The 57,671-nt window shown below is 32.3% G+C and carries 59 protein-coding genes (1 of these 59 running past the window's edge); 26 read left to right on the top strand and 33 right to left on the bottom strand.

The genetic code is table 11. The features are described from left to right. Positions 1-117: 117 nt before the first annotated feature. Entirely contained in the window at positions 118-414 is a 297-nt protein-coding gene (locus ACWNT5_RS05620) for a hypothetical protein (RefSeq protein ID WP_299604878.1), read from the top strand. Between the two features lie 309 nt (positions 415-723). Here the strand turns inward: ACWNT5_RS05620 and ACWNT5_RS05615 are convergent, their stop codons facing one another. Then, positions 724-942, bottom strand: coding sequence for a hypothetical protein (locus tag ACWNT5_RS05615; RefSeq protein ID WP_299604879.1), 219 nt, complete (start codon positions 940-942; stop codon positions 724-726). Positions 943-1,417: 475 nt separating this feature from the next. On the opposite strand from ACWNT5_RS05615, the gene ACWNT5_RS05610 reads away from it, so the two are divergent. Next, on the top strand, positions 1,418-2,449 hold the full coding sequence (locus ACWNT5_RS05610) for an aldo/keto reductase (protein WP_456516847.1): 1,032 nt from the start codon (positions 1,418-1,420) through the stop codon (positions 2,447-2,449). A 118-nt stretch (positions 2,450-2,567) separates the two neighbouring features. Further along, on the top strand, positions 2,568-4,001 hold the full coding sequence (locus tag ACWNT5_RS05605) for a hypothetical protein (RefSeq protein WP_456516846.1): 1,434 nt from the start codon (positions 2,568-2,570) through the stop codon (positions 3,999-4,001). Here the strand turns inward: ACWNT5_RS05605 and radA are convergent, their stop codons facing one another. From radA to panC, 5 genes are all read right to left on the bottom strand, one after another. Beyond that, the gene (gene radA / locus ACWNT5_RS05600; RefSeq protein ID WP_456516845.1) at positions 4,002-5,369 is read right to left on the bottom strand and encodes a DNA repair protein RadA; all 1,368 of its coding nucleotides are present in this window, start codon (positions 5,367-5,369) and stop codon (positions 4,002-4,004) included. Positions 5,370-5,489: 120 nt separating this feature from the next. Beyond that, the gene (locus tag ACWNT5_RS05595) at positions 5,490-6,638 is read right to left on the bottom strand and encodes an alpha/beta hydrolase (RefSeq protein ID WP_299604883.1); all 1,149 of its coding nucleotides are present in this window, start codon (positions 6,636-6,638) and stop codon (positions 5,490-5,492) included. Positions 6,639-6,746: 108 nt separating this feature from the next. Next, a complete protein-coding gene (locus tag ACWNT5_RS05590) occupies positions 6,747-7,724 on the bottom strand; it encodes a lysylphosphatidylglycerol synthase transmembrane domain-containing protein (RefSeq protein ID WP_456516844.1) in 978 nt (325 codons plus the stop codon). Between the two features lie 4 nt (positions 7,725-7,728). Continuing rightward, positions 7,729-8,079, bottom strand: a complete 351-nt coding sequence (gene panD / locus ACWNT5_RS05585) for an aspartate 1-decarboxylase (protein WP_299604885.1) — start codon at positions 8,077-8,079, stop codon at positions 7,729-7,731. 19 nt (positions 8,080-8,098) lie between these two features. Next, on the bottom strand, positions 8,099-8,950 hold the full coding sequence (panC, locus tag ACWNT5_RS05580; RefSeq protein WP_456516843.1) for a pantoate--beta-alanine ligase: 852 nt from the start codon (positions 8,948-8,950) through the stop codon (positions 8,099-8,101). Positions 8,951-9,058: 108 nt separating this feature from the next. Here panC and ACWNT5_RS05575 point away from each other — a divergent pair, with 108 nt between their 5' ends. The 10 genes from ACWNT5_RS05575 (at position 9,059) to ACWNT5_RS05530 (ending at position 25,858) form a co-directional block, all read left to right on the top strand. Beyond that, complete coding sequence (locus ACWNT5_RS05575) at positions 9,059-9,868, top strand: glycogen/starch synthase (RefSeq protein WP_299606336.1); 810 nt, start codon at positions 9,059-9,061, stop codon at positions 9,866-9,868. 13 nt (positions 9,869-9,881) lie between these two features. Next, complete coding sequence (locus ACWNT5_RS05570) at positions 9,882-11,591, top strand: DUF4270 domain-containing protein (protein ID WP_456516842.1); 1,710 nt, start codon at positions 9,882-9,884, stop codon at positions 11,589-11,591. 18 nt (positions 11,592-11,609) lie between these two features. Further along, complete coding sequence (gene glmS, locus ACWNT5_RS05565) at positions 11,610-13,457, top strand: glutamine--fructose-6-phosphate transaminase (isomerizing) (RefSeq protein ID WP_299604888.1); 1,848 nt, start codon at positions 11,610-11,612, stop codon at positions 13,455-13,457. A gap of 200 nt (positions 13,458-13,657) precedes the next feature. Continuing rightward, complete coding sequence (locus tag ACWNT5_RS05560; RefSeq protein WP_456516841.1) at positions 13,658-16,336, top strand: TonB-dependent receptor; 2,679 nt, start codon at positions 13,658-13,660, stop codon at positions 16,334-16,336. A gap of 294 nt (positions 16,337-16,630) precedes the next feature. Continuing rightward, positions 16,631-19,396 carry a TonB-dependent receptor gene (locus ACWNT5_RS05555; RefSeq protein WP_299902489.1) on the top strand — a complete coding sequence of 922 codons (2,766 nt, stop codon included), beginning with the start codon at positions 16,631-16,633 and terminating at the stop codon, positions 19,394-19,396. A gap of 22 nt (positions 19,397-19,418) precedes the next feature. Continuing rightward, a complete protein-coding gene (locus ACWNT5_RS05550) occupies positions 19,419-20,891 on the top strand; it encodes a G-D-S-L family lipolytic protein (RefSeq protein WP_456516840.1) in 1,473 nt (490 codons plus the stop codon). Positions 20,892-21,247: 356 nt separating this feature from the next. Beyond that, positions 21,248-22,756 (top strand): F0F1 ATP synthase subunit beta, encoded by a 1,509-nt coding sequence (gene atpD, locus ACWNT5_RS05545; RefSeq protein ID WP_299604892.1) that lies wholly within the window; start codon positions 21,248-21,250, stop codon positions 22,754-22,756. An 83-nt stretch (positions 22,757-22,839) separates the two neighbouring features. Continuing rightward, positions 22,840-23,115: a F0F1 ATP synthase subunit epsilon gene (locus ACWNT5_RS05540; RefSeq protein ID WP_219010889.1), complete on the top strand. Its 276-nt coding sequence runs from the start codon at positions 22,840-22,842 to the stop codon at positions 23,113-23,115. Positions 23,116-23,541: 426 nt separating this feature from the next. Then, positions 23,542-24,261: a phosphatase PAP2 family protein gene (locus ACWNT5_RS05535; RefSeq protein WP_456516839.1), complete on the top strand. Its 720-nt coding sequence runs from the start codon at positions 23,542-23,544 to the stop codon at positions 24,259-24,261. 82 nt (positions 24,262-24,343) lie between these two features. Continuing rightward, positions 24,344-25,858 (top strand): ArnT family glycosyltransferase, encoded by a 1,515-nt coding sequence (locus tag ACWNT5_RS05530; protein ID WP_299604899.1) that lies wholly within the window; start codon positions 24,344-24,346, stop codon positions 25,856-25,858. A gap of 10 nt (positions 25,859-25,868) precedes the next feature. Here the strand turns inward: ACWNT5_RS05530 and ACWNT5_RS05525 are convergent, their stop codons facing one another. The 3 genes from ACWNT5_RS05525 to ACWNT5_RS05515 are packed head-to-tail and all read right to left on the bottom strand — an operon-like array spanning position 25,869 to position 29,206. Continuing rightward, positions 25,869-27,341 carry a glycosyltransferase family 39 protein gene (locus tag ACWNT5_RS05525; protein ID WP_299604900.1) on the bottom strand — a complete coding sequence of 491 codons (1,473 nt, stop codon included), beginning with the start codon at positions 27,339-27,341 and terminating at the stop codon, positions 25,869-25,871. A gap of 49 nt (positions 27,342-27,390) precedes the next feature. Next, positions 27,391-28,272, bottom strand: coding sequence for a lysylphosphatidylglycerol synthase transmembrane domain-containing protein (locus tag ACWNT5_RS05520; protein ID WP_299604903.1), 882 nt, complete (start codon positions 28,270-28,272; stop codon positions 27,391-27,393). Continuing rightward, positions 28,232-29,206 carry a glycosyltransferase family 2 protein gene (locus ACWNT5_RS05515; protein WP_299604905.1) on the bottom strand — a complete coding sequence of 325 codons (975 nt, stop codon included), beginning with the start codon at positions 29,204-29,206 and terminating at the stop codon, positions 28,232-28,234. The genes ACWNT5_RS05520 and ACWNT5_RS05515 overlap by 41 nt, the downstream gene beginning before the upstream one ends. 195 nt (positions 29,207-29,401) lie before the next feature. Between ACWNT5_RS05515 and ACWNT5_RS05510 the strand changes: the two genes are divergently transcribed. Beyond that, the gene (locus ACWNT5_RS05510) at positions 29,402-31,075 is read left to right on the top strand and encodes an ArnT family glycosyltransferase (protein WP_299604906.1); all 1,674 of its coding nucleotides are present in this window, start codon (positions 29,402-29,404) and stop codon (positions 31,073-31,075) included. A gap of 22 nt (positions 31,076-31,097) precedes the next feature. On the opposite strand, the gene ACWNT5_RS05505 is transcribed toward ACWNT5_RS05510, so the two are convergent. Together ACWNT5_RS05505 and ACWNT5_RS05500 are read right to left on the bottom strand one after the other, a co-directional pair. After that, the gene (locus ACWNT5_RS05505) at positions 31,098-32,150 is read right to left on the bottom strand and encodes an NAD-dependent epimerase (protein WP_299604908.1); all 1,053 of its coding nucleotides are present in this window, start codon (positions 32,148-32,150) and stop codon (positions 31,098-31,100) included. A 31-nt stretch (positions 32,151-32,181) separates the two neighbouring features. Continuing rightward, positions 32,182-32,796 (bottom strand): dual specificity protein phosphatase family protein, encoded by a 615-nt coding sequence (locus ACWNT5_RS05500; RefSeq protein ID WP_299604910.1) that lies wholly within the window; start codon positions 32,794-32,796, stop codon positions 32,182-32,184. A gap of 311 nt (positions 32,797-33,107) precedes the next feature. Between ACWNT5_RS05500 and ACWNT5_RS05495 the strand changes: the two genes are divergently transcribed. After that, a complete protein-coding gene (locus tag ACWNT5_RS05495; RefSeq protein WP_456516838.1) occupies positions 33,108-34,109 on the top strand; it encodes a hypothetical protein in 1,002 nt (333 codons plus the stop codon). Between the two features lie 113 nt (positions 34,110-34,222). On the opposite strand, the gene ACWNT5_RS05490 is transcribed toward ACWNT5_RS05495, so the two are convergent. The 5 genes from ACWNT5_RS05490 to ACWNT5_RS05470 form a co-directional block, all read right to left on the bottom strand. Then, positions 34,223-34,765 carry a GNAT family N-acetyltransferase gene (locus tag ACWNT5_RS05490; protein WP_299604914.1) on the bottom strand — a complete coding sequence of 181 codons (543 nt, stop codon included), beginning with the start codon at positions 34,763-34,765 and terminating at the stop codon, positions 34,223-34,225. 48 nt (positions 34,766-34,813) lie between these two features. Beyond that, the gene (locus ACWNT5_RS05485) at positions 34,814-36,127 is read right to left on the bottom strand and encodes a metallophosphoesterase (protein ID WP_299604916.1); all 1,314 of its coding nucleotides are present in this window, start codon (positions 36,125-36,127) and stop codon (positions 34,814-34,816) included. 124 nt (positions 36,128-36,251) lie between these two features. After that, on the bottom strand, positions 36,252-36,458 hold the full coding sequence (locus ACWNT5_RS05480; protein WP_219010780.1) for a helix-turn-helix domain-containing protein: 207 nt from the start codon (positions 36,456-36,458) through the stop codon (positions 36,252-36,254). 2 nt (positions 36,459-36,460) lie between these two features. After that, positions 36,461-36,979, bottom strand: a complete 519-nt coding sequence (locus ACWNT5_RS05475; RefSeq protein ID WP_299604920.1) for a DUF2975 domain-containing protein — start codon at positions 36,977-36,979, stop codon at positions 36,461-36,463. Positions 36,980-36,981: 2 nt separating this feature from the next. Beyond that, positions 36,982-37,503, bottom strand: a complete 522-nt coding sequence (locus tag ACWNT5_RS05470; protein ID WP_299604922.1) for a DUF2975 domain-containing protein — start codon at positions 37,501-37,503, stop codon at positions 36,982-36,984. A gap of 149 nt (positions 37,504-37,652) precedes the next feature. Between ACWNT5_RS05470 and ACWNT5_RS05465 the strand changes: the two genes are divergently transcribed. The 3 genes from ACWNT5_RS05465 to bioA are packed head-to-tail and all read left to right on the top strand — an operon-like array spanning position 37,653 to position 40,726. Continuing rightward, positions 37,653-38,807 carry an aminotransferase class I/II-fold pyridoxal phosphate-dependent enzyme gene (locus ACWNT5_RS05465; RefSeq protein WP_456516837.1) on the top strand — a complete coding sequence of 385 codons (1,155 nt, stop codon included), beginning with the start codon at positions 37,653-37,655 and terminating at the stop codon, positions 38,805-38,807. A 24-nt stretch (positions 38,808-38,831) separates the two neighbouring features. Continuing rightward, a complete protein-coding gene (bioD, locus tag ACWNT5_RS05460; RefSeq protein ID WP_299604926.1) occupies positions 38,832-39,464 on the top strand; it encodes a dethiobiotin synthase in 633 nt (210 codons plus the stop codon). After that, the gene (bioA, locus tag ACWNT5_RS05455; protein WP_299604928.1) at positions 39,461-40,726 is read left to right on the top strand and encodes an adenosylmethionine--8-amino-7-oxononanoate transaminase; all 1,266 of its coding nucleotides are present in this window, start codon (positions 39,461-39,463) and stop codon (positions 40,724-40,726) included. The genes bioD and bioA overlap by 4 nt, the downstream gene beginning before the upstream one ends. Here bioA and ACWNT5_RS05450 read toward each other — a convergent pair. From ACWNT5_RS05450 to ACWNT5_RS05440, 3 genes are all read right to left on the bottom strand, one after another. After that, positions 40,719-41,741, bottom strand: a complete 1,023-nt coding sequence (locus ACWNT5_RS05450) for a hypothetical protein (RefSeq protein ID WP_299604930.1) — start codon at positions 41,739-41,741, stop codon at positions 40,719-40,721. The genes bioA and ACWNT5_RS05450 overlap by 8 nt on opposite strands. A 16-nt stretch (positions 41,742-41,757) precedes the next feature. Beyond that, positions 41,758-42,195, bottom strand: coding sequence for a cytochrome c oxidase assembly factor Coa1 family protein (locus tag ACWNT5_RS05445; RefSeq protein WP_299604932.1), 438 nt, complete (start codon positions 42,193-42,195; stop codon positions 41,758-41,760). Positions 42,196-42,257: 62 nt separating this feature from the next. Next, positions 42,258-43,217, bottom strand: a complete 960-nt coding sequence (locus ACWNT5_RS05440; RefSeq protein WP_299604934.1) for a hypothetical protein — start codon at positions 43,215-43,217, stop codon at positions 42,258-42,260. A 207-nt stretch (positions 43,218-43,424) separates the two neighbouring features. On the opposite strand from ACWNT5_RS05440, the gene ACWNT5_RS05435 reads away from it, so the two are divergent. The 8 genes from ACWNT5_RS05435 to ACWNT5_RS05400 all read left to right on the top strand — a co-directional run bounded on the left by ACWNT5_RS05435 (position 43,425) and on the right by ACWNT5_RS05400 (position 50,633). After that, positions 43,425-44,504: a sensor histidine kinase gene (locus ACWNT5_RS05435; RefSeq protein ID WP_299604936.1), complete on the top strand. Its 1,080-nt coding sequence runs from the start codon at positions 43,425-43,427 to the stop codon at positions 44,502-44,504. Beyond that, positions 44,501-45,214 (top strand): LytR/AlgR family response regulator transcription factor, encoded by a 714-nt coding sequence (locus tag ACWNT5_RS05430; protein WP_299604938.1) that lies wholly within the window; start codon positions 44,501-44,503, stop codon positions 45,212-45,214. Before ACWNT5_RS05435 ends, ACWNT5_RS05430 begins: the two co-directional genes overlap by 4 nt. An 82-nt stretch (positions 45,215-45,296) precedes the next feature. Beyond that, a complete protein-coding gene (locus tag ACWNT5_RS05425) occupies positions 45,297-46,460 on the top strand; it encodes a beta-ketoacyl synthase N-terminal-like domain-containing protein (protein WP_299606338.1) in 1,164 nt (387 codons plus the stop codon). Between the two features lie 111 nt (positions 46,461-46,571). After that, a complete protein-coding gene (bioB, locus tag ACWNT5_RS05420) occupies positions 46,572-47,675 on the top strand; it encodes a biotin synthase BioB (protein WP_299604940.1) in 1,104 nt (367 codons plus the stop codon). Positions 47,676-47,729: 54 nt separating this feature from the next. After that, the gene (locus ACWNT5_RS05415) at positions 47,730-48,593 is read left to right on the top strand and encodes a cupin-like domain-containing protein (protein ID WP_299604942.1); all 864 of its coding nucleotides are present in this window, start codon (positions 47,730-47,732) and stop codon (positions 48,591-48,593) included. A gap of 187 nt (positions 48,594-48,780) precedes the next feature. After that, entirely contained in the window at positions 48,781-49,449 is a 669-nt protein-coding gene (locus ACWNT5_RS05410; RefSeq protein WP_299604944.1) for a hypothetical protein, read from the top strand. Between the two features lie 161 nt (positions 49,450-49,610). Next, positions 49,611-49,793 carry a hypothetical protein gene (locus ACWNT5_RS05405; protein WP_299604959.1) on the top strand — a complete coding sequence of 61 codons (183 nt, stop codon included), beginning with the start codon at positions 49,611-49,613 and terminating at the stop codon, positions 49,791-49,793. 129 nt (positions 49,794-49,922) lie between these two features. Next, positions 49,923-50,633: a GLPGLI family protein gene (locus ACWNT5_RS05400; protein ID WP_299604961.1), complete on the top strand. Its 711-nt coding sequence runs from the start codon at positions 49,923-49,925 to the stop codon at positions 50,631-50,633. Between the two features lie 27 nt (positions 50,634-50,660). On the opposite strand, the gene ACWNT5_RS05395 is transcribed toward ACWNT5_RS05400, so the two are convergent. The 14 genes from ACWNT5_RS05395 to ACWNT5_RS05330 form a co-directional block, all read right to left on the bottom strand. Beyond that, on the bottom strand, positions 50,661-51,143 hold the full coding sequence (locus tag ACWNT5_RS05395) for a regulatory protein RecX (protein WP_456516836.1): 483 nt from the start codon (positions 51,141-51,143) through the stop codon (positions 50,661-50,663). A 25-nt stretch (positions 51,144-51,168) separates the two neighbouring features. Further along, complete coding sequence (locus ACWNT5_RS05390) at positions 51,169-51,624, bottom strand: hypothetical protein (protein WP_456516835.1); 456 nt, start codon at positions 51,622-51,624, stop codon at positions 51,169-51,171. Positions 51,625-51,746: 122 nt separating this feature from the next. Further along, the gene (locus ACWNT5_RS05385; RefSeq protein WP_299604967.1) at positions 51,747-51,950 is read right to left on the bottom strand and encodes a hypothetical protein; all 204 of its coding nucleotides are present in this window, start codon (positions 51,948-51,950) and stop codon (positions 51,747-51,749) included. Between the two features lie 34 nt (positions 51,951-51,984). Next, entirely contained in the window at positions 51,985-52,194 is a 210-nt protein-coding gene (locus ACWNT5_RS05380; RefSeq protein ID WP_299604968.1) for a hypothetical protein, read from the bottom strand. Positions 52,195-52,482: 288 nt separating this feature from the next. Then, positions 52,483-52,701 (bottom strand): hypothetical protein, encoded by a 219-nt coding sequence (locus ACWNT5_RS05375; protein WP_299604969.1) that lies wholly within the window; start codon positions 52,699-52,701, stop codon positions 52,483-52,485. A gap of 160 nt (positions 52,702-52,861) precedes the next feature. Further along, positions 52,862-53,086 (bottom strand): hypothetical protein, encoded by a 225-nt coding sequence (locus ACWNT5_RS05370; RefSeq protein WP_299604970.1) that lies wholly within the window; start codon positions 53,084-53,086, stop codon positions 52,862-52,864. A 71-nt stretch (positions 53,087-53,157) separates the two neighbouring features. Next, a complete protein-coding gene (locus ACWNT5_RS05365; RefSeq protein ID WP_299604971.1) occupies positions 53,158-53,334 on the bottom strand; it encodes a hypothetical protein in 177 nt (58 codons plus the stop codon). Between the two features lie 160 nt (positions 53,335-53,494). After that, complete coding sequence (locus ACWNT5_RS05360; protein ID WP_366141449.1) at positions 53,495-53,800, bottom strand: CPBP family glutamic-type intramembrane protease; 306 nt, start codon at positions 53,798-53,800, stop codon at positions 53,495-53,497. Positions 53,801-54,157: 357 nt separating this feature from the next. Further along, positions 54,158-54,325 carry a hypothetical protein gene (locus ACWNT5_RS05355; RefSeq protein ID WP_299604972.1) on the bottom strand — a complete coding sequence of 56 codons (168 nt, stop codon included), beginning with the start codon at positions 54,323-54,325 and terminating at the stop codon, positions 54,158-54,160. 77 nt (positions 54,326-54,402) lie between these two features. Continuing rightward, positions 54,403-54,588, bottom strand: a complete 186-nt coding sequence (locus ACWNT5_RS05350) for a bacteriocin (protein WP_299604973.1) — start codon at positions 54,586-54,588, stop codon at positions 54,403-54,405. Between the two features lie 44 nt (positions 54,589-54,632). Further along, complete coding sequence (locus ACWNT5_RS05345; protein ID WP_299604974.1) at positions 54,633-54,824, bottom strand: hypothetical protein; 192 nt, start codon at positions 54,822-54,824, stop codon at positions 54,633-54,635. 882 nt (positions 54,825-55,706) lie between these two features. After that, positions 55,707-55,859 (bottom strand): hypothetical protein, encoded by a 153-nt coding sequence (locus tag ACWNT5_RS05340; RefSeq protein ID WP_299604975.1) that lies wholly within the window; start codon positions 55,857-55,859, stop codon positions 55,707-55,709. A 16-nt stretch (positions 55,860-55,875) separates the two neighbouring features. Further along, positions 55,876-56,208: a hypothetical protein gene (locus ACWNT5_RS05335; protein ID WP_299604976.1), complete on the bottom strand. Its 333-nt coding sequence runs from the start codon at positions 56,206-56,208 to the stop codon at positions 55,876-55,878. Between the two features lie 45 nt (positions 56,209-56,253). Then, positions 56,254-57,671 carry the 3' portion of a peptidase domain-containing ABC transporter gene (locus ACWNT5_RS05330; protein WP_456516834.1) on the bottom strand. 766 nt of this gene lie beyond the right edge of the window, so the window shows 1,418 of its 2,184 coding nt (coding positions 767-2,184); its start codon lies beyond the right edge, outside the window — the gene reads right to left on this strand; it ends in the stop codon at positions 56,254-56,256.

Raw genomic sequence — 57,671 nt, 5'->3', positions numbered from 1 at the left:
TATAATAAGAGAGCTTTAAAAAAATAGTTATATTTGCAATGTACATGAGTGCGAGTTCTTTGTAATATCCATACTCCATAGTTTTTGAATTATGTATTAATTTTTAAAACTATGATTATGAATTGGAAAATTCAAAAACTATTGAATGGAGAGACGATTGTCTCCAAAGAACCAGGTAATTCTATGTTACCTATTTTACAATCTAAACAACCTGTTATTCTGGAACCTGTTAATTGGGAAGACTGCGAAGCAGGAGATATTGTTTTTTGTAAAGTAAGAGGAAACTGTTTTACACATTTAGTTAAAGGAAAAAATGTAAAACGAGGATTACTGATCGGTAATAACCGAGGTCGCATCAACGGATGGACCAAAAACGTATACGGCAAAGTGATAGAAATATTACCGATGTCGTAAATTTATGTAGCGCAATAAGCGCTTTTTTTGTTTTATACAATTTCTCTGGACCTACATATTAAGATTTTATCTTCTATTTTTTAAATACAAGTCATTAAGAAGGCATTGGCAATAGCTCCATAAGAAAATATATTATTTCCCTCACTCAGAATGCGGTTTCCCTCATTATCGGTTTCATAACAACCATTTAGATCATACTTTTATATCAATCTAAAAAGATAATATGGTTGGATGAGCGAGGAATTAATTTTTTAGGTTGGTTAGTTGTGAAACGGATGTAGTTATGGGGTAAAACTGCATCCGTTTTTTTTAGGTGGTCACCAAATATTCTTTATAAATTTCTCTTACAAGTCTATGATATGAGTTTTTATGAATCACTACTCTATTCTTCTGAATTTCAATAAGAGGATTATAACGATGTAAAACTCTTTCCACAATTTTTTCCGTAAAAGCGGTTTTGAATGCAATCCGTTGTACGGCTAGTTGTCTATTTTCTTTAGTTAGATTTTTGTAATACGTATTAAGCATATTTTTATATAAAAAAGTGAGTGAATTTCTTTTTAAAGATATAAAAATATATACAAAAAACATCAATACATATATTATTATATATAATTGTTTTGCAAAATAGTGTGTTGAATACAAAAAAGAGCTTCTTAAAAATAGAAGCTCTTTATCAGGTTATAAGAGTAGCGAGTTGAAAAAAGAAACAACTCTGTTTTTTTGGTTGGTATTATTATTAGTGCTTTTTGTTCATCATTGCTAATGTTCGAAATATGTATAGAAACAATAATACCAAAATACTAAAAATTTCATAAGCAACTGTTATTCAGTGTTTTGTTTTTGTTTGGATTTTGTTTCATTAGATGAAATTGTAGATTATTTGGTCAATATTGTAGAGAAGATCCTCAGTTCAGAGTTTAATTATGATAATTTTTAGAATATCTAATAAGAGACTTTTTAATTTTGAGTCTTTATATTTCCAAAAAATTAAGTCGATTATATGAAGTATACTACGTTACCGAATACGGATATAAAAATTAGTAAAATATGTTTGGGATCTATGACTTGGGGAGAACAGAATTCTGAAGCAGAAGGTCATGAGCAAATTGATTATGCTATTGATAAAGGTGTAAATTTTATTGATACTGCCGAATTGTATTCCGTTCCTGCTAAAAAAGAAACTCAAGGAAGTACAGAGCGAATCATTGGTAGTTGGTTAAAGAAATCTGGTAAAAGAGATGATGTAGTAATCGCTTCAAAAATTGTAGGACCTGCAGAATTTTCTAAGCATATAAGAACAGGTGGATTTAGTAAATCAGAGTTAGAAGATGCGATTCATAAGAGTTTGGAAAGGTTACAAACGGATTATATCGATTTATATCAATTACATTGGCCAGAAAGACAGACTAATTATTTCGGGAAACTAGGATATACTCATGATGAAAATGATCCTTGGAAAGATAATTTTGCTGAGGTTTTAGGGTATCTAAATGATTTTGTAAAACAAGGTAAAATTAGACAGATCGGTGTCTCCAATGAATCTGCTTATGGTTTAATGCGCTATGTAGAAGAAGCAAGAAAAGGAGCTCCTAAAATGGTTACGGTACAAAATCCTTATAACCTTCTAAACCGTAAGGATGAAATTGGGCTTGCTGAGATTCTGCACAGAGAAGATATGGGTCACTTACCGTATTCACCACTAGGTTTTGGTATGCTAACAGGAAAGTACCTGGATGAAATCCCTAAGAATTCTAGAGTTGATCTTTTTCCAAACTACAATCGATATATGAATGAAAATAGTTATAGAGCTACTCGATTGTACAATGAAATTGCAAAGAAGTTTGATATGAGTTTAACCCAGATGTCATTGGCCTTTGTGAATCAACAACCGTTTGTTACTAGTAATATCATTGGAGCGACTTCGATACAGCAATTAGAAGAAAATATCAGTAGCATTGATTTGGTATTGTCTGATGAAATACTCAATGAAATTAATGGAGTTCATACGCAAATTCCTAATCCAGCTCCTTAAATGAGCAGTACTAAATAAAAATAAACTTTTACTCGTTATAAAGTATAGTTGGCTCAATCTAGATTTCGTAATATTTTAAGAAACTCTAGATTGTGCGTATTAACAATATACTTTTATCATGAAACAAGTAGCTTTATTTTTTTTCTTGATGTGGACTTTTTTATCAACAGGCCAGTCAGAATTTAATGAATTTGAAAATGGACTAATTTATTCACCAGAAGCTATCTCCAGACTTCAGGAAATTGTGGGAAGTAAAAACGAAGCATTCCGTAATTGTGATCTTTCCAAAGAGTTTTATTCATTTCCTCAAGCAAAAGGTTTTTTTATTAAAATTGAGTATAATACTGAAGAGCTTATAAAGGATTTACAGTCCAATATTTCGCTAGATGATTTTCTAAAGAAAAATAAAGTCGAAGAAGTTCCAAAGTTTCGTTTGATCGTAAAATCAGTATACAAGAATTATAATCAAGAAAAGGTGGTAGAGATTAAAGAAGAACCTAAAGGAAGATCTTTAAAGATTGATCTTGAGGATTTTACTAATTTTCAGGATAAAAAATGGATATTCAAAAAGTATAATGATAAAAGCGTAGGTGTTTTTTATTTGGAAAAACCTTTGTTTTCAAGGACTATGTCGAGATCCTATGCAAGAATGATACAGTATGCGGAGTGTTTAATTGATACAAATACTACCATACATTCGGATCAAGCAAAAAAAACCAGGAGAATATCAAAAATTAAAAACGAAGAATTAAAAAAAAGAACTGCTTTTTTCAATTATATAGACCAAAATTTTGACGAAAAAGAACCTGAGTATTCTAATTTTGATAAAGAGGATTATAAACTATATCATGAGAAACATAGATCATGGGATAGAAATAGGACAAGCTTTATAAAAGAAGATTTGTCAAAAAAGTCAGAATTTAATGAATTATTAGTAGAAGCCTGTAATGAAGCCATTGTAAAGAAAATTAGCTACAATGAATTAGAGAGTTATATAGCCGCATATTACTCTAAAGAAAAAGCACTAGAACTTAAAAGGGGTAGGATAGTATATGGGAGGTGTAGCCAGGATCAAGGACCAAGAATTCATGCTATGAATATTGCACAACTTTCTGCGGAGAGTTATAATTGGGATGTGTTTTTAAGAGCTCATCTTAATATAATGAATGATCGTTTTCACCGAAATTCTGATGGTAGCTATGCTTGGGCTAGAAGACAAACATATGTTAAAGAGTTGGAAGTGTTAAATATTAATGTTTCTGATTTAATTTATGGAATAAGTTTTAGGGTTAAAAACCCAAGTAAGAATCATTATTATTCTAATATTAGAAGAGTAGGTAGGGCGTTAGCCGAGAGTGACCAAAAAGATAAAATAGCTTCAGATTTAGTGAAAATTATTAAAGACTCTGAATTGGATGATTTCAACAGGTTGATTATGTTTTATATATATCATAATTTTAGATATTATCAGAAAAATACTTATACTAAAAGTCATATTGAATATATTGCCAGTCTATTACCAGAACACGTAAGGCCTAAAGTAAAAACTTAATCACCCAAATAAATACTCAACAACATCTTCAATTTTACCAACAAGTTGAATATTTATACCGCTATCAGGATTCGAAATTTTATTGTATTTAGACACAAAAATGGTCGAGAAACCTAATTTTTCGGCCTCCTGAATTCGTTGTTCTACTTTTGTAATTGGTCTAATTTCTCCGGCAAGTCCAACTTCGGCTGCAAAACAAAAATCCTTGGCAATAGGGATATCTTCATTGGATGAGAGTATAGCCGCAACCACGGCTAAATCAATAGCCGGATCATCCACAGAAATACCTCCAGTAATATTAAGAAATACATCTTTAGCTCCCAATCTAAAACCAGCACGTTTTTCTAATACTGCCAAGAGCATGTTTAATCGTTTTAGATTATATCCAGTAGCGCTACGTTGTGGAGTTCCATACACTGCAGTACTCACTAATGCCTGAATTTCTATCATTAAAGGACGCATACCTTCAACTGTGGCAGCAATAGCAGTTCCGCTTAGTTCTTCTTCTTTTTTAGAGATTAGAATTTCACTCGGATTTGTAACCTCTCTAAGGCCACTTCCTAGCATCTCATAAATTCCAAGTTCTGAAGTTGATCCAAAACGATTTTTTAATGCTCTAAGTATTCGATACACATGATTACGATCTCCTTCAAACTGAAGTACAGTGTCTACCATATGCTCCAATATCTTGGGTCCTGCTATATTTCCATCTTTGGTGATATGACCAATAAGAATTACCGGAGTTGCAGTTTCTTTTGCAAACTTTATTAATTCCGTAGTACATTCTCTGATCTGAGAAATACTTCCAGCACTACTTTCAATATAATCACTATGAAGGGTTTGAATAGAATCAATAATTACAATATCAGGTTCTGTAGCTTCGATTTGTCTAAAGATATTCTGAGTTTTCGTTTCTGTAAGGATTAAACAATTATCGGTTTTGGAATGAATGCGTTCCGCTCGCATTTTTATTTGTTTCTGGCTTTCTTCTCCAGATACATATAAAGTTTTATAGGGCAATTTTAGACTAATTTGTAATAGTAATGTACTTTTTCCAATACCAGGTTCGCCACCTAATAACGTAAGAGACCCTGGTACTAATCCACCACCAAGAACTCGGTTTAATTCTGAATCATCGGTATTATATCTTGCTTCGTGACTCGTATCAATTTCTGAAATTTTTAGTGGTTTCGAAACTCTACGTTCTTTAGTTGAAGTATTAGGGTCTTTCCAATCATTTTTTGAAGCCTTTTGAACTACTTCTTCTGCAATGGTATTCCATTCTTTACAAGAAGTACATTGTCCTTGCCATTTAGCATATTGTGCACCACAATTCTGGCAGAAAAAAATAGTTTTTGTTTTGGCCATATCTTATTAATTGAAGGTAAAAATACTACTATTTATATTGTCTTTTCAAAAAGTATAAAAAAGAAAAGACCCCAAAATAGGGATCTTTTTATTCTTTAGTTTTAAAAGTAGAGATTTCTACTAATAACCAAAATCTTCTTTGATTTTATTTACTTTTTCTAACATATAATCCTTGGTAAGAAATGCGATTTCGTTTAACAAGAATCCATTTTCATAAGCTCTCATTGCTTTTTTAGGTTCTCCAAGTTGTTCGTAACCTAAACCAAGATAATAGTATCCTAACATAGTTTCAGGATGTTCTTTAATGGCTAATTTACCTAAAGGCTCTAGTTCTTCCCACAATTCTTTTTTCTCTATTGCCGTAGAAATTGCAATGAAATCATTAATTCTAATTTGTCGTTTGAATCCATATAATTTTTCGGTAGTATCATATATATCAACAAGATGGTCATATAAGGAAGTCTCTAAAGTAAGAATGTCTTCTTTGTATGTTTTCTTACTAATTGGGCGATACATCTCAAAAATGGTTTCTAAAGCCTTTGGAATCGCTCTACCTACCAAAGTGTAATGAGAAGATTCGTCGAAATTGTCGAAGAAATAATTAACCTCTGGATTCTCTATAGTGGATAGCTTTTCATCAACTTTTACTAGATTCTTTTTTATAACCTCTGCATCATTGGTTGCTGTAGCTAAATAGTACCACATATCCGATTTTGCACTACTTAACACATTAAAAATACGTTCTTCCATTGGTGGTGCTAACTCAGGACTAAGATTAATGTATGCTTGAAAAATAGGATTGTCTTTAAAAAGAAAATAATTTATAAAATTAGCTGTATAATCATGTCCAACGATCATTTTTAACTGAGCAGTTCTATAATTTTCGTCGATGTATGGCAAAAGTTCCTGGCCTATAAACTCAAAAAATGCAGCACCTTTTCCTTCAGGCAAGTAACTTGCTAGATCATATCTACAATCATCTTCTCTTGTTTTTCTTTGTAACACACCCACCACAATAGATTCTGGCATATCTTCCCAATAAGAAAAATAATCTACATTACCAGCTACTGGTTCGAACAGATGATCACCATCTAGGACAATAATAACAGGGTAGATCTTATCTTCGTTTTTTTCATAATTACGAGGTAATTGAATTTTTAAATCTCTATTCTGATCTAATTTTAGTGATCTAAATGTTTCATATTTTACCTGACCGTTTGAGATAAACGTAAAGAAGGTGACGAGAATTAAAAATATACTTTTCTTCATAAGTAGTAAGATTAAGGTTAAGCGAGGACAAGATATAAATTATTTTAGACCTTTAAAATTAGTCTTCAAAATAATCAATGTATTGTTTGTAAGGGGTTTATAATTATGTTATTTTGTTTTGCTTCTATTTAAAATTGGAAGGAATAAAAATGATAACGCTCCAACTACAATATTTATTGCGGTTTGAGAGCCCCAAAGAATCCAACCAAAAGCTTCTCCATCACTCTTTGCATAACCAAAGAAAACAAAAACTGCGCCAACTACAATCGGAAACGGTAAGATACCAATTCCTCCATTGGTGGTCGACATAGAAAAGGATCCCACTACAAAAGCTACCAGTATAATTCCAATAGATACATTGTGTAAATTAGGAACTGCAAATTTTATTACATAAAACATTAAAACATATAAAAACCAAATGAGTATGGTGTGAAATAGAAAAGCCCATTTTTGTTTCATGCTAAATATGCTTTTCATCCCATCTAAAAGCCCCATTCCAAAATCTTTGATTTTTACAATCCATTTATTGGATGACTTTTGCAGAAGTTTTAATCCTAAAAGACCAATAAAAATTAGCCCTAAAATTGCTCCTAACGTAAAAAGAGGGTTTATGTTTTTTTCTTCTAGAAAGTTTAATAAATACTCTGTTTGCAAGATACCTGCTGTAGAGGTAATAATGATAAGCATGATGAGATCTGTAATTCTCTCAGAAACAATAGTTCCAAATGCCTTTTCAAAGGGGATTTTCTCATAGGTAGATGTGGTTATTCCTCTGAGAACCTCACCTGATCTTGGAACGCCAAGATTAGCAAGGTATCCAATCATAATAGCCATAAAACTATTGTGAAACTTAATAGTGTATCCAAGAGGATTTAGTAAAAATTTCCATCGATAGGCTCTAGAAAGATGGGAAATAATTCCTAAGATAAGAGAAGCAGTTATCCAAATAGGATCTGCATTTTTTATATTTTGTAATAATTGCGTTCTGTATTCTGGAGTTGCCGAACTAAGAAAATACCAAATTAAAAAAACTCCCAACAATAGTGGGAGTACAATTTTTAAAATTTTAATGAATTTAGGATTCACTCTATTATTTTAGTAAATTATTTTCTTCATTAGGAAATAAAAGTGCTGGCTTAAATTTTTTAGCATCTTCTATATCCATCATCGCATAGGTAATAAGTATTAAAACATCACCTTTAGCTACTTTTCGTGCTGCGGCTCCATTTAATGTTATTTCACCACTATTTCTTGGTCCTGGAATGGCATAAGTTTCCAATCTTTCCCCGTTATTATTGTTTACGATCTGAACTTTTTCTCCTTCTATAATATTAGCAGCGTCCATAAGATCTTGATCAATCGTAATACTACCAATGTAGTTAAGGTCTGCGCCAGTTACTTTAACGCGATGAATTTTTGATTTTACAACGTGTACAAACATGTTACAAATTTAGTTATTTTTAATTTAGGGCAATGTTATCAATAAGTCTTACTTCTCCTGCAAACACCGCAATAAAAGCTCGATATTTAGTGTTCTTTTGTTTTCTTTGAATCGATTTCAAATTAGATATTTTAGCAATTTGGAAATATTCTAATTCGAGTGTTTCGTTGGCTTCGAATTGCTTTGATATCCATGCTGTTAATGATAGTACACTTTTTGTGCCAAAGTCATTTTTAACTTGTTGTAATGTTTTATAGATTAAAGGAGCTTCTTGAAGTTGTGTTTTATTAAGTCTTTTATTTCTTGAGCTTAGAGCTAATCCGCTTTCTTCTCGATAAATAGGACATCCTACTATTTCTACTGACATTTTTTCAATCTCTACCAATTTTTTGACAATTTGTAACTGCTGAAAATCTTTTTCTCCAAAATATGCCCTAGTAGGAGATACAATTGTAAAGAAATGTTTCAAAACCGTTCCTACACCATCAAAATGTCCAGGCCTAAATTTCCCTTCCATTTCATTTTCCAATCCTTCAAAGTCGTATGAAATGGAGTCCAAATTATTTCCATAAACTTCGATTGGGTCACTTGGCGCAAAAACAATAATATCTTTAGATAATTTGGAAAGTAATTTGATATCTGCATCCAGTGTTCTAGGATAATTAACAAGATCCGCAGAATTATTAAACTGATTGGGGTTTACAAATATACTTACAACAACAACCTGATTTTGATTAATTGCTCGTTGTACCAAAGCAAGATGGCCATCGTGTAAAGCTCCCATTGTAGGGACAAAACCTATTGTTTTATTTTGTTTTTGTAAGTCTGCAACATCCTTTTCAATGTCCAGTCTTTTCTCGTGTACCCGCATCTATCTAAAAGTTAAAGGCGTGCAAAAATAAGATATTACTGGCAGACTACATAAATTTTCGTAATTTTGCAAAAATTTATTCCGAAGGAGACGAGAAAAGTAGATCATATGAAAGATAAGAGGATATTGTACGTATCATCAGAAGTAATACCTTACCTACCAGAGACTGAGATTTCATCCATGTCTTTTGAAGCGCCAAGAATGGTAAATAGCAAGGGCGGGCAAATTAGAATTTTTATGCCAAGATATGGAAACATTAATGAGCGAAGACATCAATTACACGAAGTAATTCGTCTTTCTGGAATGAATCTGGTTATTAATGATTTAGATATGCCGCTAATTATTAAGGTAGCGTCGATTCCTAAAGAAAGGATGCAAGTTTATTTTATTGATAATGAAGACTATTTTAAAAGAAAGGCAACTTTAACGGATGAAGAAGGAAACTTGTTCCCAGATAATGATGAGAGAGCAATATTCTTTGCAAAAGGAGTAATTGAGACCGTTAAGAAATTGAATTGGTCGCCAGATGTGATTCATGTTCATGGTTGGTTAGCATCTATGTTACCATTGTATCTAAGAAATTATTATGCAAATGAGCCTTTGTTTAATGATAGTAAGATTGTGACTTCAGTATATGATCATGGTTTTAAAGGTACTTTGGATAGTAATATGTTGGAAAAAGTAAAGTTTGATGGTATCGATGAAGAAAAAATCGCTGATTTAGCTAAGCCTACTTACGATAATGTAATGAAGGTTGCAATTGATAACTCTGATGCCATTATAGTTGGTTCAGAGGAAATACCTGAGGAACTTTCTAAACATTTAAAAACAATAGATCAACCTGTATTAGAATATAAAAAACCAGATGAATTTGCAGATGCCTATGAAGCCTTCTATCAAACAGAGGTGCTGGTGTAGCAAAAAAACTATTATGAATTTGAAGAAAGTTTTGATCAAAGTAACAGCTATGGTAGCTGTTGTCTTTTCCGTGGTGTCGTGCGATGATGATTTTAATTCTGTAGGAAGTGAAGTAATTGGAGGTGTTAATTTCCAAGATAACGAATACAATGCCACTCCGATAGCTTACAGTAAAAGGTTCGAGAGAGTACAAACAAGTGCGTTGCCTAATTATTTAATAGGTGTTTATAACGACCCTGTTTATGGTCAATCTACGTATAATGTTTTATCTCAAGTGTTACCTGATAGATTTAGTCCTACTTTTGGAGATAACGCGGTTTTGGACAGTGTTGTCTTAAGAGTTCCATATTTTAGTGATCTTACTGAAACCGAGACGAACGATGATGGAGATGTGGTAAACACTTTTGAAATAGATTCTGTTTACGGTTCTTCTGCCATAAATCTTTCCGTTTATAAATCAGATTATTTTCTTAGAGATTTCGATGTAGATGAAGGTTCGGAAGTTAGACAAGTATATTTTTCTAATGATATAATCGAAAACTTTGGGCCTACTGTAGAAGATAGACTCCTATTTGAGGCTAGAAATTTTGTAGTGTCCGAAAATGAAATACGTTTGTTAACGGAGGATACGGATGTGGATGAAGATGATGACCCTCAAGTATCCACTATTACACCTGGATTAAGGGTAGCGCTTCTTTCTGATATTGCTGCAGCTGAGGCTAATGTGTTAAATCCTGATCCTGATAATGTAAGAGTAGGTAATCAGGATTTGATTAACTACTTTACTTCAATGTTTTTGGATAAAGAAGGTAGTCTAGAATTAAGTAATGCCAATAATTTTCATAACTTTTTTAGAGGTATTTATTTTAAATCAGAAGCAATTACAACAGAAGGGACTCTTGTTTTTTTTGATATTGGCCAAGCGAATATAACACTACATTATTCATTTGATAAAGTGGATACGGCAGATGAGGATGAAGATGATGACACTACAGATTTTGTAAAAGACACGGGAGAGTTGGTATTAAATTTTTCAAATAACATTGTTAATAGTATTGAGACTAATTTTAATACGACAATCGAAGATGAATTAGCAAGTCAGGATGAGATTAATGGAGAAGAAAATTTATACCTAAAAGGAGGAGAAGGTTCATATGTTATTGTGGATTTGTTTAATGGAGATGTCTTAAATGAAGATGGAGAATTGGAAAATGAATTAGACTTTTTAAGAAGGCAAAATTGGCTTATTAATGAAGCCAGTATGAAATTTTATATAAATCAGGATGCTATAATTTCTGGAAATGCAGAACCAGAAAGAATTTATATTTTTAATGTTGATACAGGAGAAGTACTGGTAGATTATCAGGCTGATCCGACATCAAATGCGGCTAATCCTATCGTTTCTATTATTGAACATTTAGAGCCTATTGCTAGAGATAGTGATGATAATGGAGAGTTCTATAAAATTAAATTAACAAGGCATATTATTAACTTATTAAATGAAGATGAGGATAACATAAGGCTAGGTGTGTCTGTTTCTCAGAATGTTAACGTTATAAATACTGCTGAAGGATTTACCCCCACGAATACAGAAGACGAAATTATCCCCTTTTCGTCAGTAATTTCTCATGAAGGAACAATTCTTTATGGAAACGGAGCAAATGTTCCGGAAGAAAAGCGATTAAAGCTTGATATTTTTTATACAGAATCAACAACCAATTAATCAACAAAAAATTAAATTATGTGTGGAATAGTAGGGTATATAGGTCATAGGGAGGCCTATCCAATTGTATTAAAAGGGCTTAAGAGGTTAGAGTATAGGGGTTACGACTCTGCAGGGATTGCTCTATATGATGGAAATGAGATAAAATTATCTAAAACCAAAGGTAAAGTGGCTGATCTGGAAGATAGGTTAGTTAAAGAAATTTCTACAAATGGAAGTGTAGGAATTGGTCATACCAGATGGGCAACGCATGGTGTGCCTAATGATGTCAATTCTCATCCTCATTATTCAAATTCAGGGGACTTAGTTATTATTCATAATGGAATTATTGAAAATTATGAATCTCTAAGAAAAGAGCTTATCAATAGAGGTTATACTTTTACTTCGGAAACTGATACAGAGGTTCTTGTGAATCTAATAGAAGATGTAAAAACCAAAGAAAATGTTAAGTTAGGTAAGGCTGTTCAGATAGCATTGAATCAAACAATTGGAGCATATGCTATCGCCGTTTTTGATAGGCGCAAACCTGATGAAATTGTAGTGGCTAGATTAGGAAGTCCTTTGGCAATAGGTGTTGGAGAGGACGAATTTTTTATAGCTTCTGATGCATCTCCTTTTATCGAATATACGAATAACGCTATATATCTTGAAGATGGGGAAATGGCAATCGTTCGTAGAAAGAAAGGTATAAAGGTTCGTAAAATAAAGGATGATAGCTTAGTAGACCCTTATCTTCAGGAGTTGCAAATAAATCTGGAACAAATTGAAAAAGGTGGTTATGATCACTTTATGTTGAAAGAAATTTATGAACAACCAAATGCTATTAGTGATACCTATAGAGGAAGAATAAGAGTAGCGGAGGGAATCATAAAGATGGCTGGGATCGATGATAATCTGGCAAAACTTCTTAATGCAAAACGTATTATCGTGATTGCTTGTGGTACCTCTTGGCATGCTGGTTTGGTAGCAGAATATATTTTTGAGGAACTTGTTAGAATTCCCGTAGAAGTAGAATATGCTTCCGAATTTAGATATCGAAATCCTGTAATTCATCAAGATGACGTTGTAATTGCGATCTCACAAAGTGGTGAAACAGCAGATACTATGGCGGCTATTAAATTAGCTAAGGAGAGAGGAGCATTTGTATTTGGAGTATGTAATGTTGTTGGTTCTTCGATTTCACGAGAAACACACGCCGGTGCGTACACACACGCTGGTCCAGAAATTGGAGTAGCTTCTACCAAAGCCTTTACTACTCAGATAACAGTACTATCACTGATTGCATTGAAGCTAGCGGAAAGAAAGGGAACAATTTCTAATAGTGATTTCCATTACTATCTTCAAGAATTAGAACGTATTCCAGAAAAGGTAAAAGATGCATTAGAGTCTAATGATCATATTAAATTGATTGCTGATACTTATAAGAGCGCGAGAAACTTTCTATACTTGGGACGAGGGTATAATTTTCCGGTAGCTCTAGAAGGAGCGTTAAAATTAAAGGAGATTTCTTATATACACGCAGAAGGATATCCTGCTGCAGAAATGAAACATGGACCGATTGCTTTAATTGATGAGCATATGCCTGTAGTTGTCATAGCTACTAAAAAAGGTCATTATGAAAAGGTGGTAAGTAATATTCAGGAAATTAAATCCAGAAAAGGAAAGATTATCGGAATTGTTACCGAAGGGGATGAAACAGTAAAAGCTTTAGCAGATCATGTTATTGAAATACCTGAAACTATAGAATTCTTAACGCCGCTTTTAACTACTATACCATTGCAGTTATTGTCATATCATATTGCGGTAATGCTTGGTAAAAATGTAGATCAACCAAGGAATTTAGCTAAATCAGTCACAGTAGAATAAGATTTACAATCGATAAAATACATCATTTTTATACAAAAAAGTACGATATATCGTACTTTTTTGCATTTTATCGATAAAAAAATGAAAAAACATTATGCGTGAATAATATTTTTTTGTTAGTTTCGCGACCGAATCTGAACAGATTCATTTTCAATAATTTAAGTTCCCCAAATAAACTTAAAATTAAAATAACCTATTTTATGAAAAAAATTACATTCATTGTAGCTTTATTAATGTGCTTCATTAGTAATGCTCAAACTACAATTAATGGTAAGGTAGTTGATGATTTTAATCAGCCAATACCAGGAGCCAATATCTCTTTAAAAGGAGAATCTATTGGGACGGTTACCAATTTTGATGGAGTGTTTACATTGACAGTTACCAAAAAACCACCATTTACAATTACAGCAAGTAGTATTGGATATGAAGAAAGTTCTATAGAAGTGACTTCTGCGGCAGAAGAAGTGGTAATTGTGTTGACAGAAGGAAATGTATTAGACTTGATTGTAATCTCTGCTTCGAGAGCTCCAGAAAGATTATTCGAATCACCGGTAAGTATTGAACGATTTGGTGTGAAAGAAATTAAAAATACACCATCAGTTGATTTTTATGATGGTTTAGAAAACCTTAAAGGAGTTGATGTAAATACTAATAGTTTAACTTTTAAATCAATTAACACAAGAGGTTTTGCTTCATTTACCAATACTCGTTTCGTGCAATTGATTGACGGAATGGATAATACGTCTCCATCCCTAAATTTTGCCTTGGGTAACCTTATTGGTATGAATGAATTGGATGTAGAGAATGTCGAGCTTCTTCCAGGAGCTTCTTCTGCGTTATATGGAGCAAATGCATTTAACGGTATATTATTTATGACAAGCAAAAGTCCTTTTGATAAGCAAGGAATTAGTGCTTATGCTAAAGGAGGATTTACCTCTCAAGATGCTGCGGGGACTAATGATTTCTATGATGTTGGTGTTAGAGTGGCTCATGCTTTTACAGATAATATAGCAGCGAAAGTGAACTTCTCATATTTAACAGCAACTGATTGGTTTGCTGTAAGCGAAGAAAATATAGAAAACCCTGGAGAAAGCAGATTAACAGATCCTGCCTATAATGGATTAAATGTGTATGGAGATGAAGTAAGAGCCATTCTTCCTGGTGCAGGAGTTGTTACCAGAACAGGTTATAATGAATCAGATTTAACAGACTATAATGCAGAAAGTATTAAGTTTGATGGAGCTGTGCACTATAAGCCTTTCCATAATGACTTTGAAATTATATATGCTGGTAAATTAGGAAAAGGACAAACAATATTTCAGGATTCTAATAGATTCTCTCTAAATGATTTCTTTTTTCAACAACATAAATTAGAGGTAAAAAATGATAACTTCTTTGTAAGAGGTTATATCTCAGCAGAAGATGCTGGAGATACTTATGACTTACGTTTTACAGGAATCAATATTAACAGAAGGTGGAAAAGTGATGAAGATTGGTTCAATGATTATGCAACAGCTTTTGCTACAGCAGTAGGAACCGATCAGCAAAGACATGAGGCAGCAAGAATAGCTGCTGACGATGTAAGGTTAGAACCTGGTACAGAGGGTTTTGAGACGGCTTTTAATGAGGTTACAAGTACACCAGATTTCCAAACAGGATCTAGATTTAAATCCAAAACTGAGTTAAGACACGTAGATGCAAATTATAATTTTGGTCATATTACGAATAACTTTGCAGATATTCAGGTAGGAGGATCGTTTAGAGAATACTCTTTAAATTCTGCAGGGACTTTTTATACAGATTTTGATGGAGCAATTAATTATTCTGAATTAGGAGTTTATTCTCAAATTCAAAAGAAGTTATTAGATGATCGATTAAAGCTTACGGGATCGGTTCGATATGATAAATCTCAATTATTTGATGGTAATTTTTCACCTAGATTTTCGGTTGGATATACCTTAGGTAAGAATAGAAATAGAAACCTACGTGCCTCAATACAAACAGGTTTTAGAAACCCAACCACGCAAGATTTATATTTAGGTTTAGATATTGGAGAAGGAGCGATTGTTGGTTCTGCGCCTGATAATTTAGATCGTTTTGTTAGAACATCAACTACAGGAATTACCTACACAGGTAGAATTGCTTACGAAAATTCATATACTGCAGAGTCTGTAGAAGCTTTTATCAGATCTGGTGGAACAGCTCCATTAGAAATTGCAAATCCTGATATTGTACAACCTGAAAAGGTTACAGCAATCGAAATTGGATATCGAGCTGACTTCGGTAAATTATTATTAGATCTTAGTGGATATTATAATATGTATCAAGATTTTATCTCTACTGTTGATGTAGTAAGTCCTCTTGATGGTTCTGTGGGTAGCGCAGAGGCTCAAGCTGCAATTGCAACTGGTAATTTTGCTGGTTTTCAGGCGATCACTAACTCTGATGTAGATATCAATTCATACGGTGCTGTTCTTGGAATTAGTGCTAAAGTATTTGGAGATTTTGATTTAGGAGCTAGTTATACGTATGCGAAGCAAGATTTTGATCAAGAAGAAGATCCAGGTTTTAGAACTAACTTTAATACACCAGAGCATAAGGTGAAAGCAAACTTTGGACATGATAACTTATTTACAAATTTCGGATTTAATACCGTAGTTAAATGGAGTGGAGATTATGTTTGGGAATCTGCTTTCGCTGTGGGAGAAGTGCCATCATTTACTGTTTTTGATGCGCAGCTTAATTATAGAATTCCTTCTCTTAAAACTACGCTTAAATTAGGTGGAACAAATATTGGAGGAGGTGAGTACTTTACTGCTGTAGGAACTGCTCCTATTGGTTCACAGTATTACCTAGGTCTTACGATTAATAATTTTTAATTTTAAATATTATTATATTACAATCATCAGGTTGTAAAAATCAAAACAAATATAGAAAGCCCGTCCAATAAATTTGGACGGGCTTTTTTTATGAAAAAAGATGAATTTTCCCTGATTAATTTCACTGAGTCATTAAGGTTGTAATTATATAAAAAGTAAGTATAGCTTTAATAAAAAGAATAATTGTCATAATAGAAGGCTTAAGATTAAGAAAAACACATGATTTTAACTTTTTTTTAAAGAATTGATAAAAAAACGTATATTGTTGTCATAACATAAAAACTAATTTAGGATATGAGGACAATTACGTTAGTAATAGTGCTTTTAATAAGTATTATTTCTACTGCACAAACAACAATTAGTGGGAAAGTTGTTGATAATAACAATCAACCCATTCCTGGAGCAAATATAGCTTTGCAGGGGGCTTCTGTCGGGACTGTTACGGATTTTGATGGTCTATTCACACTTACTTTAGAGGAAACGCCACCATTTACGATTATCGTAAGTAGTATAGGTTTTGAATCTGCTACAGTAGATATCACATCGAGCACCTCTGACATTACGATCACATTAAAGGAAGGAACAGAATTAGATGAAGTAGTTATTTCAGCTTCTAGAACACCAGAACGGGTGTTTGAATCTCCTGTAAGTGTAGAACGTTTTGGAATCAAGAAAATAAAAACTACTCCTGCAGCAGATTTTTATGATGGTTTAGAGAATTTAAAAGGAGTTGATATCAATACCAATAGTTTAACCTTTAAATCAGTAAATACCAGAGGATTTGCGGATTTTGCTAATACCAGATTTGTACAGTTGGTTGACGGCATGGACAATGCAGCACCTGCTCTAAATTTTGTTTTAGGAAATCTGTTAGGTATGACAGAATTAGATGTAAATAGTATAGAGTTACTGCCAGGAGCTTCTTCTGCACTTTATGGAGCAAATGCTTTTAACGGAATTTTATTTATGACTAGCAAGAATCCTTTTGATCATCAAGGGATAAGTGCGTATTTTAAAGGTGGTATTACCTCTCAAGAAGTCGGAGGTGACAATGAATATTATGATTATGGAATTAGGATTGCTCATGCATTCTCCGATAAATTTGCTGCTAAAGTTAATTTTTCTTATCTCAGAGGTACAGATTGGTTTGCTACAAATGAAGTCAGTGTTTCTAATGATATTATTACTGGTACTAGATTAGACCCAAACTATGATGGACTGAATGTATATGGAGATGAAGTAAGTACTAATATTAGAGGAGTTGGAGTTGCATTGGTGAATGCTGGGTTGTTGCCAGCTGGAGCAGAAAATATATTGCCCAATCAAGAAGTTAGTAGAACAGGTTACTTAGAAAGTGATTTAAACAATTATAATGCAGAAAGTATAAAGTTTGATGCAGCACTTCATTATCGTCCTTTTGCAAACGATTTCGAAATTATTTATTTAGGGAAAGTTGGAAGAGGAACAACTATTTATCAAGGAGCAAACAGATATTCAATTCGAAATTTCTTTTTACAGCAGCATAAATTAGAAATTAAAAATGATAACTTTTTTGTAAGAGGATATATTACAGATGAAGATGCAGGAGACTCATACGATTCTAGATTTACAGGAATTAATATTAATAGGTTATGGAAAGATGACCAAACTTGGTTTGGAGAGTACGCAGGAGCCTTTGTACAGGCAAGTTTAGCAGGTCAATTACCGGAACAAGCGCATTTAATAGCAAGACAAACCGCAGATACAGGCAGATTTTTACCAGGAACACCAGAATTCGAGAATGCATTTAATACGGTTACTACAGATCCAGATCTTACAACCGGATCTAAATTTCAAGATGCTAGTCAATTAAGGCACGTAGATGTTAATTATAATTTTAGTCATATTACTAGTGATTTTGCAGATATCCAAGTGGGAGGGTCTTTTAGAGAATACAAATTAAATTCCTCGGGAACTATATTTACAGATTTTGACGGACCAATTCGTTATTCGGAGTTTGGGGTGTATACTCAAGTACAAAAGAAATTAATTGATGATCGATTAAAAATTACAGGTTCTATTAGATATGATAAATCGGAGTTATTTGATGGAAATATATCTCCTAGATTATCCCTTGGTTATACAGCGGGAGCAGATAGAAATCATAATATTCGTTTATCGGCTCAAACTGGTTTTAGAAATCCAACAACACAAGATTTGTTCATTGGTTTAGATGTGGGGAGGGCAATACTTGTAGGATCGGCTTCAGAGAATTTAGATCGAGATGTTAGAAACTTTGATCTAAGTGGAGATGGTCAGTTGTTAACAGGAAATAGTTCTGTAGATGTAGTAGGTAGACAAGCATATGAAAACTCTTTTTCGTTAAATTCTGTATTGAATGGTACTCCTACGGTTTCAAATGTTGATCTGGTTGAACCTGAAAAAGTTGTTGCAGTAGAACTTGGTTATCGTGCTAAAATCAAGAAGTTTGTAATTGATTTAAGTGGATATTATAATATATATACGGATTTCATATCTACAGAAAATGTTTTAGTGCCTCTTTATGGACAGGTTGGAGATGGTACCTTATCACTAGCAGCTTTGCAAAATGGAGATACAGAAGTGTACCAAGCATATACCAATTCTGATGTAGATATTAAATCATTTGGTGGTACTATTGGTGTAGATACTAAGATCCTAGGAAATTTTGATTTTGGAGTTAATTACACATTTACAAAACAAGATTTTGATGAAAATGAAGATCCGGATTTCAGAACAAATTTTAATACTCCAGAGCATAAAGTAAAAGCTTCTTTTGGTCATACAAGTTTGTTTAAGAACTTTGGGTTTAATACGAGTTGGACTTGGAGTGATGCATATTTTTGGGAAGCAGCATTCGGAGATGGAGATGTTCCTTCTTTTAATGTTCTTAATGGACAAATTAACTATACCATTCCTAAATTAAAAGCAACACTTAAAGCAGGAGCAACAAATATTCTAGGCGAAGAATATTTTACTGCCTTTGGTACAGGGTTTATAGGATCGCAATATTATATCGGTATATCTATAAACAACTTATAATTAATCTAAAAATATTTTAAATATGAATATTCAATATAAATGGCTATTGATTCTGTTAGTTTTTGGATTTATAGCTTGTGAATCTGATGATGATTCAACAACAACTGAGGAAGTTGTTCTTACAGCTGGAACAGCAGATTTTTCTAATTATGTAGCTTTAGGAAATTCTTTAACGGCTGGTTTTACCGATGGAGCTTTATTTATAGCTGGACAAGAAAATTCTATGCCAAACATCTTGTCTCAACAATTCGGATTAGTTGGAGGAGGTACATTTTCACAACCGTTGATGAGTGATAATGTTGGAGGAGCATTACTTGGAGGGAATCAGATATTAGCTCCAAGATTCTTTTTTAATGGAGCTGGTCCTGCAGTATTGCCAGGAACACCAACAACTGAAATATCATCTATATTATCAGGGTCATTTAATAATATGGGAATACCAGGAGCGAAGAGTTTTCATCTTTTAGCCAATGGATATGGAAATATAGCAGGATTACCTACCCTTGCGAATCCTTATTATGTTAGAATAGCTTCAAGTCCAAATGCATCGGTAATAGAAGATGCGATGGCACAGAGTCCTACATTTTTCTCACTATGGATTGGTAATAACGATGTGTTAGGATATGCCCTTACAGGTGGTGATGGTACAGATCCAATTACAGATACCGCTACATTTAGTCAAGCTTACAATGCGTTAATCGCTACATTGACTTCTGGAGGAGCAAAGGGTGTAATTGCAAATATTCCTGATGTTACCTCTATTCCGCATTTTACAACAGTGCCTCATAACCCTGTTCCTTTAGATGCAGCTACAGCGGCCTTTTTAAATAGTGCTAGTGCTTATGGAGCATACAATGCTGGAATTGCACAAGCTTTTGCTGGTCTTGTAATGGCGGGAGCGATTTCTCAAGAAGACGCGGATGCAGAATTAGCTAGAAGGACAATAACTTTTTCGGAAGGAGAAGGAAATGCTGTGGTTATTTTAGACGAAGATTTAACAGATTTAACAGGTCTTAATCCGGCACTGATTAATATAAGACAGGCTACTTCAGAAGATTTATTGGTGTTAACCGCTGCATCATTTATCGGTACGGAAGCGGTTCCGGGAAATCCACAGACAGTGAATGGAGTGGCAATTCCATTAGCTGATAAATGGGTGTTAACTCCAGAAGAGCAGGCTGAAATAGCAACAGCAACAACCGCTTTTAATGCTACTATTGCAGCGGCTAGAGATCAAGCTGGTCTGGCTTTTGTAGATGCAAATGCTTTATTAGAGCAAGTGGCTTCTAATGGAGTAACATTTGATGAATTTCTTCTTCAGGAAGATTTAGTTTTTGGTGGAGCTTTCTCATTAGATGGAGTGCATCCAACTGCCAGAGGATATGCTTTATTAGCAAATGAAGCGCTTAAAGCAATTAATATGACTTACGAATCAAACTTACCAATGGTAAAGGCTGCGGATTACCCAACATTTTATTCGCCAACTTTACAATAGTAAGTATATTATTAAATTATAATAGCCAGTACTTCTTAGGTAGTACTGGCTTTTTTTGTTGTGATATTTAAGAAAATGCGAATTACATTTAAGTAAAAAAATGAATTGAAATAGTAAATTTTTGTCTATGAAAAATTAAAATGTAATAAGTTTAAACGAAATAATATAATCGAATAATCTATACTTTTTAATGGGTTTGACGCCTTTAAATTTGCACAAGAAAAAAACAAAATGAAACAGGCTATGTTATTCATTTTAAAAGCCTATATTTGCAGCCTGAAAAAAGGTCGTATTCTACATGTAAGAAAAATGGGTCTTTTTTAAATATTAAATACTAAACATTAAATAGTTATATAATGTCTCAAGTTACGGGTAAAGTATCACAAATTGTAGGTCCGGTTATAGACGTAGCATTCGCTGCCGGTACTGAATTACCAAAAATTTACGATTCGTTAGAAATTAATAAAGCAGACGGTACCAAAATAGTGTTAGAGATTCAGTCTCACATTGGTGAAGATACGGTACGTACAATTGCGATGGATTCCAGTGATGGATTAAGTAGAGGAATGGAAGCTGTTGGAACAGGAGCTCCTATTCAAATGCCGATTGGTGGAGATGTATATGGACGTCTATTTAATGTGATTGGAGATGCTATTGATGGATTAGGAGATCTTCCTAAAGCTGGAGAAAACGGTCTTCCAATTCACCGTCAAGCACCTAAGTTTGAGGATTTATCAACTTCTACAGAAGTTTTATTCACAGGAATCAAAGTAATCGATCTTATCGAGCCTTATGCAAAAGGAGGTAAAATTGGATTATTTGGAGGTGCAGGAGTTGGTAAAACGGTATTGATTCAGGAATTAATTAATAATATCGCGAAAGGTCACGGTGGACTTTCTGTATTCGCAGGAGTAGGAGAAAGAACACGTGAAGGAAATGATCTTCTTCGTGAGATGTTAGAGTCTGGAATTATCAAGTATGGTGATGATTTTATGCATTCTATGGAAGAAGGTGGATGGGATCTTTCTAAAGTAGATAAGGAAGCTATGAAAGATTCTAAAGCAACTTTCGTATTTGGTCAGATGAATGAGCCACCAGGAGCACGTGCTCGTGTTGCACTTTCTGGACTTACGATTGCAGAATATTTCCGTGATGGAGCTGGAGATGGACAAGGAAAAGATGTACTTTTCTTCGTAGATAACATTTTCCGTTTTACACAAGCAGGTTCTGAGGTATCAGCACTTCTAGGTCGTATGCCATCTGCGGTAGGATATCAGCCTACATTAGCAACCGAAATGGGTGTGATGCAGGAACGTATTACTTCTACTAAGAAAGGATCTATTACTTCTGTACAGGCAGTTTATGTACCTGCGGATGATTTAACAGATCCGGCACCAGCAACAACGTTTGCTCACTTAGATGCAACAACAGTATTATCTCGTAAAATTGCAGAGCTTGGTATTTATCCAGCAGTGGATCCATTAGATTCTACATCTAGAATTCTTACTGCCGATATCTTAGGAGATGATCACTATAACTGTGCACAAAGAGTAAAAGAGTTGTTACAGAGATATAAAGAATTACAAGATATTATTGCAATTCTTGGTATGGAAGAATTATCTGAAGATGATAAGTTAGCCGTAGGACGTGCTCGTCGTGTTCAGCGTTTCTTATCTCAGCCATTCCACGTAGCTGAGCAGTTTACTGGTATACCTGGTGTTCTTGTAGATATTAAGGATACAATCAAAGGATTTAATATGATTATGGATGGTGAGTTAGATCACTTGCCAGAAGCAGCATTTAACCTTAAAGGAACTATCGAAGAAGCTGTTGAAGCTGGTGAGAAAATGTTAGCTGAAGCATAATCTAGTTAATTGTTGGTAGTTGATAGTATCTTATTGAACTAAGTACACAATCAACCGACAACTAACAATAAACAACTATAAATATGTATTTAGAAATAGTAACTCCAGAAGCAGTATTGTTTAGCGGCGAAGTAACTTCGGTTGCTGTTCCAGGTGTGAATGGAGAGTTTCAGATGTTGGATAATCACGCGCCAATCGTTTCTTTATTAGGAAAAGGAAATGTGAAAGTGTACGGTGATATGAATTTGGAAGAAGAAGTAGTAGAAAAATTTACGAAAGAAAATGGTGTTACACTTCTAGCGATAAATTCAGGTACAATTGAAATGAAAGATAATAAAGTGATTGTACTTGCAGATTAAGTAGTATTTACAATCTAGATCATTATATTAAATCCCTATTATTATATGTAATGGGGATTTTTTATTTTTTATAAAGTTTACTAGTATACTATTTAATACCAGTGAAGATGTAAAAAAAGAAATATAAGAGTTATAGCAACGATGATTTTTTTTTTTAAATCATAACCTAAAAAAACTAATTTCAATGGGGACTCTTATGTGGAAAATATAACCTCACTGTTATTCAGAGTTTTGGGAAATTCAAGGAAAACATATTGCTATACAGTTTGATTATGGAGGAAGATTATATATAGAAATTTAGGGATCTAGTAAAGTGATTTATAAGTAACAATTAGTTAAGAAATGGGGTGTTTTTTAACTTCTTAGATTACGAACGATAACATATGGATAAAGGGGTGATTTTGACTATGTGATATCTTCGTATCTATGAAAGCTAAACGATATCAATCTATTATTCCTTTTATAGTTATATTGGTAATACTTAGCCCTTTTTTATGTGTTCCTAAAGAACAAAGTTTACTTTTTATAAATAGATTTAATTCTCCTCTTAGAGACGGATTTTTTAAGAATCTTACTTGGTTTGGGGAAGGTTTTATGGTTGTCTGTGCAGCTTTAACACTTTTGTTTCTTAGAGTACGTTGGTTTTTTGTTTTTGTAACAGGGCTTTTTTTGCATGTTTTCTTCATTCAGTTTAATAAGCAAATTCTTTTCAATGACATTTATAGACCGTCTGTTTATATGAGTTGGATTTGTCAAGATCATTTACTTCATTTTGCCGAAGGAATAAGAATAAGACGAGAGGTAAGCTTCCCTTCTGGTCATACAACGGGGGCAGCTTTTGCCGCATCGTTTATTGCGTTAATTTTTAATTCTAATCGCTCTTCGATTACACTTGCTCTATTAGCAATAAGTGTTGGGTTTTCTCGAGTGTATTTAGCTCAGCATTTTCTAATCGATGTATATTTTGGATTTCTGTTTGGAACCTTATCTTCGATAATAGCATTTACTTTGATTGAAAAAATTGCGTCCAAATATTTTTGGATGAATAAATATCTGATACCTGTTACGTCTAGAAAGCTAAAAGTAAGACTTGTGTTTTTAAGGCAGTTATTTATTAGAAGAATAAGATCATATCCAAAGTATTAATTTTTTGCTACTCATTTTGATTACCAAGTTATATAATCATCAAAACTTTCTAATTATTTTTTCTATTAGTCTTTTTCTTTGTTTGATAGGATCATGGGCATATCCAATTTATATTCTAGATGAAGCGAAAAATGCAGAAGCTGCAAGAGAGATGTTAGTTCATTCTGAGTTTATTGTTCCAAAATTTAATCGGTTACTAAGAGCAGATAAGCCTCCTCTACATTATTATTTTATGATTTTGGGATATAAGCTTTTTGGAGTGAATGCATTCGGTGCTCGTTTTTTTTCTGGAATATTCGGAGCATTAGCAATTAGTATATCGTATTACTATATAAATAAATTTTCTCAGAGAAATATTGCTTGGATTTTTGTCTTGGTATGCTGGTCATCTATCTTCTTTATTCAGGAATTTCATTTGGCTGTTCCAGATCCTTATTTAATCTTTTTTATAAGTATTGGGCTTTGGATGTTTTATGACTTTTATGCGACCAGTTCTAAGTTTTCATTATGGATAATGTATGTGCTTTTTGGTTTGGGAACACTTACCAAAGGTCCTGTAGCAATTGCTTTACCAGGTTTGATTTGCATCATATTTTTAATTAGTACTAAAAATTTCAGTATCCAAACGATTCTTAAATTTAAACCTTTTTTAGGGTTAATTGTTTTTCTTTTAGTAGCAACACCGTGGTATATTTTAGTACATTTCGAAACCGAAGGGACTTGGACAAAAGGCTTTTTTCTGGATCATAATGTAAATAGATTTGGAAGTAAAATGGAAGGTCATGGAGGTATATTTCTAATTACATGGGTGTTTGTTTTATTGGGTTTAATGCCATTTTCTTTTTTTCTTTTAAAAGCATTTAAAAACTCATATATCAACAAATCTAAAGACTCATTACTCTTATTTTCTACTATTGTATCGGTTGTATTTATTGTGTTTTTCAGTATTTCAGGAACTAAATTGCCTAACTATACGATGCCGTGTTATCCTTTTTTGGCATTGGTGCTAGCAGTGACTTTTTGGGAGTTTTACAGAGGAAAGGATAAAGGTATCCACAATACTATTGCTGTAGGATTAATTGGACTACTGGCTATAGGCTTGCCAATAGCAGGAAAGTTAGTATTATTACAAGAAAAGGAATTAGGTGATCTAAGTGATATAGCCTATTGGCTAATACCAACGTCAACAGCTACTTTAGTTGGCTTGGTTTTTTATTTCAAAGGATATTTACAAAAGGCTTTTATCACCATTGCTTTGGGTTGGGTTATCATTACACCAATTTTATTTCTTGGAATTTATCCTAGATTAACTTCGCGAAACCCTGTAGAGCAAGCAAAGTCAATATTAAAACAAAATGATACAGTTAAAGTATATAAAAGTTTTGATGCGGCTTTCCCAATTAATTTTCAAAGGACCTTCACGATTATTCATAAGGAAGCTGAGATAGAGGAGTATTTTGAAAAACACCCGGAAGGATTTTTAATGACGAATACACGTGAGGTAGATGTTTTAGAAAACAGAACGGATATCGTCAAGATCATGGAAGTAAAAGCGCTATTTGAATCGCATACTACCCGAATTTATAAAAAGAAATGATAATTAAATATTAGTTACATATAGTAATAAAGGTGTAATAAAAGGTGTAGGTATTTTTATTGCTATAGTTATAAAAAAAGGTTTTGCTTGAGGATTCTATTATAGATAGATTACTAACTTTTGACTTAATGCTGTCAACTAATTTTTGATTGTTTTCTGATGTTCCAAGTAAGAGAATTGTCTTGTTATTATACTGATCAATAGCAGTGTAAAAAAGATCATTTTTAGCCGTAAAGGTATCATAAAAATGATTAGGCATGAGCATTTTCATAGTGCCTGTAAAATCAATTGCATCACAGATAATGAGATTTGATTTCTCTAGTGGTGATGAGTGGTTTTGTAATAGGAATTTTGCAAATTTGAAGTAAGGCCGATTGATTCGCTCTGTAAAACCTAAAGATGGTCCTAAACCAATACTCAGTGGCTTGTATACGAGTGTTAGAGCTGCCATAATTATTAAAATATTTTTAAAAATCGTATATCTCTTTATTGATTTTTCATGCTCATCAATACAACAGAACACGTAAATCGGGGTAATAATAAGCAATGGTTGAATCCATCTTTCATGAGCGTTTGTTGCTTTGGTAAATATTAAAATGATAGCGAAGATCAATACTGAAAGAGTCAAAAACCTACCTAAAAAATTAACAAACCTATTTTTTTGTGTTTTGAAAATAGACTTGATTTTCCCTTTAAAGAGTAATAACATAGAGACAAAAAACAAACCTGCAAATGATAAAATCCCTTTACTAATAGCCCAGATACTTGGGGTTATAGTTGATATATATGAAAGGTTTTGTGTTGCCAGATCATTAATGGTTTCTTCACTGGTAGTTGTCATGTTTTTATACAGCCAAATAAAATGAGGTGTAATCAGTACTAAAAAAACAAGTATCGATAGACTAATCTTTTTATTCAGGATTATTTTTCTGTATTCTATATCTGATATAACAGCTAATAAAAATGCTAATAAGGAGATTACAAAATTGTATTTTGATAGGATTCCTAATGTAATAGTAATACCCAATATGATATAATTAAGATGCGATGGATTACGAATAAGTCTTGTAAAAGACCAGATCATGAAGACAACAGAAAAGGTAATAAGTACTGTATGGGTTTGTCTAAAACTTTCAACCGATAACTGAAGAAATAATAATAAGCTTAAAGTTGAAATATTTGCATCTAAAAAGGAGTCTTGATACTGTTTTGATATTGTAAAAACAAGTGTAAAAATACCAATCAATAATACCGTTCTAAATAGTATGATACTCAGTAAACTATATCCAAATAGTTTTGTGATAAAAATAATTATCCACGTATATAAAGGTGGTTGTTGATTATAACCAAGTAAAAGCTTTTGGCTTAAAAACACTTGCTCTGCTTCATCTACTTCTAACGAATTTGTAAGTAATAGTCGAAAAAAAAGATGTGTCAGAAAATAAGTAATGATTAAAAGAAAAAAAGATCTGTGGTTCTTCATGGAGCCTATTTGTTTTAGGAAATGTAACTGACGGCTCATGCTCTATTCGTTATTGTAACGGATCTCTAAGTTTTAAATATGAATTTGCTTTTTTGAAATGAAATATAATTCCAAATAAAGATACAAGAGCAGTTATAGCAGAAAATAAAACCCCAATAGATACAGCAGTTACAGTATCGAATTGCAACATAGAAGAAGCTTGGTAAAAAATCATTTCTCTAACACCTATTCCTGAAAATGAAAAAATGGATAAAACCGAAGAAATTAAAAACACAAAAATATATAATGAATAGGATTCAACTTTTGTTATAGATGCTAGCAACGATAGAATACAAATGCATTGTAACAACTGAATAGCAATAGATTGTACTAAGGTTTTTACATAGTCAGACAAAAAAGCTGGAAATAACCTTTGTATAAATATATAGGAAGCTGTTATACCTAAGACTAATAATAGAATGATTCCTGCAATTATATTTGTCTCTTCAAATATGGGTATTATAAGAGCATAAATAAGTATTAAAATTCCAATAGCCGTCAATCCCATAAATCTATCTACAAATAAAGATGCTGTAAGTTTTTTGGTAGACCATTTAAAAGTCTTGTGAAGTAAAAATACTTTATAAGCATCTCCACCAATTCCTCCAGGAATAAAAAAATTATAAAACATTCCTATTAGATACAGTTTATAGTTGCTTTTTGGACTTATATAAAAACTTGAAGATGTAAACAATACTAGAAGTCGATCAGCAGAAATCCATTGGGATAAAATAAAACAGACTATCCCAATTAAAAGATAAAAAGTATTTACACGTTTTAATGTTTCCCAAATTTCTGTGAATGGAATTTTTGCAAAAACTAGGTATAGTAATAATACGGTTATTCCAATTTTAAGAAACGTGTAAAACAGGTTCTTTCTTTTTTGTTTCAAAAGTTGTAATTTTTCTAATGTTATAAGGAGTTTTATTTTGAGATTCGTAGTAAGTTCTCATTAATAAATCGGTGACAATCCCTATAGTAAAAAATTGAATTCCTACTAGTATTAATAACACACCTAATAATAGTAATGGCCGTGTTCCAATATCATTCCCCATCAATTTTAAAATGATTAGGTATACATTAATCAACAAGCCAACTCCAAAAAATAACATTCCCATATTTCCAAATAAATATAGAGGCTTTTGCAGGTATTTACGCTGGAAAATGATCAATAAAAGGTCATTCATCACTTTAAATGTTCTTCCTAATCCATATTTTGAAACACCAAATTTTCTTGCGTGATGTTTTACAGGAATTTCTGTGATACGTGCACCATCTATATGAGCGTTTAATGCAATGAATCTATGTAGTTCTCCATATAAAGGAATCGCTTTAGCTGTTTCTGAAGTCATTACTTTCAGGGCACATCCAGCATCCGTGATATGAAGATTTGTAGCTTTACGAATAATGTAATTTGCTATTTTAGAAGGCAAGGTTCTAATAAAATTATCCTTTCTCTTTTGTCGTATGCCGGTAACAAGATCCCAATCCTCATCGATGGCTAATTCTAACATTCTAGGAATATCTGCAGGATCATTTTGCATATCACCATCCATTGTAATAATATATTCACCTCTTGCATAGTCAATACCAGCTGCTAAAGCAGAGCTTTGCCCATAATTTCTTTTTAATTCTACAAGAACAACATTAGGATTGTTTAGTGATTTTATTTCTTCTCGGGTATTATCAGAAGAGAAATCATCTACATAAATAATCTCATATCGATATCCTTTTAATCCATTTTCTATGGCTTCTGTTAGCAAGCTCGTATTTCCTTCTTCATTGTATACAGGAATTACCACTGATAATAATCTTATACTCTGCATATGGAATCTTCTTAAATCATCAAAGTTATAGTCGGAACATCAATTTAATATTGGGTAATTGATAATAAATTAATAAGGAATTCCGGTCGAGTTATATAATTGTTAAGTAGTTCGCTAGAGGTTGTTTTTAGAAACGTACTTACACTACTTTTGGTCGAATTAGATACTATTAATTAAGATCTTATTGCTTTTTAGATGACAGATTTTCTTTTCAAAAAAGATTATATAATACTATACATATTATTGCTTATAGTATATATATCTGGATTATGGATTCCCTTAATGGAGAATGATTCCGCACAACATGCAACAATGGCAATGCGGATGTATCTGGAAAATGACTTCCTTAATATTTATAAAGCAGGAAAAGATTATCTAGATAAGCCACATATGCATTTTTGGCTTGCAGCTTTATCATTTAAAATATTTGGAATATCAGATTGGGCGTATAGAATTCCTGCTTTGTTATTTACGGGAATAGGAGCAATCTCTTGTTATGGATTGGCTAAAGAGTTTTATGGGAAACAAGCAAGACACATTGCTTCATTAGTTTTTTTATCTGCTCAAGCAATTGTTCTTTCTAATCATGATGTAAGAACAGATGCTGTTCTTACAGGTGCTACTATTTTTGGAATATGGCAACTAGTATTATATATAAATCATGAAAAAGTTATTCATGCTATTTTAGGAGCAATTGGAGTAGCCATAGCTTTTTCTACGAAAGGTCAATTAGGAGTCTTTGTTGCAGGAATCTGCATACTAACATATGTGTCATATAACCGAAGATGGTACGTGATTTGGTCTTGGAAAACTTTAATCGGTATGTTATCATTCATTATCTCAATATTGCCAGTTTTATATGCGTATTACGTTCAATTCGATTTACATCCCGAAAAAATTATACATGGCCAGTCGAATGTTTCTGGAATTAGATTTATTCTTTGGGATCAAAGTTTTAATAGATTAACGGCCTCTGGTTTTGAAGAAACTAGTCCTGATTATTTTTTCTTTTTTCATACCCTTTTATGGGCGTTTTTACCATGGTCAATTATAGCATACTTAGCTTTATTTAATAGATGTAAAGAACTATGGATAAACAAATTTATTTTTAAACCTAAACTAGAAACATTAACCTCTTTAGGTGTTTTCATAGTTTTGATAGTTATTAGTTTTTCAAAGTTTAAATTGCCGCATTATTTAAATAGCGTATTACCAATATTATCTGTTTTAGTAGCAGGTTATTTAACAGAATTGTACAACAAGAATAAAAAACGTACTTCTCAGGTATTTTTAGTGCTACAGTATGTTATACTAACCATTGGTAGTATTTTAGTATTGTTTCTTATATTTTGGGCTTTTCCGATGCCACACGTTGGTATTATTTTGTGTTATTTACTGTTGTTAGTAGGATTAAGTTATGTAATAACTACAAAAATGAAAACGATAAGAAAATTGATCATTCTATCGGTATCGTATATGATTTTGATCAATTTTTGTTTAAATACTCAATTTTACCCAAAACTATTATCATATCAGGCAGGTAACAATGCTGCAAGAGTAATTAATTCGGAGGATATTAATAAAACTGATGTCCTGATGTTAAATGGAAGACCTAGCTGGTCACTCGACTTTTACACCAAAAGAATTACCCCTACAGTTCATATTTCAGAAGTATCAAGTACAGTGAAAAGTGGTCAATGGTTATTTCTATATGGTAATAAGTTGGAGTCGTTGAAAGCTATGAATATAAGCTGGTCAAGAGAATATGAGATATATCACCATAGGATTACCAGGTTATCTTTAGAGTTTTTGAATCCTAATACAAGAGATGCTATCTTAGAAAAAGCATATCTAATCCAAGTTGAATAATTATTTGTGTAATGAAACTTGGTTATACTAAGGTTTTTGATTTATTGGTTCTTTGTTTTCGAATGAAATAAGAAATATACCATTCTGTAAAACGCTTCACTCCTTCTTGTAAATTGGTTTGTGGAGCGTATCCAACAGCTTCTGTTAGACTAGATATATCCGCATATGTTTTTTGAACATCACCTGGTTGCATTGGCATAAAGTTCTTCTTTGCCTTAGTATTCAAATTTTTCTCGATTGAATCAATAAAGTCCATAAGCTTAATTGGATTGCTATTTCCGATATTATGAAGCACATATGGAATGTGTCCTTTTTCGGCATCTGGGATATCAAATATTACTTTTACAATTCCTTCTACGATATCATCTATATAAGTAAAATCTCGCTCCATATTACCGTTATTAAAGACTTGTATTGGTCTATTGTTTATAATAGCTTCAGCAAATAGCGATGGTGCCATATCTGGTCGTCCCCAAGGACCATAAACTGTAAAAAAACGCAAGCCAGTTGTTGGAATTTTGAATAAATGGCTATAGGTATAAGCCATAAGTTCATTGCTTTTTTTTGTAGCTGCGTATAAACTAATAGGATGATCTACACAATCATCTACAGAAAATGGTGTTTTTTTGGTGTTACCATATACTGAAGAACTGGATGCATATGCAAGATGTTTAACAGGATAGTGTCTACACGCTTCTAAAATATTCAAAAAACCTTCTACATTACTTTTAATATATACGTCTGGATTTTCTAAGCTATAACGTACACCTGCTTGAGCAGCCAGATGTATGATAGCGTCAAAACGTTCATATCGAAATAAATCCATTAATGCGGCTTTCTGAGTCAATTCCATTTTAATAAATCGATACTGCGAATGAATACTCGACTGAACATATTTTTTTTCGACAATCAAGTTCTTGGGTATACCCACCTCTTTAAGCCTGTCATATTTTAGCTGAGGATCATAATATGAATTTATATTGTCAAAACCAATGACTTCGTGTCCCATGGTCAAAAGTCTACGGGTTACATGAAAACCAATAAATCCAGCTGCTCCTGTTACTAAAATTTTCATTTGATTATAGATTAGGTTAGTTAAGAATCAATTATTGAGATGAATTGTTTTCCGATACAACTTCTGATGATGCATATTCATTCGTTCTTCTTATTTCATAGGCTTTTAACCACTCTCCTTTAGGTGTCCCATTATCAAAGGAACTTAGAAGTACTGGGAAGACAGTTTTTTTTCTAGCTTCTTCATTAGAAAAGCCTTCATATTCAATACGGTACAAAGCTGTGTATAAAACCGCTCTACCAGTTCCATGATGACAATGAATCAATATTGGATAAGATATGTCCTTATCTAAAACATCAAAAAACTGTTCTAAATTTTCCTTACTAGGTATTTGGTGAGATGGAATATTAATATGTGTTACATTATCTATGGTTTCTATAATGTCATGCTCTCTAGTAATATCATTGGTAAGACTAGGATTTAGAGGATCTATAACAGCTCCAATTCTTAAGTCAATAACAGTTCTTATACCATATTTGTTTAGATAACTCTCAATTTTATCAGCAGGAATCGCCGCAGATCTATATACCTTTCCAGATGTTACCTCTGTAAACCTATAATTAAAGTGTACATGATAAACATACAGAGTGGTAAATACAATAGCAATAGATAACAAAGAAAAAATAAACTTTTTGGTTGTTTTCATTACTGTGTTTTTTAAATTTCATTTACGAAGTTAAAGAATCAAAAGACCTAAAAATAGGAATAAAGACAACCCTAATAATTTAATAATGATTCATAAACAATTGCCTAAAAATTGATTTTTTATGATAACTTTTTAATAACAAAATTTGATTTAAATAATTGGTTGTTAGTGTTTTGTAATTTTAAAACCAATCAATAAGTGTTTTTGTAGGGAAGAACAGTTTAGTTAAAAATTAATTAATCTACAGGTAATAAAAAGCGTTGAGGAAAACTATAATTTTAGATGCTTAACTAACTTATAAATCATTTAAAATGAAAAAAATTATTACACTTTTTATTATAGTACTCACATTATGTGCATGCGAATCAAATGAGGATATTTATGTTTTTGAGGAGGATGTGTCTGAGAATAAAAATTCTAGTTTCTATTTAGATTTAGCTTATCAACATGCACCTGTACACTATCAAGATGTAGATAGAACGGGTTCTCATGGTTTAAGCGGAAAAGCGGATTACATCACTGCTTATGATTTTGATGGTGATCTAAATGCAAAAAATAATTGGGACAACATTGCCAATTCCTCCAGAAAAGGAAATGCAGTTGGTTATTATTCGGTTGTAGAAACAAGTACGCACTATTTTATTACCTATGCATTTTTTCATCCAAGAGACTGGACAGATATTTGGTTTTTATATCATTTTGATGAGCATGAAAATGATCTTGAAGGTGTACTTACAGTTGTAAAAAAAGACAACTCTACCTACGGTACAGCAATTGGTGCTGTAACCATATTTCATTCTGATTTTTATTCTTATAAAGCTTCAAACTCTGGATTAACCAATGGGAGTGAAGATATAGATGGTACTTTAACTACTCAAAATCATAATGGAATTACTAGATTTAAAACTTCCGCAGAGGCAAAAGGACATGGTATCAAAGCACATGCTAAACAACAACCTGGAGGGAGTGATTATGTAGTATATTTCCCTAGTAAAACCACTAGCGAATATCCATCTGATATTTATGATAGAAATGTAAAATATAAATTGGTGAATATATTTGAAAACGGTGGTATGTGGGATCAACGTTTTAATACAAACCTTTTTAGTAATGCCAAATCATTTCAAAAATCATACGGTAGTGGATCTGCTAATGCGCCTTGGAACTGGGATGACAAAGATGATGGAGGTAATCAGGGACTATTAGCAGGAGGTATTGCATATTACCCTGCTCATTTAGTTGATGAGTATTTTAATGGATTAGGAAACTTTAGTAAAACTTATATTTACAATCCGTATCTCGGGATAGAGTAATTTTCTTAAAAGACCTATAAAGAGAGGAGTTATACCATGTGTTTAACTCCTTTTTTGTATTTAAAATTAAGATGGTTTTAAAAAGTTCAATCAGTTTTATTATGTAAGGAAAATCATGTCCAGTCCCAACTGATGATATGCCACTGCATAGTATCAGCCTGATAAACGATTAAATCCTTAAAACCAATTGCACGATGTGCTTCTAATGATCTGTGATTGTTCGAAGCAACTTCAGTTATTAGCAAGGAATATTTTTCTTGTAAGGAGGATTTCATTTTTTGATAAAGACCTCGGAATATTCCTTGTCTTCTATATGCTTTGTCAACACATACTTGTCCCATGACAATGTAGTTAATTCTTGGCTCAATCAAAGTATCGATTTTTGTAAACATGGGTTTGAGAACTTCAATATCATTACCAAAATCTTTGGTCATGCATAATGCATATCCAACAACCTGATCATTGTGTTTGGCAATGATATGCGGTTGTTGGAGGTTCATTTTTTTAAGAATATCAAAATCATGTCTTACAGTGACAAAACCCTCATTTTGTTTTTCGTCTAGAGTAATAGATTCAGATAAATTACTTTGCTGAAGTAAAAGAATTTGTTCTAATTCTATGTCGCTGGAAGAAGTTGTATATCGTATATTTTTCATTATATGAAGATACGCTTATTCTGATCTTTTTTTGTTCATAATTTAAATTTAATAGGGGTGAGGAATCATCGAAAGTTTTATGATACTATGTATAGTTAAAGCGATCATTTTTAGATCATTTGCTTTTGATAATGAAAAATCTCTATGATATGTTTTATAGGTTTTCTCTTCTTTTACTAGACCAATATTAATGACTTTAGGTTCGCTATTCTCTAATAGTAATGCTTGAGGAGAGGTTTCTATTGCATTAATATCGTATACTTTACCTTTAAATAAAGGGGTGATGGAATCAACATTTGTATGTCCTACGATTACTCTAGAAGCGTCATAATATTCAAGAACCTGTTGTACCTGATTCTTTGATGCTTTTTTAACTTCATCATTGGCTCTAATGTATCCTCTATATTGTGTAACTCCGGTTTTTCCCAAAATGATTTCCTTTAGGTCCTCATCTATAGATTTTTCATTCCAGTAGTCCCACATGGCTTGGTTTATTTGTTGAACTGTGTATTTTTTCACTACAGTTTCAGGGCTTACTCCACCATGTGTAACGAGTGTATTTCCAATTTTAAGTAATACTGGTCTTGTTCGTAGCCATTTTCCTAAATAAGTTTTATTTGAATACGCTTTTGAAAAAGGCATCATTTGCTGAGTAGCATATAAGTTTTTTGGGTGTACCCTACTAAAATTCCCTTTAAGGATATATTGCTCATGGTTTCCAATAATATAATGTACCATTCCTCCTGCTTGTTTAGCTTGTTCAGAAAGTAATACAATTTTCCAAAGTACTTGATCTACCGAAGTTCCTCGATCTACCATATCTCCAGCTATAACCAGATGATTAGTATCAAAATTCCAGTTACCTAACGAATCGATTACATTCAAGTTAAATAATACATTATTCATGTATTCGAAATCACCATGAACATCGCTTATAAATGCTACTTTGTTAGGCGTGGTTTGTATTACTGTTGGAGGAGTATCGATTTCTGGTAAGATAAAATCATGTTTCTCATCTTCAGTATGAATAGAAAAACTCTTAATGTTAGCGTCATAAATTTTTTCATGATTTTTCCCTGCGTTATACCATGCTACCTGAAGGGTTTCGTTATTAGTATAACTCACAATAGGGCCTTGTATAAAATCGGATTCAAATTTTAGTTGATCTGCCGCTCCAGCAAGATTTACATTAATATCTATAAACTTATTCTTAATAGGTATATGTAGGGTTTTATAAATTCCATTTTCGGTTAACGTAACGGTGCTTTGATTCAATTTGTACCCAATAATTAGTAACATTATGGTACAAATTGTAAGTATTGGATATAGAAGATATAACTTCCATTTTTTCTTTTTTTTCATTTGATGATTGATTAAAATTAGACAATAAAATATCAGTGCAGTGATGTATATCATTGCAAAATTGAGTGCTGTATCCATGAATTACAGCTAAGAAATTAAGGTGATGAGCCTAGCTAAATGTTTTTTAATTTTCTACATATTCCAGAATATCTGCTGGTTGACAATCCAGTTCTTTACAAATCGCTTCAAGTGTAGAAAATCGGATAGCTTTTGCTTTACCTGATTTCAAAATAGAGAGATTTGCAGTGGTAATACCTATTTTTTCTGCCAATTCCTTACTCTTCATTTTTCGCTTGGCAAGCATGACATCAAGATTAATGATTATTGGCATAGTTATATTGTTAATTCGTTTTCTTCTTGTAAAATAAAGCCTTGTTTAAATATGGTAGCGATAAATGTTGCAAAGATTCCTAGTCCAATATGTAATAGTGCAGGAGTAACATCATCTAGTGTGATAGTATTATTTATTAAAAATCCTATTATCACATATGCTAAAGGTATGATTAGATTTATTATGGTAAACCACTTTAAATATTTTATAGCTTCTTGTGTAAAAAGTTTCTCAGCACTAAATGTTTTAAAAATGAAAGATAATACCAAGAAAAAAGAAGCGTAGAAAATAAGGAAACAGAAAACACCAATGAATGTGAACGGATCAAAGGCTCCTTTAATCATAGAACCTGTAAAAGGAATATGAATCTGAAGCTCATTAGTTTCAGTGATAACAAAATTATTGCTTACCAAAGATATGATGATCAATAACAAAAATATTCCATATCCGAACATGATTAATCGAGTACTATAAAATAATATAGTAGATAACGATTTTTTTCCAAACATTTTTATACTCATAACTATATCGTTAAATCGTTTTCTAATTGAATTTGTACACCTCTTTTGAATATGAAAGCTATAATGAATATAATTCCCGCCATGAATAGAAATTCTGAATTCCCCCAATCTAAACTAAATACGGCTCCTTTCTTTAATAACCATTTACAATAACCATTTGCTAAATAAGCTATCAAACCTGCCCATAACGCAACATAGCTAATTGATGAAATTATAGATGCTATAGTTTTGGTAAAGGGTTGATCAAAATCAATTTTCATAAAAATTTTGATTACTAGATAGAATAAGTATGCTTTCAATGAGGTTACCGTTATGAGTAGAGATAAAACATGTAAGTAATATTTTTTGGAAAATTCATAGAGTTCTGATAGATCTAAACCTAAATAAAGATTATTTGATGCTTCCGGATTTCCGAAAAGGCTTATGATTCCAGAAAGAAGAATTGCTCCAAGTTGTATGCATAGTCCAATAAATATGACCCAAGAAGCAATTTTAATCAATGTAATAATTTGTTTCGTCTTCATAAAATTATCGTTTAACGATAACAAATATACAAAAATTATTGTTTTTCAATAATTTTTTATCAAAAAAGAATATTTAATTGTTGTTTTTGAAATCATGATTATAACTTTTGACTGCTGTTGTAAGTTCCATTTTGTTGTATTTTAGCGGTATGCAAGGAATACCAAAAAAACTTCATAAAAAGCTTCAGGAAAGAGAAGAGAAAGATGCTTTACGTGTATTAGGTTTTAAGAATAATTTAGTTGATTTTTCATCTAATGATTATATAGGTTTTTCTTCTTCCAAGGTTATTTTTGATCATGCTCATCAGTTATTATTTGAGCGTGATATACATGAGAATGGAGCAACAGGTTCACGTTTGCTTTCGGGAAATCATACTTTATATAACGAAACTGAAGAAATACTAGCTAATTTTCATAATGCACCGTCTGCTTTGATTTTTAATTCAGGATACGATGCAAATATTGGTTTTTTCTCTTCGATTCCACAACGAGGTGATATAATTTTATATGATGAGCTCATTCATGCTTCTATCCGAGACGGAATTATAATGAGTAATGCGAAATCGTATAAATTTAAGCATAATGATTACATTGATCTAGAAAAAAGGATCACATCAATAAGATCTTTATCTAATGAAAGTCAGGAAATATATGTAGTAACAGAATCGGTTTTTTCTATGGATGGAGATGTTCCAGATTTAGAAGCTTTTTCTCAATTATGTGAAACCAATGATTGTTATTTTGTTGTAGATGAAGCTCATGCAACAGGTGTGTTTGGAAATAATGGTGCAGGTTTAATTCAGGAGTTAAAACTCGAAGAAAAAGTCTTTGCACGTATTCATACCTTTGGTAAAGCAATAGGTTGTCATGGAGCGGTTATTTTAGGATCTTTAGCATTGAGACAATATCTGGTAAACTTTGCTAGGAGTTTTATTTATACCACGGGTTTGCCGCCGCATTCAATTGCCACTATTCAGTCTTCATACAAAGAACTAGGCGCAACAACTAAAATCAAGAAACTTCGTAGGATCATTCAGTTTTTTAATGAGCAGCTAGAATCGATAGGATTAGAAAAATATTTTATTAAAAGTGATTCTGCCATACATTGTTGTATCATTTCTGAAAATGAAAAAGTAAAAGCTATAGCCTCGAAAATACATAACCAAGGTTTTGATGTAAAACCTATTTTATCTCCAACAGTTCCTGAAGGAAAAGAACGATTACGATTTTGTTTACACAGTTATAATACGCAAGAAGAAATAGCAGAAGTTTTACAACTGTTAGCTACCTTTGTCAAAAATTAAAAAAGGACAAATTAAGGGTCTGGTATGAAGGAGAAAAAACGAGAAAAAATATTTATTACAGGAATAGGAACAGATGTAGGTAAAACTGTGGTATCTGCTATTGTAGTAGAAGCATTACAAGCAGATTATTTTAAACCGGTTCAGGCAGGAGATTTATCATATTCTGATACCGATAAAGTAAAAGAACTAGTTTCAAATTCTAAATCAACTTTTCATAAAAATAGCTATGCATTAAACACGCCAATGAGTCCTCATGCAGCTGCAGAAATTGATGGTGTAACTATAGATATAGAACATATTAACATTCCTGACACTGAAAACGATATCATTATCGAAGGAGCAGGAGGTCTATTGGTTCCATTAAATGAGCAAGCTACAATCTTGGATATTATTGATCCTGATTGTAAGGTTGTCGTAGTGTCTAGACATTATTTGGGGAGTATCAATCACACTTTGTTAACTATTAAATTACTTCAGGAGAAAGGATTTGATCCTGTAATTATTTTTAGCGGAGATGAGCATGTAACTACCGAAAGTATTATCCAAAAAATGACAGGAGCTAAAGTTATCGGTAGAATTGATAATGAACCTTATTTTGATAAAATGGTAGTGAAGGAGTATGCATCCTTATTTAAAGATCAATTAGAAGCTTTATGAACTTAAAACAAAGAGATAAAAAACATCTTTGGCATCCGCTTACACAGCATAAAATCCATCCAGATGCGCTTCCTATTGTAAAAGCAGAAGGTGCTTTGTTGTATGACGATAATGGTAATGAATATATAGATGGAATTGCCTCGTGGTATACGGCGATGTATGGTCATTGTAATTCTTTTATTTTGGAAAGAGTCAACAAACAGATGCATACATTAGATCAAATAGTTTTTGCAGGTTTTACCCATGAACCAGCCATAGAACTATCTGAAAAGTTAATACAAATATTACCAGATAATCAGGAAAAAATATTTTTCTCCGATAATGGATCTACTGCTAATGAAGTAGGTATTAAAATGGCATTGCAATATCATTTTAATAAAGGAGAAAAACGTAATATTATTATCGCTTTTGAAGATGGATTTCATGGCGATACCTTTGGAGCAATGTCTGCTTCGGGCTTATCAGTTTATAATGGTCCTTTTGAGGATTTCTTTATTGATGTTCGAAGAATCCCTACTCCTACTAAAGATAATTTTGATAGAGTCATAAAAACACTACGTCAAATTATTGATGACAATGCAGTTGCTGCTTTTATTTATGAGCCATTGGTTCAAGGGGCAAATGCAATGCATATGTTCGAAGAAAAATACTTAGATCCGATTCTTAAAATTTGCAAAGAGAACAAGATTATTACCATTGCAGACGAAGTAATGACTGGTTTTGGAAAAACAGGAAAAAACTTTGCATCAGAATATATGGAGACAAAACCAGATATCATTTCTATGTCCAAAGCGTTAACAGCTGGTTTTGTGCCTATGGCGGTAACAAGTTGTACCCAAGAGATATATAATGCATTTCTGGATGATTCTATTGGCAAAGCATTTTTTCATGCGCATACGTATTCTGCTAACCCAATTGCATGCTCCGTTGCAATTGCTGGAATTGATCTGCTAAGTACAAAAGATATTCAGGAAAATATTGCTAGAATCATTAAGTCCCATCAAGAATTTAATGATCTTATAAAAAATCATCCAAAAATAAAAAGCACACGACAAAAAGGAGTTATTTATGCTTTGGATTTAAACATTGAAATGGATCGATATGGTAAAAAGAGATATGAAATCTTTGATCATTTTATGCAAAACGGAGTGTGCTTACGACCGTTAGGAAAAACGATTTATATCTTACCACCTTACGTGATTTCGGAGCAACAGTTAGGCAAAATTTATAAAACGATTACCGAACTATTGGAGACTATTTAGACAGCATCAATTGTTCTAGATCATCTTTAAATTGGTTCTTTTGATCAACATGGAATGCTATAGCTTTAAAGTTACGTTTTATTCCATAGAGTCCTATTTTAGTTCCTGTTGATTGCTTTTTTAATCTAATAAGCATATTATGAGGATCTAGTTCTCCCAAAGGAGATAATCTTCTGGTTTCTTTATCAAAAACAGTTGAAGAAGAAGAAAATTCAATGGTGTCAATATCAGATATGGGAATAATTACTTCACTCATTATTCCATATCGGATATGTAGTATTTCTCCATCTATAGTTATAGGTCTTTTGGTTATTGATTTAACAAAACCAAATATCTGAACAAAAGAATAAACACTCATTATTCCTACTATCCATGCAATAGAAGGATTCGATTTTAATATCATTTTATGTAAAACAAAAGTCTCTATAATGACGATCATAAGAATACCTATGAAAATACTAATAGAGTTACCATCTTTATGATAAGTGTATTCATTTTCTCTTGGAGTTTTCTTTTTCCAGGAAATGAATCCGTAATAAAACACAGCAATTTCCATTGCTAATACCTCTGATATTTTTTTAGGAAAAACATCTGAACAAGTCTTTTTAAGGATTGTAAAAAAATCTGGTGAACTATTTTTAGTGAGCCTATACACCTGAATGGTTTTTCGAATTTTGAGGAGAATAGCAGTAACGATTCCCAACTCGATAAAAGGTAATATCCAATTCTTGATAAAGGAGATATAGGATTGATTTTCTTCTGGAATAACAAAAGAAGCAATAAGGATACCTATTACGAAAAAAGAAAGCACCGAAAACTTAGAAATATCTTTTTTCCGAATTAAGACCCAATGAATAAAGGGAATAGTAATTATCAAGTCTAATGTAATACTCTTAGAAATAAGAGAATTAGATAATGCTATATCTGAACTGGCAAATAATGCTAAAGAAACTAATATACATAAGGGTAGTCCAAATACTAGTAAGGTTTCTTTTAAACTAAGATTGCCAGTCATAATGATACGTTTTTAGTTAATTTTCATTATTCTCTTTTCCCCATAGCAAGTCAACTTGCTCATTGGTTTCATCTAGGATGACATATAATTCGGAATATGTCCAAGTATCATCTTTTTTGGTTCCTACGATATACACTCTTGCTTCTCCATCTGGACCTTTTATAGGTATAGAAATATCGACCGAACCCTCATCGTTTTCAAACTTTAAGCTTCCGTTCATAATACCATTAGTTTCTATAGGTTCTCCAAGCATTTCGACAATATAATCATCTTCTTGAGCTTTGGCAAGTGCATCCTTGTAGGGACCAGAATTTGTAAATGCTTGAGAAACACCGAAAATTACAGAGCCTAAAAAGACAAAAAATATGACGATGATCGTTAGGCATCCTCCTACAGGAACAACCCATGGCCAATTTCTACTAAACCAACTTTTTTTTGCTGTCTGAATTTCCATTATATAGTGTATTTTAAGATCACTATATAAGTATCAATTCCAAAGGTTTTGTTACAAGAAATTTACTCGTATAAATAAATTCCTGCTGCATTTCCCATTTTTCTCATATGGTGGCCAACATTTGGAATCACTTTTAGAGTCCAGTTAAATTTGCAATTCATTTTGGTAGCTTGGGTTTTAGCAGTTTTGTAAAAATAACGCGCTCTGGCAAGTCTATGTAACCCTTGCTTGTCTACTGTTTTAGAACGTAAAAGAATTCCTCCTTTTTCATTTTCATTATCTAGCTCACCCACAAAAATCGTTAGTTGTTGTGCAAAGGATTTTTTGAGATTTTCAATAGATAGGTTAAGGTCTTCAATACCGAAGGGAAATTTTGTTTCAAAATCGGGTAAGGTGTAGCTTCCAGCATTGGCAGCAATGATTCTTTTTGCTTTAGAATTGGTATGAAGAATTGCAAATCGGTGTAAAATTTGTCCACCAGCAGAATGACCAAATATATCATAACCTCTTTGTGATCCATTTAATGCTTTTATAGCAGACTCAAATATTCTGTCAAAATCTTCATATATCCAGCTAGCGTTGTCTAAATTTAGTTGTATTGAAGTCTTTTCTTCGTCTAGAAAAACTTGGTTAGTATTTTTTATAAATGTGATACTCTCTCGAGTATTAACATCTGCCACTACTCCACCCAAATGATAATCTTCATAAGGATATGCTGTTTCTGGATAACTTGGTGAGAGGATAAGTATATTATATTTTTCGGATTCTTCTATCCAACTATCTCTGTAGCTATCTCCATTTCTTCCCGATCCTGGAATAACGAGCAAGACTTCAGAAGAAGCATTAAATCCTTTAGGTTTATAATAATGAATAGTAATTTTTTTATGCTCATTTCCTTTGCCTCCATGCAATGTAAATGCTCCAGAACCTTCATTGATAATAATGTTGCTTTCTTGATTGTAAGCTTGGATAGTAAATAGGAATAAAACCATTAAAACCAGTATGTATGTGACTTGTTTCATTTTGATATAAATTTTTGTTTTGTCAAAAATTGAAAATAAAGAGGTTCTTAATTTAGCATGTCGATAGATACATTTGTAAAGCATGTGTTTATGCTTTTTTAATGGATAAAAAACATTTGTCATTTAAATCTGAAAATTCATCTGTTTTTAACTATAGTTTGTCGACTATGAATCGTAGATATCCTTACATTAGTTATTTTAGAGGATATGTTGATAGATAAGATTTGGATCGAAGAAATTGTATTTCAAGTACAAAAAAAGAAATGGGTTAAGCATTTGATTTTTTGGAGTGTTATCGTTTTTGCATTTACGACCAGAGATAGGGTATTGGATCTCTATTCTTTATATACTTCTTTTGTTAGACAATTATGTTATTTGATCCCACAAATGATTGCTTCTTACTTTTTAGGATATTATTTGATCCCAAAATATGCTCTTTCCAACAGAAAGTTTGTTTACATCTTATTATTTGTTGTTAGTGTATATTTTACTAGTGTTTTGGGAAGAATTCTTATCGTATACCTGTCAGAAGGTTTAACAAGAACGCCGCCTTTTCCGCAAGAATCCATATGGCAGATTATGACACAATGGAAGCATCTCGTTTTAAAGTATGTTCCTCATATTTATAGTGTTGTTTTTGGTTTCCTTTTTTTGAAGTTTTTCCTGCATTACACGAACACCAAGCAAATAGCATTAAAAGCGGATAAAGAAAAGGTAGCAACCGAATTAAAGCTGCTAAAGGCACAATTAAACCCTCACTTTTTATTCAACACTTTGAATAATATTTATGTTCTGGCATTGGAAAAGTCTGATAAAACTGCGTATTCGATAGAAAAACTGTCAGAGATTTTGGATTATATTTTGTATCGATGCACAGAAAGATACACTTCGTTGGTATCAGAGGTTACGATGTTAGAGAATTATATTGCATTAGAAAAGCTGAGATATGATGATCGATTAGAAGTTACATTTGATAAACATATTGAAGAAGATATTAAAATAGCACCACTTATTCTGCTTTCGCTTGTGGAAAATGCTTTTAAACATGGAGCTGGAGAGGATAGTGGTTCTCCACGAATTGAAATATTTGTGGCATATGAAAAGAGATTATTTATATTTAATATTTCTAATACCGTAGGAACGATTCCAACAGAAGATAGACAAACCAAAATAGGACTAGCAAATATTACAAAACAACTGGATTTATTGTATACGGATCAATATGATCTGAACATAATAAATAATAAAGATGGTTTATTTTCGGTAGCGCTAAAAATAAAAATATGATGAAGATTAGGTGTTTACTCGTGGATGATGAACCTTTAGCAATACGCTTACTCGAGAATCATATTGCTAAAATAGATTCTTTGGAAGTTGTTGCTGCTTGTAATAATGCAATAAAGGCAATGGAAATATTAAAACAACAGCAAATCGATTTGTTGTTTTTAGATATAAAGATGCCAAATATCACAGGTTTAGAATTTTTAAAAACGCTAAAAACGCCACATAAGACCATCATTACTACGGCTTATAGAGAATATGCGCTAGAGGGATATGATCTCGATATTCTAGACTATTTGCTCAAACCCATTACCTTTCAGAGATTTTTTAGAGCGGTAGAACGTTATTTTAGAAGCGAGCACAAAGAGCCTTTGTCATTGAGAGATAAAACTATTACCTCAGAAGAACCTTTAGTAATTAAATCAGGGAGTAAGTATCATAAAATTAAATTAGATGAAATTACGTATATCGAGAGTTTGAGAGATTATGTTAAAATTCATATTGGTGAAAAAGAAATACAAACAAAATATAAGATCAGTGATTTTGAAGAAAAATTACAAAATAACCCATTCTTGAGAGTTCATAGATCCTTTATAATTAATACAAACAAAATTACCGCCTATACCCAAAATGATATAGATTTAGGCGTGATCGAAATTCCAATTGGGGTTAGCTATAAGGAAAAGGTGTATTCTTATCTAAAAATAAAGAAATAGTATGCTATCTGATAATTATCAATTATAATTTTACTATTGAACATACCAGAACAAACCCCTACATTTGCCCAAAAATTACGAATTGCAAAATCCAGTATCCATAACCGGAATTTCATCTATTTCTCCTTTAGGTATCTCCTCGAAAGAAATATGGAAGTTATATAAGGAATCTTCTCATTGTATTACTTTTGAAGATATGGAGGGAAATCTGGCACCAATTGCCAGATTAGATGTAGCATCCAGAGCAGCAATAGAAACACTTAGGAAGGAAAATTCTAGCTATGCATCGTTGGATGATTCTGTATTATTTGCATTATTCGCTTCTAGAAACGCTATAAAAGAGGCTGGCTGGAAAGATGATGCTAATTTTGGAGTAAATGTAGGTTCCTCTAGAGGAGCAACGGGTCTTTTTGAAAAATATCATGAAGAATTTTTAAGAAGTAATCAGTCTTCTACGCTAAGTTCTCCAACTACTACTTTAGGCAATATATCTTCCTGGATTGTACAGGATTTAGGTGCTACAGGTCCAGATATCAGTCATTCGATAACCTGTTCTACCGCCTTACATTCTATATTAAATGGAATCGCATGGTTGCAATCTGGGCTGAGTGATAAGTTTTTGGTAGGAGGAAGTGAAGCGCCGTTAACACCATTTACCATTGCTCAGATGAAAGCACTGAAGATTTATGCGGCTGCGGATACAGTAGCGTATCCTTGTCAGGCAATGAATTGGGATAAATCCAGAAATTCGATGTTTTTAGGAGAAGGAGCTGGTATTGCTTGTTTAGAAAAAGGACGTACTAAAAATGCACAAGCGTTAATTACTGGAATTGGGTATGCTACCGAGACCTTAACTCATAACATATCTATATCTACAGATGCAGATTGTTTTCAAAAATCTATGAAAATGGCATTAGGAAATACCGATGTAAAAGAAGTAGATGCTATTGTATTGCATGCTCCTGGAACTATAAAAGGAGATCAAGCAGAATTCAATGCGATTAAGCAAGTATTTGGGAAACATATTCCAGCAATGACCACAAACAAATGGAAAATAGGTCACACTTTTGGAGCTAGTGGGATTCTAAGTTTGGAATTGGCTATGCTGATGATGAAACATCAGGAATTTATTCCAGTCCCTTTTGTAAAGAATATAGGAATTCCTCAAAAATTGAATAAGATTATTGTGAATGCTGTAGGATTTGGAGGAAATGCAGTAAGTATTTTAGTAGAACTTCCATCATAAAAGAACAATAATCAACAATAGATTGTTATTAAAACTCTCGAATTTGATAAAGCTAATTTGTGTTTTTTGATTTTAAACAATTACTTTTGAAAATTCACATACCATTGATTTATGAGCGTTATTAGACACGATTGGACATCAGAAGAAATTCTAGAAATATATAATAAGCCACTAATGGAACTGCTTTATGAGGCAGCTTCTGTACATAGAGAATATCATGATCCTAATACGGTTCAGGTTTCTACCTTGTTATCTATTAAAACTGGTGGATGTCCAGAGGATTGCGGGTACTGTCCACAGGCGGCTAGATACCATACCGATATTGAGGGGAATGATTTAATGAGTGTGCAACAAGTAAAAGCACAAGCATTGCGTGCTAAAGCTTCAGGAAGTTCCAGAGTTTGTATGGGCGCAGCTTGGAGAAATGTGAAAGATGGTCCAGAATTTGATAATGTTCTCGAAATGGTTAGAACTATTAATAAACTGGAGATGGAAGTTTGTTGTACGCTTGGTATGATTACAGAAAATCAGGCACAACGATTAGCAGAAGCTGGTTTGTACGCGTACAATCATAACTTAGATACTTCAGAAGAGTATTATAAGGAAGTAATTTCTACCAGAGGTTATGAGGACCGTTTGCAAACTATTGATAATGTTCGTAAAACTAACGTTACGGTTTGTAGTGGAGGAATTATAGGAATGGGAGAAAAGACTGAAGATCGTGCCGGAATGCTGGTAGCTTTGGCAAAGTTAAATCCACAACCAGAGTCTGTGCCGATTAATGCATTGGTAGCCGTTGATGGAACTCCTATGGAAGATCAAAAACCAGTAGAGATTTGGGATATGATTAGAATGGTAGCTACTACCAGAATTGTAATGCCACAAACACAAGTAAGACTTTCTGCAGGAAGGACAGAAATGAGTAGAGAAGGACAGGCTATGTGCTTTTTTGCAGGAGCAAACTCGATATTTGCAGGCGATAAGTTGCTTACGACTCCAAATCCAGATGTTAATGAAGATATGGAGATGTTTAAGAAGTTAGGTTTAAACCCACAAAAACCTTTTGTAAAAAAGGCACAACCAGAAACTGTAGAAGCCGAAGATTCTAAATTTGAAGCTAAAGGTGAAAAACCTAAATGGTCTAGACCTGATCATGTTATAGAAAAAAATGAACTAGCGAAGCAAAAAGGAAAAGAAGCGCTACTCAATAAATAATTTGTAAAGTTGATTAACTTTGAAAATCAAGAAATTAGAATTATTTCTTAGTTAATGGGGTTAAATTTAGAGGAAATATCAAGGGTAAAAACGATTACGAAAGAAGAGTTTTTGAGAGATTATTTTATACCTCAGAAACCTGTGGTAATTGAACGTTTAATCGAAGACTGGCCTGCTTTTCAGAAATGGAATTTAGATTATATAAATGAAGTTGCTGGAGATAAAGAGGTGCCACTTTTTGATGATAGACCTATCAATTCTGAGTTTAAATTTAATGAACCTCATGCTAGCATGAAAATGAGTGCTTATGTAGATTTATTAAAGAAAAAGCCTACCAACTATAGAATTTTCCTATACAATTTATTAAAAGAAGTACCTGCGCTTCAGAAGGATTTTAAATATCCAAAGATTGGATTAAAATTCCTGAAAAAGATGCCTTTCTTATTTTTTGGAGGAGGAGGCTCTAAAGTGTTTATGCATTATGATATCGACCTTGCCAATATATTCCACTTTCATTTTCATGGAGAAAAACAATGTATTTTGTTTCCTCCTTCCGAAACGAAATATATGTATAAGGTACCACATGCATTGATATCTCATCAAGAAATTGATTTTTCGAATCCAGATTTTGAAAAATGGCCTGCTCTTAAGAAGGCGAAAGGATATATTACATACTTAAGTCATGGAGAAACACTATACATGCCAGAAGGTTATTGGCATCATATGACATATCTGACTCCTGGTTTTTCTATGAGTATTCGCTCTGTGCCTAAAAAGCTAAGTAATTTTATGCAAGCTACTTATAATGTGTTTTTTATGCGCCATTTTGATAATTTTATGCGAAGCAGAAAAGGTCAAAAATGGATGGATTATAAAAATAATAAAGCAATCAGTAGAACAAATTCGTTGTTGAAATAAACTCTTTTACATACTTTCCTTTTTTTAAATAAGGTATTTCCGTAATATCTGATTATCAGCTCATAACACTACGTTAAAATATTTTTTTCCGACCTTTTTTTTAATAGTTTTAAGAGGGAAAATACCTCTTTTATTTCCTTGATTGACCTGTTCTACCAAAACTTTAAAATTTAAGATAGGTTATATTATGGGCAAACAAATTTTGGAAGTGTTGATTATTGATAGTAATCAAATATTAGTGGAGGGATATAAAAGTATTCTAGCTAATTCCTCTAAATCGTCTTATTCTTTCTCCGTTCAGGTTATTGAAGAAATAAATGATAGCTGGTTTAAAAAAGCTTCAAATATGAATCGTTGGGATGTTGTTTTGATAGAATTTAATCTTACTAGCAAAATAACGATAGCCAATAGTTTGATCGAAAATTTTCTTCTTAAAATTAAAAAAATCTCACATCGAACTAAGGTTTTAATTGTAACTAAAACTACCGACCGATATAAAATCTACAATTATATTAAGAAGATAAATCCCGAAGGTTTTTTATTAAAATCAGAAGTAGATCCAGATATTCTTTTTCAAGCAATACATAATATCATAAATGGTAATAAATACTATAGTTCTTCTATCATACAAATTTTACAACTTCAGTTACAGTTACGCCTTGATATAGACGATATAGACCGTAGTATTCTTCATAACCTATCCAAAGGTGTTAAAACAAAAGATCTGGTAAAAATAGTTCCATTATCTCTGGCTGGAATCGAAAAACGAAAGAGAAGATTAAGAGATTTACTTAAGGTGGAAGCGAAAAATCAAAAACTATTAATTGAAAAAGCCTCAGATTTAGGAATCATATAGGAGTTGCTAACCTTCCTTTTTTTATCGCAGAACCTTACTTTTTGTAAAGGAAAATGTATGCAAATTAAATATCCTCTATTGTAGCTTAGTCTAAGATTTGTGCAAATCATCTTAACTCTGATTTTTTTCAGATAATATTAACTTTTAAAACTTTTAAAATCATGAAAAACTTATTTTTCGCATTTGCATTCTTGTTTTCTACCTTTTTTATGACAACTGCTGCTACTGAGCTTAATGCCATTGAAAATGAAACTTATGTAGAACAAACAGTTGAGGAAGAAGATATCTGTATCTTAATTATAGAAACTGATACCGAGGTTCTGATAGCAGTTTTTGAATGCTAGTTTAAATTCTTTTGACATGTTTTAAGACTACTTATAGGTATTGTAAGTAGTCTTATAGCTTTATATAAATTCCACAAACCTTCTAACCACTTAGCAGATAGGTTTGATAATTATAAAAAAATTATACAAATGAAAATCATACATAATTTAAGTTTCATTTTTATATTTTTCATAACTTCTACTATAACAAGTCAGACATACGAGGTGACCTATATAGAAAGTAAGAATATTGAAAGCAAGCTTAAAAAAATTAAAGATCCATTATTAAAAGCTAAAATTAAATCTCAACTGAAAGCTTCTGGAAAATTTGTATTGACTGCATATAATAAGCAGTCCCTTTATGAAGCTACTGAACAAATGGCTACTGCTGAGGTTCAGAATAATATCAAAGTTATTTCCATACGATCAAAGAAAAGTAAGGTATTCAAGAATTTAAAGAGTAATACTTATTTAGAAGAAACAAGTATTTTGGAAGATGAATATTTAATATCAGATGTACTTCCTGAAATTCAATGGGAATTGACAAACGATCGTAAAAAAGTGGGTGGATATAATTGTAAAAAAGCTTTAGGTCAGTTTCATGGAAGATCTATAGAGGCTTGGTATACAGTAGAAATTCCCATCTCGGATGGTCCTTACATATATCAAGGTTTACCAGGTTTAATATTAGAGTTGCATACACCATACAAATCATTTACTACCGAAAATATAGAAATTGGTAGCACTCCTGTAAAATTTCAAAAGTTATCAATTGGAAAAAAAGTGACTCGTAATGATTTTGCCGTAGTAGAAAAGAAGAAAATTAAGGAAATGACATTACATGCAACAACCAAAATGTAAAGATTAAGTCATTTATAATACCTATGGTTATTGATTCAATAATTCCGTTACCTTATCAAAAACTAGTTGATTTTCCCAACCGCGATAGAGAAGATAATCAATTAGTTTTTTTCTTTTTTTGTAGTTATCTGTTACGGTGATGGATTCGAATTTTTTTTCTGCAATGTTATGAAATGTTTCCAGGTATTCATTTTCTGGAATTTCTTGTAGTGCTTTTTTGATGCAGTATTCAGAGATTTGCCTGAACTTTAATTCTCTAGTAATACGCTGCTTCCCCCATTTTTTGATTCTAAATTTTCCTCTGGCAAAACTCTTTGCAAATCGCTCTTCATTTAGAAAATTGTGTTCTATAAGATGAAGGATAATTTTTTCTTTTGCTTCGGGAATTAATTTCATGGTTGATAATTTCTCCGAAATATCTTTATGGCAACGATCTTGATAAGCGCAATAGTGTTCCATCTTTTTGATGGCTTCAGTAACGGTAATAGATTCAGGTGTTTTTTGATACATCGCCGTAAAAATACATAATCAAGAATTATATATTAAGTAATAACATTTTATTTGTAACCAGATCTTTTTTAGACGCTTTGTGTTTTAGTAAAAAGGTTTTGATTTTCTTCTGATAGGGTTTCCCTTCAAAACTTTGTAATAAATTTCTTCTACTTAACTTTTGAAGGTCTAATGGCAAGTGTTTTGCTTTGAAGTAATAGGTGTTAAAGATGTGCCAGTCAGGTAAAAATCTATTTATCTCCTTATAAATATGGATGATTCCATTACTTCCAATGAATTCACAAAATTTTCCATTAGGTAAAATACTAAAATAAAAAGGATCAATTTCTTCACTTTGTACTTCCGAAGTGATAATTTTTTTTATCTCATTGAGATTCAATGGACCATTTGTATAATAGAGTAAAACTTCGATTTTATGAATAAGACTGAAACTATCTATTTTAGACATTCCTTCAAAATTTTTAAGTATGTCATATAGCATTTTTTGGTGTTTATTTTCCATAGAGTATAGGTAGTTAGAATTTAAATAAACAGGGAATAGCAATTCCTTCTATCATGTGATAGAAGGAATTTTAGTTAAAGCAGAATGTCAGCTGCTATCTACTATCCGAAGATAGTATCTGGATCAGGGAATGTTGGTCCTGTAGATGGTCCGATAACGATAATTGGATCAGGAAAACCAGGAATCTGAGTACATCCTCCTCCATTACCATCATCCATTACTCCTGGATTGTGAGTTCCACCATTGATCGTATTAATTTCTAAAGCTGTTAATGTTACCATTTTTTGATTTTTTAAATTTTTCATCGGATATGTATTTTAGTATGTAATTATTAATGGATTAAAAGTTAAATCCTGTAGTATTTGCTGTTTCGAAATCAGAAGTAGTATTTTCTGTAATTAAATCGTCAAAACGATTTATTGGATCTCCAAAAGGTACAATTTCTATTTCTGCTACTGTAGCATTAGATCCGGTTTGTAGTGAAATAGCTCCTCCGTTGTAATTTTCTAATTCTTGTGTACTTAATAAAGTAATGTTTAAATTTTCCATGATGTGCTGTTTTAATTTATTTTAATAAATGATACTGTGCAATTGCTTTTACAGTACAATAATATAAGCTTGTAGTCTCATTATTTGAGACCCTTGATTTTTTGTTTGTTTTTTTAAAGAATTTCTTCTTAGGTATTTAAAAAAATATGATAAATACAAAAGGTGAACTTTACTCACTAAGTTCACCTTTTGTTTATTGATGTTGCGCCCATACGGACTTGCCAGGTTCGACAAAATACTCAACAAATATGCCTGGCTATATTTTCTAAAAAGATAGGTTTGTCTCTACTATCCGAAGATAGAATCCCACGCGCTTTCTAATCCATCTATAATAGTTTCAGCGGCATCGGTTAATGCATCAACAGCTATTTCTACTACTTCTCCGAAATCTACAGATGATCCACTTGATCCGCCACTTCCCCATAAATAACCATGGTTTCCGCCATCTGTTGTAGTTACTTCTTTATAATTCAATTCTACTACGCCTAAATTTTTTAAATTTTTCATTGCTATTATTTTAATTATAAGGTAAAAGTATTGTTTGCGAGCCTTATTATTTGAGCTCTTTTGATGATTGATATTGCATCCTTACGGACTTGCCAGTTTCGACAAAATACTCAACAAGATATTTCAGCTCTATTTTTCTAAAAAGATAGGTTTGTCTCTACTATCCGAAGATAGAATTCCAAGTATCTTTAATAACTTCGGTAGCTTCCGTAAATAATTCTACAGTAATTTCTATATTCATTTGTACTGATTCTGCGAAACCTATGGAAGATCCACCAGATGATTCACTATTAATTGCCCATAAGTAACCGTTATTTCCACCATCTATTGTTTCTATTTCTATGTTATTCAGTTCTACTATCCTTAAGTTTTCTAAATTTTTCATTGCTGTTATTTTAATTATAAGGTAAAAGTATTGTTAACGAGTCTCAATTTTCGAGGCTGATAAAAAGATTTTTATCCTTCTCTATAACGAGTAATATCATCTATTACTTCATCGATAACTTCTTGGATCTTATCTACTACCAAATCTTCAAGGGCATCTAAAGCGTCTGTAAACCAGTTGCCTCCTTGGATCGTAATGATTTCTGTTCGGGTTAATTCTTCCATGTTACTGTTTTCTAAATTTTTCATTGATTTCTTTATTTTTAAAATTGTTTGTTTGTATGGTGGCGTATGTATGTAAGTATACCTTCTCTTCATAAAAGTGTATATTTTACTATTAGATGATTGATATAGATAATATCCCTGTGTTTAGAGGTATTCTCTTTTTGATTTGATGATCAGGGAGATATTAATGAAGCACCCAGCGCATAACGCCTAAGTATATAAAAGGAATAAAATTATTAATAGTATGCATCATATAGGATTTACCGATTCCATATTTATATGCTATATATCCTAGATACAGTCCTCCCGTAAGTCTAGGGACGAGTTTTAGATAGGTCTCTAGATCTCGAGTATCGTAATTAGTGATGTGAATAACAGCAAATATGATAGCCGATAGCACAATTAGTAATACCGTATGATTCTCTATTATAAAATGTATTTTGTGTCTTGCTGTTGTACTAATTAGATAGACGGTTCCAATTGTTATCATACTACATATGAGTATATAACTTTTTATATCAAATTTCATGAATATACAGATAAACAGGATAATACTGATAAGTGTTGGGTAGATATAAAAATTTGATTTCGGTAACATAAATATACCTCTAAAACAGAATTCTTCAAGGATTGGAATCACAAAGACAAAGCTGATAAAGGTGCCTATATTAAAATAGGAAAGTTCACTTTCATCAAAAATGGGTTTATCGAAAATATAGTATTTTACTAATAAAAATGCTACATTAAAACCCATTACGATAATAAATAAGTACACAAAGTCAAAAGTTTCTTTTTTATGTGTAAGTGATATCCATCCCATATCTATTTCTCTATTGTATATATAAAACTATCCTTCACAGCTGCATTCGCCGTATGAATTCCATCCATCTACCAATCGGTCTACAAAATCATCAAAAGCATCTGCAATTCCAAGTGGATCCATATCTCCTATAAGATCATCAAATATACTACCTCCAATAATTACGTATATTTCTTCTAGTTTTAGTTCCTGCATAATGATATGTTTTGTGAAAGTTATTATATAAACCTTCCCTATAAAAGGGAAGGTTTATAACTTGATGGAATGATCAATTAGTCAAACCAGCTCATTACTTCGTCATAAGCAGCTTCAGCTTTCTCAGCTACCCAGTTTGCAGCTGTACATACACCGTCAACTACTGCATGAGCTGCGTATCCTATATCTTCTACAAGACCTCCACCGTTAATTTCGATTAATTCTTTTTCGCTTAAACCTTTGAATGAATTTAAATTTTCCATGTTTTTTATATTTATTTTATTTGTTATTAATAATTATGATTTTTTTATTCTCCTCCACAAGAACACTCTCCGTAAGAATCCCATCCATCAGCTAGTCTTTCTTTAAATCTATCCCATCCTGCGTCGATTCTCTCTAAAGCATCAAGGATATCAGTGAAGATCCCGTCTCCTCCGTCAATTTGAGTAGTTTCTAATACGCTTAATTCCTGAACTCCGTAAGTTTCTAAATTTGTCATTTTATTTATTTTTATAATTAATATTTGTATGTTGTGTCAAACTCGTTTGGTGCACCTGTTTCGCTTTGACAATGTAAAAGTAGGTTTAGGGAGTCTCATTAATTGAGAGTGTCTTTTTAAAAATGTTAAATTTTGTTAATATGATTCTTTTTGTGCGAAAATTGAAAGCTGTTTTCTTCTTCAATAAAGTGAATCAATTAAAGAAGCTTTTTTGTCTAGAAAATAAAATGAATTCCAAACACTACTTTTTTGCTAAGTCTGAACCCTATCTTTTACAAACATTTCTTCTTTGTATTATATTATTTCTTTTGGATCATTTTTATTTATTTTAAAAAATTATCAAACTTTATAATTAAACCATATTGATGTTGGTATTTGCAGATATAAAATCGAAAAAATATAATACCTTAGAAGAAATTGGTGATTTCCCTATAATTGGAACAATTTTTATTTTATTATTCAGTACATTCCCTAGTTTTATTTTACTTTTTTTCGATCTTCCTAAAGAATATGAGACTCCTATCTTTTACTATATATCTTCTCTGTGGTGTTTTATTCTTTATAGGTTAGAAATTTACATTAAGCTTTTTTTTGTTCCGGCTTGGGTTCTATTCTTTGTTTTGGGTGTCATAATAGGATACTCTAATTACTATGGTTAAGCACAGAATAAAGATCTAGAACTGTTTTCACTAATAAACTGAAGAATTAAAACCGCAGATACATATTCTTACTATGGGATTTGCTTTGTAACTAAAAAGATAGAAGATGGTATATTATTAGACGCTTGCTTATATGTATTTTGTAATTTTTCATATTGTTAGAAATAAAAAAAGGAGCTGTATACATACAAACTCCCCTTTTACGAATCAAACTCAACAATTTTTAAAACCAGTCTGGTATATCTTCTTCTAAAGGTATGTGATAATCCTCTGAGTATACCATTACATCTGAAATGATGGATTGTAATTCTGGATCATTTATATTTTCAAACCTATACTTCTTTTTAGTGCTATTTTCTTTTGTGTACTTTTTCATTAGTAATAAGATTAGGTTATACAATTTGTAAATATGGATAGTTAAAAGCAGGTTCTACCAAAACTCTCTGAAAGCTACCTCCACTAATTTCTAATACTTCTTCTCCTTGCAGATCTCTTGTATAGAATCCGAATCTAAAGCTTACTTGTTCTTCATACACATAACTTTGTAAACCAATATCAAATATGATAGGAGCATTCAATCGTTTCATTACTTCAAATATTCTAAATAATGAAGCCTTAGAAATGTCTAATCTTCTCGCCAGCTGTTGTGGGTTACCAGTAGCTTGCATTCGGATAAGGCGATCTAATCGTTCTATTAATTCTATTTGTCTTTCAATTTTTGTCATGATTCGAGTGTTTTTTGATTAAAATTTTATGTATACTAACAGTTGCTAGGCAACAGCTTCAATTTTATTGATATAATCTAGTGCTGGCATCTGCTGTTGCCATAGTTGATAATATTTTTCTTTACGGCCATAAAGTTCCTGATGATTTCCTTCTTCTAATACTTCACCTTTTTCTAAAACCACAATTTTATCAGCATCAATAACTGTACTCAGTCGATGCGCAATCACAATAATTGTTTTGTTTTCTGCACGTAAGTTTTGTATAGTTTTTTGGATGTAATTTTCTGAGGCGCTATCCAGAGAAGAAGTAGCTTCGTCCAATACCAGTATTTCAGGTTTTTTGTATAAGGCTCTGGCAATAGCAATACGTTGTTTTTGCCCGCCAGATAATGACGCACCATTTTCGCCTAAATAAGTATTAAATCCATTGGGTAGTGCTTCGATAAACTCCAGAATCCCTATATCTTTACAGATAGTAATGATCTCATCCATATTAGGATTGTATTCTCCTATAGCAATATTTTCGATAACATTACCAGCAAATAGATCTATTTTTTGTGGTACTACACTAACAATGTTTCTAAGACTATCGTTAGTAATATATCTTAGATCTTTATCTCCAATACTAATAATACCATTGCGAATTGGATAGATGTTTTGTAATAATGACATTAATGTAGATTTTCCAGATCCACTCTCACCCACAATTGCAGTCAATTCTCCCTGACGAATAGTAAGATTAAACTTTTTGAAAACTTCTTTTCTACTTCCGTATCTAAAGGCAACATCGGTAAAAGAAATATCGCCCACCGATTCTTTACGAAGTGCCATTTTATTTTCAGATTCTTCACGCTCTAGATCCATGATTTCAAAAAGACGATCGGCAGCAATCAATGCGTTCTGTATCTGTTTATTTGCCCCTACCAAGCTAGCAACTGGCCCTGTAAAATACCCAACAATTGCGTAAAAAGACATTAATTCTCCAGCGGTAATCTCTCTATCGATTACAAAGAAAGAACCAGACCATAATAGGATAATGACGAATAATTGTGCTACAATACCAGTAGAAGTTCCTGAGAATACAGAGTTAAGAGCAGATTTATATCCACTTTGTAACAAGCTCACAAATCGAGTTTCTGTTTTGATATTAGCAAAGTCTTCTAATCCAAATCGTTTGATGGTGCCTACAGAATTTAAGGATTCTACTAACTGACTTTGTAGGTCAGCACCTTTTTCCATCACTTTACGTTCTGCTTTTTTATTCAGCTTGTTCATGATGAAATAGATACCTGCATACAAAGGAATCACGCAAAGCATAATTAATGCAAGTTTCCAGTAATAGAAGAACATCAACCCAAAAGAGAAGAATAAGATCATTACATTTACAGTAAGTGATAATGCTACGCCATTGATAAAGCTTCTGATTTTTACAGCATCTCCAATTCTAGATGTAATTTCACCTA

Source organism: Aquimarina sp. 433 (assembly GCF_054054605.1).
Note: the sequence above shows the minus strand (reverse complement) of the source record. Positions and strands in the feature narration are given on the sequence as shown.

Bases quoted from the DNA above. Each gene is read 5' to 3' on its own strand.
- ACWNT5_RS05620 (WP_299604878.1), top strand. From the start codon at position 118: ATGAATTGGAAAATTCAAAAACTATTGAATGGAGAGACGATTGTCTCC.
- ACWNT5_RS05615 (WP_299604879.1), bottom strand. From the start codon at position 942: ATGCTTAATACGTATTACAAAAATCTAACTAAAGAAAATAGACAACTA.
- ACWNT5_RS05610 (WP_456516847.1), top strand. From the start codon at position 1,418: ATGAAGTATACTACGTTACCGAATACGGATATAAAAATTAGTAAAATA.
- ACWNT5_RS05605 (WP_456516846.1), top strand. From the start codon at position 2,568: ATGAAACAAGTAGCTTTATTTTTTTTCTTGATGTGGACTTTTTTATCA.
- radA (WP_456516845.1), bottom strand. From the start codon at position 5,369: ATGGCCAAAACAAAAACTATTTTTTTCTGCCAGAATTGTGGTGCACAA.
- ACWNT5_RS05595 (WP_299604883.1), bottom strand. From the start codon at position 6,638: ATGAAGAAAAGTATATTTTTAATTCTCGTCACCTTCTTTACGTTTATC.
- panD (WP_299604885.1), bottom strand. From the start codon at position 8,079: ATGTTTGTACACGTTGTAAAATCAAAAATTCATCGCGTTAAAGTAACT.
- panC (WP_456516843.1), bottom strand. From the start codon at position 8,950: ATGCGGGTACACGAGAAAAGACTGGACATTGAAAAGGATGTTGCAGAC.
- ACWNT5_RS05575 (WP_299606336.1), top strand. From the start codon at position 9,059: ATGAAAGATAAGAGGATATTGTACGTATCATCAGAAGTAATACCTTAC.
- ACWNT5_RS05570 (WP_456516842.1), top strand. From the start codon at position 9,882: ATGAATTTGAAGAAAGTTTTGATCAAAGTAACAGCTATGGTAGCTGTT.
- glmS (WP_299604888.1), top strand. From the start codon at position 11,610: ATGTGTGGAATAGTAGGGTATATAGGTCATAGGGAGGCCTATCCAATT.
- ACWNT5_RS05560 (WP_456516841.1), top strand. From the start codon at position 13,658: ATGAAAAAAATTACATTCATTGTAGCTTTATTAATGTGCTTCATTAGT.
- ACWNT5_RS05555 (WP_299902489.1), top strand. From the start codon at position 16,631: ATGAGGACAATTACGTTAGTAATAGTGCTTTTAATAAGTATTATTTCT.
- ACWNT5_RS05550 (WP_456516840.1), top strand. From the start codon at position 19,419: ATGAATATTCAATATAAATGGCTATTGATTCTGTTAGTTTTTGGATTT.
- atpD (WP_299604892.1), top strand. From the start codon at position 21,248: ATGTCTCAAGTTACGGGTAAAGTATCACAAATTGTAGGTCCGGTTATA.
- ACWNT5_RS05540 (WP_219010889.1), top strand. From the start codon at position 22,840: ATGTATTTAGAAATAGTAACTCCAGAAGCAGTATTGTTTAGCGGCGAA.
- ACWNT5_RS05535 (WP_456516839.1), top strand. From the start codon at position 23,542: ATGAAAGCTAAACGATATCAATCTATTATTCCTTTTATAGTTATATTG.
- ACWNT5_RS05525 (WP_299604900.1), bottom strand. From the start codon at position 27,341: ATGAAGAACCACAGATCTTTTTTTCTTTTAATCATTACTTATTTTCTG.
- ACWNT5_RS05515 (WP_299604905.1), bottom strand. From the start codon at position 29,206: ATGCAGAGTATAAGATTATTATCAGTGGTAATTCCTGTATACAATGAA.
- ACWNT5_RS05510 (WP_299604906.1), top strand. From the start codon at position 29,402: ATGACAGATTTTCTTTTCAAAAAAGATTATATAATACTATACATATTA.
- ACWNT5_RS05505 (WP_299604908.1), bottom strand. From the start codon at position 32,150: ATGAAAATTTTAGTAACAGGAGCAGCTGGATTTATTGGTTTTCATGTA.
- ACWNT5_RS05500 (WP_299604910.1), bottom strand. From the start codon at position 32,796: ATGAAAACAACCAAAAAGTTTATTTTTTCTTTGTTATCTATTGCTATT.
- ACWNT5_RS05495 (WP_456516838.1), top strand. From the start codon at position 33,108: ATGAAAAAAATTATTACACTTTTTATTATAGTACTCACATTATGTGCA.
- ACWNT5_RS05490 (WP_299604914.1), bottom strand. From the start codon at position 34,765: ATGAAAAATATACGATATACAACTTCTTCCAGCGACATAGAATTAGAA.
- ACWNT5_RS05485 (WP_299604916.1), bottom strand. From the start codon at position 36,127: ATGAAAAAAAAGAAAAAATGGAAGTTATATCTTCTATATCCAATACTT.
- ACWNT5_RS05480 (WP_219010780.1), bottom strand. From the start codon at position 36,458: ATGCCAATAATCATTAATCTTGATGTCATGCTTGCCAAGCGAAAAATG.
- ACWNT5_RS05475 (WP_299604920.1), bottom strand. From the start codon at position 36,979: ATGAGTATAAAAATGTTTGGAAAAAAATCGTTATCTACTATATTATTT.
- ACWNT5_RS05470 (WP_299604922.1), bottom strand. From the start codon at position 37,503: ATGAAGACGAAACAAATTATTACATTGATTAAAATTGCTTCTTGGGTC.
- ACWNT5_RS05465 (WP_456516837.1), top strand. From the start codon at position 37,653: ATGCAAGGAATACCAAAAAAACTTCATAAAAAGCTTCAGGAAAGAGAA.
- bioD (WP_299604926.1), top strand. From the start codon at position 38,832: ATGAAGGAGAAAAAACGAGAAAAAATATTTATTACAGGAATAGGAACA.
- bioA (WP_299604928.1), top strand. From the start codon at position 39,461: ATGAACTTAAAACAAAGAGATAAAAAACATCTTTGGCATCCGCTTACA.
- ACWNT5_RS05450 (WP_299604930.1), bottom strand. From the start codon at position 41,741: ATGACTGGCAATCTTAGTTTAAAAGAAACCTTACTAGTATTTGGACTA.
- ACWNT5_RS05445 (WP_299604932.1), bottom strand. From the start codon at position 42,195: ATGGAAATTCAGACAGCAAAAAAAAGTTGGTTTAGTAGAAATTGGCCA.
- ACWNT5_RS05440 (WP_299604934.1), bottom strand. From the start codon at position 43,217: ATGAAACAAGTCACATACATACTGGTTTTAATGGTTTTATTCCTATTT.
- ACWNT5_RS05435 (WP_299604936.1), top strand. From the start codon at position 43,425: ATGTTGATAGATAAGATTTGGATCGAAGAAATTGTATTTCAAGTACAA.
- ACWNT5_RS05430 (WP_299604938.1), top strand. From the start codon at position 44,501: ATGATGAAGATTAGGTGTTTACTCGTGGATGATGAACCTTTAGCAATA.
- bioB (WP_299604940.1), top strand. From the start codon at position 46,572: ATGAGCGTTATTAGACACGATTGGACATCAGAAGAAATTCTAGAAATA.
- ACWNT5_RS05415 (WP_299604942.1), top strand. From the start codon at position 47,730: ATGGGGTTAAATTTAGAGGAAATATCAAGGGTAAAAACGATTACGAAA.
- ACWNT5_RS05410 (WP_299604944.1), top strand. From the start codon at position 48,781: ATGGGCAAACAAATTTTGGAAGTGTTGATTATTGATAGTAATCAAATA.
- ACWNT5_RS05405 (WP_299604959.1), top strand. From the start codon at position 49,611: ATGAAAAACTTATTTTTCGCATTTGCATTCTTGTTTTCTACCTTTTTT.
- ACWNT5_RS05400 (WP_299604961.1), top strand. From the start codon at position 49,923: ATGAAAATCATACATAATTTAAGTTTCATTTTTATATTTTTCATAACT.
- ACWNT5_RS05395 (WP_456516836.1), bottom strand. From the start codon at position 51,143: ATGTATCAAAAAACACCTGAATCTATTACCGTTACTGAAGCCATCAAA.
- ACWNT5_RS05390 (WP_456516835.1), bottom strand. From the start codon at position 51,624: ATGCTATATGACATACTTAAAAATTTTGAAGGAATGTCTAAAATAGAT.
- ACWNT5_RS05385 (WP_299604967.1), bottom strand. From the start codon at position 51,950: ATGAAAAATTTAAAAAATCAAAAAATGGTAACATTAACAGCTTTAGAA.
- ACWNT5_RS05380 (WP_299604968.1), bottom strand. From the start codon at position 52,194: ATGGAAAATTTAAACATTACTTTATTAAGTACACAAGAATTAGAAAAT.
- ACWNT5_RS05375 (WP_299604969.1), bottom strand. From the start codon at position 52,701: ATGAAAAATTTAAAAAATTTAGGCGTAGTAGAATTGAATTATAAAGAA.
- ACWNT5_RS05370 (WP_299604970.1), bottom strand. From the start codon at position 53,086: ATGAAAAATTTAGAAAACTTAAGGATAGTAGAACTGAATAACATAGAA.
- ACWNT5_RS05365 (WP_299604971.1), bottom strand. From the start codon at position 53,334: ATGAAAAATTTAGAAAACAGTAACATGGAAGAATTAACCCGAACAGAA.
- ACWNT5_RS05360 (WP_366141449.1), bottom strand. From the start codon at position 53,800: ATGATAACAATTGGAACCGTCTATCTAATTAGTACAACAGCAAGACAC.
- ACWNT5_RS05355 (WP_299604972.1), bottom strand. From the start codon at position 54,325: ATGCAGGAACTAAAACTAGAAGAAATATACGTAATTATTGGAGGTAGT.
- ACWNT5_RS05350 (WP_299604973.1), bottom strand. From the start codon at position 54,588: ATGGAAAATTTAAATTCATTCAAAGGTTTAAGCGAAAAAGAATTAATC.
- ACWNT5_RS05345 (WP_299604974.1), bottom strand. From the start codon at position 54,824: ATGACAAATTTAGAAACTTACGGAGTTCAGGAATTAAGCGTATTAGAA.
- ACWNT5_RS05340 (WP_299604975.1), bottom strand. From the start codon at position 55,859: ATGAAAAAGTACACAAAAGAAAATAGCACTAAAAAGAAGTATAGGTTT.
- ACWNT5_RS05335 (WP_299604976.1), bottom strand. From the start codon at position 56,208: ATGACAAAAATTGAAAGACAAATAGAATTAATAGAACGATTAGATCGC.